The 50,861-nt window shown below is 72.2% G+C and carries 42 protein-coding genes and 2 tRNA genes (1 of these 44 only partly in view); 28 read left to right on the plus strand and 16 right to left on the minus strand.

Going from position 1 to position 50,861, the window contains the following annotated elements; translation table 11 throughout:
• From ettA to ACFXKG_RS07530, 5 genes are all read right to left on the minus strand, one after another.
• A protein-coding gene (gene ettA / locus ACFXKG_RS07510) for an energy-dependent translational throttle protein EttA (protein ID WP_384833867.1) crosses the window boundary here: on the minus strand, nt 1-1,072 show its 5' portion. 593 nt of this gene lie to the left of the window's left edge; the window shows 1,072 of its 1,665 coding nt (coding positions 1-1,072); its start codon is at nt 1,070-1,072; its stop codon lies beyond the left edge, outside the window.
• A 288-nt stretch (nt 1,073-1,360) separates the two neighbouring features.
• Nucleotides 1,361-2,809, minus strand: a complete 1,449-nt coding sequence (locus ACFXKG_RS07515) for an LAETG motif-containing sortase-dependent surface protein (RefSeq protein ID WP_384833870.1) — start codon at nt 2,807-2,809, stop codon at nt 1,361-1,363.
• Between the two features lie 222 nt (nt 2,810-3,031).
• The gene (locus ACFXKG_RS07520) at nt 3,032-3,529 is read right to left on the minus strand and encodes a single-stranded DNA-binding protein (protein ID WP_384833873.1); all 498 of its coding nucleotides are present in this window, start codon (nt 3,527-3,529) and stop codon (nt 3,032-3,034) included.
• A 149-nt stretch (nt 3,530-3,678) separates the two neighbouring features.
• Nucleotides 3,679-5,730, minus strand: coding sequence for a GTPase (locus ACFXKG_RS07525; protein WP_384833876.1), 2,052 nt, complete (start codon nt 5,728-5,730; stop codon nt 3,679-3,681).
• Nucleotides 5,727-7,331 (minus strand): dynamin family protein, encoded by a 1,605-nt coding sequence (locus tag ACFXKG_RS07530; RefSeq protein WP_384834500.1) that lies wholly within the window; start codon nt 7,329-7,331, stop codon nt 5,727-5,729. The genes ACFXKG_RS07525 and ACFXKG_RS07530 overlap by 4 nt, the downstream gene beginning before the upstream one ends.
• A gap of 316 nt (nt 7,332-7,647) precedes the next feature.
• Between ACFXKG_RS07530 and ACFXKG_RS07535 the strand changes: the two genes are divergently transcribed.
• Together ACFXKG_RS07535 and ACFXKG_RS07540 are read left to right on the plus strand one after the other, a co-directional pair.
• Nucleotides 7,648-7,720, plus strand: a tRNA-Arg gene (locus ACFXKG_RS07535).
• A 773-nt stretch (nt 7,721-8,493) separates the two neighbouring features.
• Nucleotides 8,494-9,240 carry a BTAD domain-containing putative transcriptional regulator gene (locus ACFXKG_RS07540; protein ID WP_384833878.1) on the plus strand — a complete coding sequence of 249 codons (747 nt, stop codon included), beginning with the start codon at nt 8,494-8,496 and terminating at the stop codon, nt 9,238-9,240.
• A 24-nt stretch (nt 9,241-9,264) separates the two neighbouring features.
• Here ACFXKG_RS07540 and ACFXKG_RS07545 read toward each other — a convergent pair whose 3' ends face one another.
• Entirely contained in the window at nt 9,265-10,272 is a 1,008-nt protein-coding gene (locus tag ACFXKG_RS07545) for a bifunctional lysylphosphatidylglycerol flippase/synthetase MprF (protein ID WP_384833880.1), read from the minus strand.
• 253 nt (nt 10,273-10,525) lie between these two features.
• Here ACFXKG_RS07545 and ACFXKG_RS07550 point away from each other — a divergent pair, with 253 nt between their 5' ends.
• The 14 genes from ACFXKG_RS07550 to ACFXKG_RS07615 all read left to right on the plus strand — a co-directional run bounded on the left by ACFXKG_RS07550 (nt 10,526) and on the right by ACFXKG_RS07615 (nt 23,877).
• Entirely contained in the window at nt 10,526-12,229 is a 1,704-nt protein-coding gene (locus tag ACFXKG_RS07550; RefSeq protein ID WP_384833883.1) for an aldehyde dehydrogenase family protein, read from the plus strand.
• A 120-nt stretch (nt 12,230-12,349) separates the two neighbouring features.
• A complete protein-coding gene (locus tag ACFXKG_RS07555) occupies nt 12,350-13,486 on the plus strand; it encodes an acyl-CoA dehydrogenase family protein (RefSeq protein WP_384833886.1) in 1,137 nt (378 codons plus the stop codon).
• A gap of 9 nt (nt 13,487-13,495) precedes the next feature.
• Nucleotides 13,496-14,860 carry an aspartate aminotransferase family protein gene (locus ACFXKG_RS07560; protein WP_384833889.1) on the plus strand — a complete coding sequence of 455 codons (1,365 nt, stop codon included), beginning with the start codon at nt 13,496-13,498 and terminating at the stop codon, nt 14,858-14,860.
• Nucleotides 14,853-15,359 (plus strand): type II toxin-antitoxin system RatA family toxin, encoded by a 507-nt coding sequence (locus tag ACFXKG_RS07565; protein WP_384833892.1) that lies wholly within the window; start codon nt 14,853-14,855, stop codon nt 15,357-15,359. The genes ACFXKG_RS07560 and ACFXKG_RS07565 overlap by 8 nt, the downstream gene beginning before the upstream one ends.
• Complete coding sequence (locus ACFXKG_RS07570) at nt 15,359-15,808, plus strand: hypothetical protein (RefSeq protein ID WP_384833895.1); 450 nt, start codon at nt 15,359-15,361, stop codon at nt 15,806-15,808. Before ACFXKG_RS07565 ends, ACFXKG_RS07570 begins: the two co-directional genes overlap by 1 nt.
• A 44-nt stretch (nt 15,809-15,852) precedes the next feature.
• Nucleotides 15,853-16,092 (plus strand): acyl carrier protein, encoded by a 240-nt coding sequence (locus tag ACFXKG_RS07575; protein ID WP_384833898.1) that lies wholly within the window; start codon nt 15,853-15,855, stop codon nt 16,090-16,092.
• Complete coding sequence (locus ACFXKG_RS07580; RefSeq protein ID WP_384833901.1) at nt 16,092-17,348, plus strand: beta-ketoacyl-[acyl-carrier-protein] synthase family protein; 1,257 nt, start codon at nt 16,092-16,094, stop codon at nt 17,346-17,348. The genes ACFXKG_RS07575 and ACFXKG_RS07580 overlap by 1 nt, the downstream gene beginning before the upstream one ends.
• A gap of 104 nt (nt 17,349-17,452) precedes the next feature.
• Nucleotides 17,453-18,133 carry a class I SAM-dependent methyltransferase gene (locus ACFXKG_RS07585; protein ID WP_384833904.1) on the plus strand — a complete coding sequence of 227 codons (681 nt, stop codon included), beginning with the start codon at nt 17,453-17,455 and terminating at the stop codon, nt 18,131-18,133.
• A gap of 17 nt (nt 18,134-18,150) precedes the next feature.
• Entirely contained in the window at nt 18,151-19,632 is a 1,482-nt protein-coding gene (locus tag ACFXKG_RS07590; protein WP_384833907.1) for a cytochrome P450, read from the plus strand.
• Nucleotides 19,633-19,688: 56 nt separating this feature from the next.
• Complete coding sequence (locus ACFXKG_RS07595; protein WP_384833910.1) at nt 19,689-20,708, plus strand: hypothetical protein; 1,020 nt, start codon at nt 19,689-19,691, stop codon at nt 20,706-20,708.
• A 73-nt stretch (nt 20,709-20,781) separates the two neighbouring features.
• Entirely contained in the window at nt 20,782-21,246 is a 465-nt protein-coding gene (locus ACFXKG_RS07600) for an SRPBCC family protein (protein WP_384833913.1), read from the plus strand.
• A 243-nt stretch (nt 21,247-21,489) separates the two neighbouring features.
• Nucleotides 21,490-22,029 (plus strand): flavin reductase family protein, encoded by a 540-nt coding sequence (locus ACFXKG_RS07605; RefSeq protein WP_384833916.1) that lies wholly within the window; start codon nt 21,490-21,492, stop codon nt 22,027-22,029.
• The gene (locus tag ACFXKG_RS07610; RefSeq protein ID WP_384833919.1) at nt 22,026-23,423 is read left to right on the plus strand and encodes an NAD(P)/FAD-dependent oxidoreductase; all 1,398 of its coding nucleotides are present in this window, start codon (nt 22,026-22,028) and stop codon (nt 23,421-23,423) included. Before ACFXKG_RS07605 ends, ACFXKG_RS07610 begins: the two co-directional genes overlap by 4 nt.
• Before the next feature lie 64 nt (nt 23,424-23,487).
• Nucleotides 23,488-23,877: a hypothetical protein gene (locus ACFXKG_RS07615; RefSeq protein ID WP_384833922.1), complete on the plus strand. Its 390-nt coding sequence runs from the start codon at nt 23,488-23,490 to the stop codon at nt 23,875-23,877.
• A gap of 13 nt (nt 23,878-23,890) precedes the next feature.
• Here the strand turns inward: ACFXKG_RS07615 and ACFXKG_RS07620 are convergent.
• Nucleotides 23,891-23,977, minus strand: a tRNA-Arg gene (locus ACFXKG_RS07620).
• A 161-nt stretch (nt 23,978-24,138) separates the two neighbouring features.
• Here ACFXKG_RS07620 and ACFXKG_RS07625 point away from each other — a divergent pair.
• From ACFXKG_RS07625 to ACFXKG_RS07660, 8 genes are all read left to right on the plus strand, one after another.
• On the plus strand, nt 24,139-24,834 hold the full coding sequence (locus ACFXKG_RS07625) for a GDSL-type esterase/lipase family protein (protein ID WP_384833925.1): 696 nt from the start codon (nt 24,139-24,141) through the stop codon (nt 24,832-24,834).
• Between the two features lie 137 nt (nt 24,835-24,971).
• Nucleotides 24,972-25,475, plus strand: coding sequence for a hypothetical protein (locus tag ACFXKG_RS07630; protein ID WP_384833928.1), 504 nt, complete (start codon nt 24,972-24,974; stop codon nt 25,473-25,475).
• 192 nt (nt 25,476-25,667) lie between these two features.
• Nucleotides 25,668-27,596, plus strand: a complete 1,929-nt coding sequence (locus tag ACFXKG_RS07635) for a WD40 repeat domain-containing protein (protein ID WP_384833931.1) — start codon at nt 25,668-25,670, stop codon at nt 27,594-27,596.
• A 148-nt stretch (nt 27,597-27,744) separates the two neighbouring features.
• The gene (locus ACFXKG_RS07640) at nt 27,745-29,748 is read left to right on the plus strand and encodes a WD40 repeat domain-containing protein (RefSeq protein ID WP_384833934.1); all 2,004 of its coding nucleotides are present in this window, start codon (nt 27,745-27,747) and stop codon (nt 29,746-29,748) included.
• Entirely contained in the window at nt 29,745-30,440 is a 696-nt protein-coding gene (gene ribA, locus ACFXKG_RS07645; protein WP_384833937.1) for a GTP cyclohydrolase II RibA, read from the plus strand. Before ACFXKG_RS07640 ends, ribA begins: the two co-directional genes overlap by 4 nt.
• Nucleotides 30,437-31,459, plus strand: a complete 1,023-nt coding sequence (locus ACFXKG_RS07650) for a formylglycine-generating enzyme family protein (protein ID WP_384833940.1) — start codon at nt 30,437-30,439, stop codon at nt 31,457-31,459. The genes ribA and ACFXKG_RS07650 overlap by 4 nt, the downstream gene beginning before the upstream one ends.
• Nucleotides 31,460-31,550: 91 nt before the next feature.
• A complete protein-coding gene (locus ACFXKG_RS07655; RefSeq protein ID WP_384833942.1) occupies nt 31,551-32,441 on the plus strand; it encodes a flavin reductase family protein in 891 nt (296 codons plus the stop codon).
• A complete protein-coding gene (locus tag ACFXKG_RS07660) occupies nt 32,438-33,355 on the plus strand; it encodes a carbon-nitrogen hydrolase family protein (protein WP_384833945.1) in 918 nt (305 codons plus the stop codon). Before ACFXKG_RS07655 ends, ACFXKG_RS07660 begins: the two co-directional genes overlap by 4 nt.
• Nucleotides 33,356-33,362: 7 nt before the next feature.
• Here the strand turns inward: ACFXKG_RS07660 and ACFXKG_RS07665 are convergent, their stop codons facing one another.
• Both ACFXKG_RS07665 and ACFXKG_RS07670 read right to left on the minus strand, forming a co-directional pair.
• Nucleotides 33,363-34,286: a response regulator transcription factor gene (locus ACFXKG_RS07665; protein WP_384834503.1), complete on the minus strand. Its 924-nt coding sequence runs from the start codon at nt 34,284-34,286 to the stop codon at nt 33,363-33,365.
• Nucleotides 34,287-34,393: 107 nt separating this feature from the next.
• The gene (locus tag ACFXKG_RS07670) at nt 34,394-35,323 is read right to left on the minus strand and encodes a transposase (RefSeq protein ID WP_384833948.1); all 930 of its coding nucleotides are present in this window, start codon (nt 35,321-35,323) and stop codon (nt 34,394-34,396) included.
• 95 nt (nt 35,324-35,418) lie between these two features.
• Here ACFXKG_RS07670 and ACFXKG_RS07675 point away from each other — a divergent pair, with 95 nt between their 5' ends.
• The 3 genes from ACFXKG_RS07675 to ACFXKG_RS07685 all read left to right on the plus strand — a co-directional run bounded on the left by ACFXKG_RS07675 (nt 35,419) and on the right by ACFXKG_RS07685 (nt 38,295).
• Entirely contained in the window at nt 35,419-36,864 is a 1,446-nt protein-coding gene (locus ACFXKG_RS07675) for a M14 family zinc carboxypeptidase (RefSeq protein WP_384833951.1), read from the plus strand.
• A gap of 64 nt (nt 36,865-36,928) precedes the next feature.
• Nucleotides 36,929-37,363, plus strand: coding sequence for a protein phosphatase (locus tag ACFXKG_RS07680; protein ID WP_384834506.1), 435 nt, complete (start codon nt 36,929-36,931; stop codon nt 37,361-37,363).
• A 263-nt stretch (nt 37,364-37,626) separates the two neighbouring features.
• Nucleotides 37,627-38,295 (plus strand): DNA-binding response regulator, encoded by a 669-nt coding sequence (locus tag ACFXKG_RS07685; protein WP_384833954.1) that lies wholly within the window; start codon nt 37,627-37,629, stop codon nt 38,293-38,295.
• A 90-nt stretch (nt 38,296-38,385) separates the two neighbouring features.
• On the opposite strand, the gene ACFXKG_RS07690 is transcribed toward ACFXKG_RS07685, so the two are convergent.
• From ACFXKG_RS07690 to iolD, 7 genes are all read right to left on the minus strand, one after another.
• Nucleotides 38,386-39,243, minus strand: coding sequence for an ABC transporter permease (locus tag ACFXKG_RS07690; protein ID WP_384833957.1), 858 nt, complete (start codon nt 39,241-39,243; stop codon nt 38,386-38,388).
• Entirely contained in the window at nt 39,240-41,870 is a 2,631-nt protein-coding gene (locus tag ACFXKG_RS07695) for an alpha/beta fold hydrolase (RefSeq protein ID WP_384833960.1), read from the minus strand. Before ACFXKG_RS07695 ends, ACFXKG_RS07690 begins: the two co-directional genes overlap by 4 nt.
• A gap of 165 nt (nt 41,871-42,035) precedes the next feature.
• Nucleotides 42,036-42,758 (minus strand): dihydroxyacetone kinase subunit DhaL, encoded by a 723-nt coding sequence (gene dhaL / locus ACFXKG_RS07700; RefSeq protein ID WP_384833963.1) that lies wholly within the window; start codon nt 42,756-42,758, stop codon nt 42,036-42,038.
• A gap of 149 nt (nt 42,759-42,907) precedes the next feature.
• Nucleotides 42,908-43,969 carry a dihydroxyacetone kinase subunit DhaK gene (locus ACFXKG_RS07705; protein WP_384833966.1) on the minus strand — a complete coding sequence of 354 codons (1,062 nt, stop codon included), beginning with the start codon at nt 43,967-43,969 and terminating at the stop codon, nt 42,908-42,910.
• An 81-nt stretch (nt 43,970-44,050) separates the two neighbouring features.
• Entirely contained in the window at nt 44,051-45,892 is a 1,842-nt protein-coding gene (asnB, locus tag ACFXKG_RS07710; protein ID WP_384833969.1) for an asparagine synthase (glutamine-hydrolyzing), read from the minus strand.
• Nucleotides 45,893-46,084: 192 nt separating this feature from the next.
• A complete protein-coding gene (locus ACFXKG_RS07715; RefSeq protein WP_384833972.1) occupies nt 46,085-47,584 on the minus strand; it encodes a CoA-acylating methylmalonate-semialdehyde dehydrogenase in 1,500 nt (499 codons plus the stop codon).
• 13 nt (nt 47,585-47,597) lie between these two features.
• Nucleotides 47,598-49,532 (minus strand): 3D-(3,5/4)-trihydroxycyclohexane-1,2-dione acylhydrolase (decyclizing), encoded by a 1,935-nt coding sequence (gene iolD, locus ACFXKG_RS07720; RefSeq protein WP_384833975.1) that lies wholly within the window; start codon nt 49,530-49,532, stop codon nt 47,598-47,600.
• A 314-nt stretch (nt 49,533-49,846) separates the two neighbouring features.
• Here iolD and ACFXKG_RS07725 point away from each other — a divergent pair, with 314 nt between their 5' ends.
• Nucleotides 49,847-50,758, plus strand: coding sequence for a sugar phosphate isomerase/epimerase family protein (locus tag ACFXKG_RS07725; protein WP_384833978.1), 912 nt, complete (start codon nt 49,847-49,849; stop codon nt 50,756-50,758).
• Nucleotides 50,759-50,861: the final 103 nt, after the last annotated feature.

Genomic DNA, 50,861 nt, shown 5'->3' on the forward strand with positions numbered 1-50,861 from the left:
CGCCGTTCGGGCCGATGACCCCGACGATGCCGTTGCGCGGCAGTGTGAAGGACAGGTCGTCGATGAGGACCTTGTCGCCGAACGCCTTGGAGAGGTTCTCGACCTCGACGACGACACTGCCGAGCCTCGGGCCCGGCGGGATCTGGATCTCCTCGAAGTCCAGCTTCCGCATCTTGTCGGCCTCGGCGGCCATCTCCTCGTAACGGGCGAGACGGGCCTTGGACTTGGCCTGGCGCCCCTTCGCGTTGGAGCGGACCCACTCCAGCTCGTCCTTGAGCCGCTTGGCGCGCTTGGCGTCCTTCTGGCCCTCGACCTTGAGGCGGGTCTGCTTGGTCTCCAGGTACTTGGAGTAGTTGCCCTCGTAGCCGTGGAGACGGCCGCGGTCGACCTCGCAGATCCACCCGGCGACGTTGTCGAGGAAGTACCGGTCGTGGGTGACGGCGACGATGGTGCCGGGGTACTTGGCGAGGTGCTGCTCCAGCCACTGCACGGACTCGGCGTCCAGGTGGTTGGTGGGCTCGTCGAGGAGGAGCAGGTCGGGTGCTTCGAGCAGCAGCTTGCAGAGCGCGACGCGACGGCGCTCACCACCGGACAGGTTGGTGACGGGCCAGTCGCCGGGCGGACAGCCGAGCGCGTCCATGGCCTGTTCGAGCTGGGTGTCCAGGTCCCACGCGTTGGCGTGGTCGAGGTCCTCCTGGAGCTTACCCATCTCCTCCATGAGGGCGTCGGAGTAGTCCGTCGCCATCAGCTCGGCCACCTCGTTGAAGCGGTTGAGCTTGCCCATGATCTCGGCGGCGCCGTCCTGGACGTTCTGCAGCACGGTCTTGGACTCGTCGAGCTCAGGCTCCTGGAGGAGCATGCCGACGGTGTACCCCGGGGTCAGGAACGCGTCGCCGTTGGACGGCTGCTCCAGACCGGCCATGATCTTCAGGATGGTGGACTTTCCCGCGCCGTTGGGTCCCACCACACCGATCTTCGCACCCGGCAAGAAGCTCTGCGTCACGTCATCGAGGATGACCTTGTCGCCGTGCGCCTTACGCGCCTTGCGCATCGTGTAGATGTACTCAGCCAAGAGAAACCGTCCGGCAATCGAGAAGGGCCAATGTGCGGCTCCGCCGCGGGAGGGCAGATACACCCCATCTTGCCGTACGTCCATCCCCCGAAGGAAACCAGTACCGCTGCGCGGACAGCGCCGGCACGGCCGTCCGGGCCCGTACGCCGGTGGGTTCCCCGTGGCGGCACGAGGATGGCCCCCGGGACGTCCGCGCGTCCCGGGGGCCATCACCTGCGGCGGGTCACTCAGGGCCCGCGGCCGTTCACTCTGCGCCGTTCACTCACCGGCCGTTCGTTCTCCGGCCGCTCACTCTCCGGCAGGGTCGTTCTTCTTGCGGAGGAAGTAGACGGCTCCGCCGCCGGCGAGGACGAGGGCGATCGCGACGCCCGCGATGACCGGGGTGGCGGCGGAGGAGCCGGTCTCGGCGAGGTCGCCGGTGGCGGTCACGGCGCCGGTGGCGCCGGCCGTCGCGGCGGCGCCCGTCGAGGAGCCGCCGGCCGAGAGCGGGACGGGCTGACCGGACGCCTGCTGGGTGACGGTGTCGGAGTCGCCGGTGGTCACACAGTCCAGGACGCCGTCGAAGGTCTTCGAGAAGCCGTTGGTACCGGTCACGGTGATGCCGTACGTCTCGTCCTCGCCGACCGGGACGACGACCGTGGTGGAACCGCCGGGCGTGACGGTGTGCTCCTCGCCGGCGATCTCGAAGACGAAGGGCTCGTCGCCCTCGTTGTCGGCGGTGATGTCGACCCCGCTCTTGGCGCAGTTCTTGCGCGCGGTGACCGCGGGTATCGGCCCTCCCGCGGCCCAGTTGGCGGTCGCCGTCGCGGAGACCGTGGAGTCGCTGGAACCGGCGAGGATCTGGGTCTGGCTCCTGGTCACCCCGGCGAAGGCGCGGCCGACGGGCACGGAGGTGGTGGCCTGTACGCCGAGGGAGGCGGTGCCGTCGGCGGTGTCCTCGGGCACGTCGAAGTACAGCTCGGTGCCGTTGACCGCGGTGGCGAGGGGGGCGCCGTCCTTGTCGGTGATCCGGATGCCGGTGGCGGCGGCGTCGGCGGGCGGGGTCACCGTGACCCCGGCGGCGTCCGTGCGTACGGTCACCGGGCCCAGCCGCTCACCGGCCCGGCCGGAGATGACGCCGGGCTCCAGGGTGAGCGACGCCTTGGGCTCGGCGCTGTCCCGCGCGCTCTTCTCCAGCCAGTCGGCGAGCTTCTCGGCCGCCGGGTCGCTCGCGTCGACGTCGGCGCCGTCGGAGTAGCGCCAGATCGCGACCTGGGTGCCGGCCGCCGCGGTCCGCTGGGTCAGCGGGCCGGTTCCCGCGGTCTCGGCGAGCGCCGCGAGGTCGTCGATCTGGGGGTAGGAGTGCTCCAGGATCCAGCGGATCCTTCCCGCGTCCGGGTTGGCGCCGAGCGAGGTCTCGGCCCAGGGGGTCTCCAGGTACTTCGCCTGGTCCTGAGTGGGGTTGTGGATGTCGATGCAGTACGTCTTGAGCTTGCCGCCACCATCGACGGTCATCTCGAACAGCCCGGCGGGCAACCGCTGTTCCTTGCCGTCCGTATGGAGTACGGCCTCGTCGTAGGTCTTCAGCCCGTCGAGGGTCGCGGCGGCGCCCCCCTGGTAGTGGGAGCCGTCGTCGGCCACGGCGGTACCGGCACCGGTCAGCGAGGTCAGCGCCACCAGACCCGAAGCGAGAACCGCGGCGGCGAGACGAGCCACGACCCGCCGCCGCGCGGAGGACTCAGATATCGCAGAAAACACAGAATTCCCCTTCGGGCAAGGCACTTTCGCGCGGAACGCGTGGGGGGTTGCCTCGCCTGCAGACTCAAGTGCCCAGTGAGTACCCGTGAATCCTATGGACGCCAAGAACCGCGGAAGGCGCCCAAGCCCCGGGGCACCCGTTCCGAATCGGAATCGTTATCCAGTGGCCGATTCACACATGAGAGGTGACCGAGAGTATCGAAAAATCTCCACAACCGCCCCTCAGGGAACGGGAGTCGGGACGGCTACCGGGTCGGGCGCACTCCGTGGCGGCCCGTGCCGCGCCTCCTCCCCCGGCGGCTCCTGGCCCGTCCCCTGCCGCTCCGGCGCCGGTCCGTGACGCTCGGTCAGGGCCGGGGCCGTCCTGGTCAGCCGCCTGAACGCGGAGGTGCCCCGGCTGAGGTCGTGGCCCACCGCCACCGCGTCGATCTCCACGGACGTCCGGCGCTGCCCGTCCCACTCGTCCTCCCGCACCCGCAGCCTGCCGTGCACCACGAGCGGTTCACCCACGGCGACCGACGCCGCCAGGTTGACTCCCAGTGTCCGCCGCGCCCACACCGTGTAGAAGCTCGTGGGCCCGTCCGTCCACGCGCCGCGCGCCCGGTCCCAGCGGCGTGCGGTGGCCGCGAATCGGAACCGCGCGGCCCCGCCCGTCTCCGACTCCCTGAATTCCACCCCTGTGGCGACATTCCCCACCACCGTTACCACCGTGTCGTTCATAATCTGCCTCCCGTCCGGCCGCATTCGACTGATCCCATGCTGGACCGGACGGAAAGAATGTGCTGACGCCTGTGTATTACCTGTCAGTTGTGGAAAACCCCGTCACCCGATCCAGTGACGGCAGCCCCCGTTCATGACCCGCGCCGGGCTCAGCCGCCGCCCCGGGAGACCGTGACGTACTGCTCCCGCACCTCCCGGTAGCGCATCAGCTCGGCCGAGATCGGGTCGAGCACCTTCGCCCGTCCGCATCCCGCCGCCGCCTCCCGCAGCCGCCGCTCGGCGTCCTGCCCGTACCGCCGCGCGGGCCCCCGGGCCGCCGCGCCGCACGCCCACTCGACGAACGGACCGCCGACGATCCCGGCGAGCATGACCAGCACGGGCGGCAGCAGTCCCGGTTCCAGCACGCCGATGATCTGGCCCACCAGCCAGAGCGCGCCGAAGATCTGGACCAGGGTCATGGCCGCCTGGGCCAGGACGGCGGCGGGCCACCAGGCCGGGCGCGCCGGCCGTCCCGGCGGCGGGCCCGCCGTCACCGCCAGCTCGTCCAGTTCCTCCGGCAGCCCCTCCGCGCCCCGTACGGCCGCCTCGCGCACGGAGTGCGCCCACGGCTCGGGCAGCCCGGCCGACGCCTCCTCCACGACCGTGCGCACCGCCTGTTCGACGCGCTGGCGCGCGGTCAGCTCGTCCTCGACGACGACCGGGGCGGCCGGGGCCGCGCCGCCGCCCGGGGTGCGGGTCCGCTCGTACCACCGCCACAGGCGCAGCCACGGTGTGCCGCACGCGCGCCCGGCGTTCCTGCGCCACTCGCGCTCCGCCGCCTCACCCGCGGCGACGGCGCCGACCGCCCAGGCCAGCCGGTCGGTGAACTGCTCGCGGGAGCGCTCCCCGAGCCCGGCGCGCCCCTCGGCGACGTACGCGGAGCGCAGTTTGCGGGCCGCGGCGTCCACGTCGGCGGTGATCCGCAGCACCGCGGCGTCACGCTCCCGTACGAATCGTCCGAGCAGGTCGCGCAGTTCGCCCACGCCCTGTCCGGTCAGCGCGGAGACGGCGAGGACGGTGGCGCCCGGCTCGCCGTGTTCGCCGAGGGCCATGCCGTCCTCGTCGAGGAGGCGGCGCAGATCGTCCAGCACCTGGTCGGCGGCGTCGCCGGGGAGCCGGTCGATCTGGTTGAGGACGACGAAGGTGATCTCGGCGTGCCCGGCGAGCGGCCGCAGATAGCGCTCGTGGAGCGCGGCGTCCGCGTACTTCTCGGGGTCCACGACCCAGATGACGGCGTCCACGAGGGCGAGCACCCGGTCCACCTGGTCCCGGTGGCGTACGACCGCCGAGTCGTGGTCGGGGAGGTCGACGAGGACGAGGCCGTGCAGTTCCTCGTCGCCGTCGCCGCCCGCGAGTGGCTTGCGGCGCAGCCGTCCGGGGATGGCGAGCCGGTCGAGCAGCCCGGCCGCGCCGTCGGACCAGACGCAGGCGATGGGGGCGGAGGTGGTGGGCCTGCGCAGGCCGGTCTCGGAGATCGGCACCTCGGCCAGCGCGTTGAACAGCGTCGACTTTCCGCTGCCGGTGGCGCCCGCGATGGCGACGACGGTGTGGAACGCGGAGAGCCGCCGGCGGGCCGCCGCCTCGTCAAGTACGCGGCCCGCCTCGGCGAGGACGGTGCCCTCGACGCGGGTCCTGGACAGCCCCACCAGCTCGCCCAGCGCGTCGAGCCTGGCCCGCAGCGGCCCGCTGTAGGCGCCACCGATGGGGGTGTGCTCCCCGCTGCCGCCCGCGGAGGCGCCGGGCGGGCCGTCCAGCTCCTCGAAAGAGGTGAGTCCCTCCAAGCCCTCCAGGTCCGCCAGGTCCTCCGCGGCGCCCTTCCCGGCGGCGCGCCGGGCGATCAGTCCGTCGTCCCAGGAGCCGGCGGAACCGGCGGGCGCCTCACCGCCCGGCCCCGGGGCGTCCGGAAGGGTCCCCGGAGCGGCCTCCTGAGCGCTCTCCCGGGAGGCTTCCGCCCCGGAATCCCCGGAATCCCCGGAACCCCCGGAGTTCCGGGATTCCTCGGAGCCGTGGGGATCCTTTCTGAAGCCCCTGGTCCGCCGCGGAACCTTCGACTCCTTTGACGCCCTCGACGCCTTGGAACCCTTTCCGTCCTTCTGCGCGTCCTCCGTGTCCGTCACGCCCTGCGCGTCCTTCGTGTCCTTCGCGTCGGTCACCTGGATCACCTTTCCCTCTGGAGTACGGACAGCGCGGCGATCAACTCGGCCTGCGGTTCCGGGCTCACCTCAAGTGCGTCGAGGGGCGCCAGCCGCCGGTCGCGCTCTCCGTGCAGTACGCGATCGATGTACGTGGTCATCAGCTCGCCGCCCCGGTCGCGCAGCCGCAGCGCCCCCTGAGCCCCGATCCGCTCCGCGAGCCGCTCCCCCGCGAGCCGGGCCCGCCGGCCGCCGAGGAGGGCCGCCGCGAGGAGGGCGGCCACCGTCTCCACGTCGGGTGCGGCGTTGCGTTCGTGCTGCCGTACCTCCTCGTCGGCCAGTTCCTCCAGGACGCGGCGCCAGCGGCGTACGGCCATCCCGACCCGCTCCACGGCCTCCCCGTCGGCCGTCGGCGCGGGGAGTGCCCCGGCGGCCGGTTCGTGGCGCCAGGCCGCCTCCACGCGCTCCTCGGCGGCGGCCACGGCGCACTGGAGGAGCGCGCCGAGGCTCTCCACGAGCGAGTCGAGCAGCTCCCGCGCCGAGCTGTCGCGGGGGTAGCTCCGCCACCGGGTGCGCGCGTCCCCGGCGAGGACGGCGCCACGCTGGAGCTGGCGGCGTACCCGCTCCCCCTCGGCCGCGTACGCGTCCTCCACGGCGCCCGTCAGCCGTACGGCGGCGGCGTACTGCGCGGCGACCGCCCCCGCCAGTGCCGGCATGCGCGCGTTGAGCGAGTCGATGACCCCGGCGGCGGTACGGACCAGGGCCTGCTGGCGGGCGGCCGGGTCCTGCACCCGGTGCGCGAGCCAGGCGAGCAGCGGCGCGACGGCGGTGGTGGGCAGCAGCCCGCGCCCGCCGCCGGCCGACTCGGGCAGCTCGGGGATGGTGAACCGGGGCACGTCGCCGAGCCCGGCCCGCCTGAGGAGCGCCCCGTACTGCCTGGACACCTCGTCGATCACCTGGTGCGGTACCCGGTCGAGGACGGTGACGAGGGACGCGTCGTACTCCTTGGCCGTACGCAGGAGGTGCCAGGGCACGGCGTCCGCGTACCGCGAGGCGGTGGTCACCATCACCCACACGTCGGCGGCGCAGATCAACTCCGCCGCGAGCAGCCGGTTCTCCACGACGAGGGAGTCGATGTCGGGGGCGTCGAGCAGGGCGAGCCCGCGGGGCAGCGCGGTGGCGGTGTCGATGCGCAGCGCGTTCTGCTCCGCGCCGGGCGGGCCGTCGCCGCCGGGTCCCGCTCCGGGGTCCTCCTCCTGCTGGGGCAGCCAGACGCGGGTGAGATGGGGCAGCACCCGCATACCGGCGAACCAGTGGTGGTCTTCGGGGTGACAGACCAGTACGGGGGTACGTGTGGTGGGGCGCAGCACCCCCGCTTCGCTGACCCGCCGCCCCACAAGGGAGTTGACCAGCGTGGACTTTCCCGCCCCGGTGGAGCCGCCGACGACCACGAGGAGGGGCGCCTCGGGGTCCCGGAGCCTCGGCAGCAGATAGTCGTCGAGCTGCGCCAGCAGCTCGGCCCGGGTCTGCCGGGCGCGTGGTGCCCCGGTGAGGGGCAGTGGCAGACGCACGGCGGCGACACGGTCGCGCAGTGCGGAAAGTGCGTCGATCAGCTGGGGCCGTACATCCAAGGTCACCACATGCGAAGAATGCCCAATTTTGGAGCCTTTTTGAAGCGTATGAACCCCTCTGCGCGCCGGTTATGCTTCGGGACAGACGGGACGAGTGGGGCGCAGGCATAACGAGTGCACAACACCCGGTGCGCCAGAGCCCAAAAGCGATGCACGAATCGCACCTGCCTGCGATTATCGGTTCGCTTCACTGAACCTCCACAACGTGCCACGCACGTGAAGCAACCGGGTCAGGGTGATCGGAGCCCTATCCTTGTCCCGGCAAGGTCACGGAACCACCCACAAGGGGCTCCAGGTCACCGAGGCCACCTTTTCGGCCCCCGTAGCTCAGTGGATAGAGCAGGTGCCTTCTAAGCACTTGGCCGCAGGTTCGAGTCCTGCCGGGGGCGCTCTTCTACGCGCGGTGCACGGCCCTCCCACGGGAGGGCCTTCGCACAGGTCTCCGCAGCCTAGCGGGAGCGCTGTAGCGATGGCGTAAGTGCCGCTCCGGCACGGCCCGTTACGGCCCGTTCCCGTACGAGGCGCTCCGACCGCCCGTTCCCGTACGAGGCGCTCCGGCCCCCGTTCCCGTACGAGGCCCTTCGCCCCCCGTACGCGACGGGCCCGCGCTCGCGGAACTGTTCGATCCAGCGCCCGGGAACTGTTTCGCCTTCCTCCGCAGTCCTAGCCCATGGCCAATGGCCCGCGGGTCCACCCGGAACCGAGGACGCGCGGGATCATCGGCCGGAATAGGGCGGCTCCTCGATGCCGTACGCCTCGGCATGTGCATGGGCCGGGCTCCTCGCGGCCGCGGAGCGCCGGACAGCGGTTCCTCGCGGGCGGCGCGATGTCCGCTCGGAGCCCGGACAGGCGGCGGAGCATCGGATCCCGTCGCCGACGGTGCCCGGCGGGGCTCCCGGCAGGCACCGCAGGGAGCCCCGCCGCCTTTTGTTTGCCGTGAAGATAAATTGTCGGAACTTTGGCGCGCTCTCGTCTCATCGTGGCGTGATGCCCGGTGTCGAGGGTCGAGAATGAGCCAAGTTCCCAGCCGGAAGATCAAAGCTTTCACACTCGGCCGTCCTACCTACGAGTAGGCGGTCATCATCGCTGAGGTACAGACCCACTCATCGGTCGCATCAGGAAGGCAACGGGGCGACAATTGCAGATCAAACTTCTCGGACCGATGGAAGTTACCGACGACGGGGCCCAGGTCCGGATACCCGGGGAGAAATTGCGCTCGATCATGGCAGCCCTCTCCCTGTCGGTCGGCCGCTCCGTCTCACGGAGTGAGCTCATCGACGAGCTGTGGGGCGAAGCGCCCCCGAACAGCGCGGAAAACTCACTGCACGGCCATATCGCCCGGCTACGAAGGGTGTTGGTCGCACACGGAGGAAAGGCAGCACTGCGGAATGTCATCCAGACCTCTCCGACCGGATACGTCCTGGAGCTGACCGAGGAGGACGTCGACGCTTCCCGGCTGCCCCAACTGGTGGCCCGGGCCGACGCGATCAGCGCGTACGACCTCCGGGGAGCCGTCGATCTGCTGAACGAGGCGGTGTCCCTGTGGCGCGGCCCGGCACTGATCGACGCCGGGAACGGGATGATCTGCCAGGTGGCCTACACCCAGCTGGAAGAGGTCAGACTGGGTGCGCACGAAAGACTGTTCGACCTGCGTCTCCGGCTGGATCACCCCCGGGCCGTCATCCCCGCGCTGGAACAACTGCACGCCAGATATCCGCTGCACGAACGTTTCTGCGAACAGCTCATCACCGCGCTCTACCTCTCGGGCCGGCAGGCCGACGCGCTCAACACGTACCACCGCACCCGCGAGTACTTGTCGCAGCATCTGGGACTGCAGCCCGGACACGGGCTGCGTGACACGTTCCAGGACATCCTGCGGCAGGCACCGCATCTGACCAGACAGAACTGACCGGACGGAACCTGCCACCGGGGGTCACACCGACTTCGTGACCCGCAGGATCTGCCAGATGGCCCCCAGCCTCGCCCCGCCGTGGAAGGCCACGTACTCGGGAAGCACGAGCTGGGGGCCCCACTTCTCCTTGTAGGCTAGCTGACTGGCCGCGGGATAGATCGTGTCGCCGCGGTCGGCCAGCAGCCGGATGATCTTACGGGTGACCTTCCCCGCCCCGGCCGGATCGTGCTCGGCGGAGAGTCCGGTGAACGGGGTGAAGCCGAAGTGCAGCCACTCGGCCCCTTCCTCGCGGAACCTCTCCAGCGCGGTGAGGTTGATGGCCTCCATCACCCCGGGCGGCGCGTCCGGGAGCCGTCGGCTGAGGTCGTGCAGCCACCCGGGGCGCGAGCCGTACGCGGGTGAGTACGAGATGTAGGCCACGGGTTTCCCGTCGAGGCGGCCCAGCATCAGCCGGCGCGCGTGCTGCGCCGGTCCGCCCAACTCGCCGACCAGGAACTCGATCTCCTTGGCGTGGCGGCCCTTGCTCCGCAGCCAGACGCCGTCGATCCCGTCGATCTCCGCCGCGCACTCCCCGTACGGGACCTCCGTCACCTCAAGTCCGCTGCGCCGGGCCCGCGATATCTTGTTGCGGAGCTTCATGAAGCGGGTGCCCCGCAGCGCGAAGTCCGGCAGGTGCACCGAGTACGACGAGCCGATCTGGTTGACCGTGAACCCGCACCGGACGAAGAGGTCGACGTCCGGGGCGAGGACCTGGACGGCGACCACCTTGCGGCGCCGCCGGCGCGCATGGTCGAGGAAGGCCCTCAGCAGCGTCTCCCGCTGCCCCGGCGGGGCGTGGACACCGCCGAACTGGAGCAGGTACGAGCCCGCCTCGCGATAGGCGACGACCCCGTCCGTCGCCGGATCCGTGAAGTACCCGTTACCGGCGTTGAGCGCGAGGAAGGCGCTGGGATTGTCACCGCCCTCGCGGAGCCTTTCCAGCACGTCCAGCACTTCTTCGTCCGTCGCCACTCCGCCGAGCGTCGTCATCCCACTCCCGTCGCCTGCTGCCCGATGTCCGATGTCCGATGCGTGATGTTCGATGTGCCGTGTTACGGGGCCGGGTGCGTGCCCGGTGCCGTGCTCCCCAGCACTCTCCGCCATGCCTCTTCCATTTCCCTGAAACACCCGTCTCAGCGCCGTCTCAGCGGCGTCTCAGCACCGTCTCCGGGGATTTTCAGGTGGGCATGTGATGGTCGTAGCACCACTTGGAACTGCGAACTTTCCCGTCGTCGGATGGGAAATGGAGAGACGGAGAGACTGCGTGAGCAGCGATGTCGCGACGCCTTCGGCGTCCGGAAAAGAAGATTCAGGAACGCCCCGTTCGGAAGTCCCCACGTACCTTTCCCTCATTGACGGAAAGAACGTTCCGAGCGGGTCCTGGGTATATGTGGTCGACTCGGACGCCCTGCTCGACGACGCCTTTTCCACGCTCGCCCTGAAGCGGAAGCTGGAGAGCGGACGCATTCCCGCGGAGAATCTGCCGGCCACCATTGTCGGCCGGGTCGCGCGGGCGGACCGCCGGACCACGGACCTGGCGGTCGAAGCGGCGGCCGCGGCGGCCCCGGACTGGGCCGCGTTCCCCGCGGAGACCCGGATCGAGCGGTTCGGCACGCTGCTGCACCGCAGGATCACCGAGCAGGCCGGGCGGATCACCGAGGTCCTCGTCCAGGAAGGGCACCCGCTCGCGCTGGCCCGCTGGCAGGTGTCCGGGATCCTGGAAGGGTTCGGCCACCGGTCGCTGGGCTTCTACCGGAGCCAGATGCTCCAGGAGTACCGGCACGGGGAGCGGGAGATCTCCGTACGCCGCCGCCCCGACGGGGTGGTCTGCCTCAACCCGCCGCAGAACGCCCCGCTCTCCAGTGCGCTGCTCGGCGTGACCTCGATCATGGCGGGCAACGCCCTCGTCGTACGGGCCCCGCGCAGCGCCCCGCTCGGCGTGATGTACGTCCTGCAGGAGGTGGTGGCCCCGGTCCTGGCGGAGCTGGGCGCGCCGTCCGGCACCCTCGGCGTGGTGTGCGGCGATCCGGCCCCGATGCTGGACGCCTGGCTGGAGAGCCCGCACGTCGACGACATCATGTACTTCGGCAGCAGCGAGAACGGGATCCGCTTCCAGGAGCGCTGCATCGCGGCGGGCAAGAAGCCGATCCTCGAACTGGCCGGGAACGACGTCGTGCTGGTGTGGAAGGACGCCGATCTGGACCTGGCGGCCGAGGCCATCACGGAGAGCTTCTACGGCTCGGGCCAGCTCTGCATGATCCCCAACCAGGTGGTGGCCCACCCGGACATCGCCGACGAGCTGGTCGCCGTGCTCGCCGGGAAGGCGGCCCGGATCAGGCCGGGACGCTCCTCCGAGGAGGGCGTCCTGCTCACCCCGGTGCTGCGCAACGAGAAGTTCTTCGCGTGCCTGCGCGACGCCGTCGACCGGGGCGCGGAGGTGGTGTGCGGCGGGCACGCGATCCAGGCCGACGGAACCCGTGACACGGCCGGCATCTTCCTGGAGCCCACGGTCGTGCTGGTCCGGGGTCTGGCCGGGGCCAGGGAGGTCCGGGCGGTCCGCGAGGAGACGTTCTTCCCGCTGCTCCCGGTGATCGTGGCCGAGCCCGCCCCCGACGAGGTCCTGCTGGAGCGGTTCGTCGACTTCGTCAACAGCAACGCCTACGGGCTGCGGAACTCGGCGTGGGCCCGGGACCCCGCCGTGGTCGACCGGATCGTCACCCGGATCACCCAGGGCGGGCTGCTCAAGGTGAACGACTCCCACATCGGGTTCCTGCCCTATCTGCCGTCGCACGGCGGGACCGGACTCACCGGGGGCGTGTTCGGCGAGGCCAACTACCCGATCCTGCGCACCTCCCACATCCAGGGCGTGAGCGTCGCCACCGGCGCGCGTCCCTCCGAGGCGGTGTTCGACGCCTGGAAGTCGCTGCGGGCCGCCGCCGGCCACTGACCGGCCTCGTACCGCCGGCCACTGACCGTTCCCGTACCGCCGGCCACTGACCGCTCCGTACCGGCAGGACCTCCCCGTACCGGAGGTCCGAAGCCACCCGAACCGAACTGAGGAGGATCCATGCGCTCGTCGGAAGCCGCACGCGAGACGTGCGAAGCGTTCCTGCCCGGCCTGCTCGATCAGCTCGCCGGCACCCCGCTGGAGGAGCTGGAGGCGCCGCAGAACCCCGCGCTCGACCACTTCCGCACGGCCGGCGGCCCCGGCCTCGTGATCCCCAAGGCATACGGCGGGGCGGGCGCCGACCCGCTCCAGGCCCTCGCCGTCGTACGGGCCCTGGCCTCCAGGGCGCCGTCCCTGGCCATCGCCACCACGATGCACCACTTCTCGGTGGCGACCCTGTTCACCCTGGCCGAGTCCATCCAGAGCAGCGGCATGGAGTGGGCCCTGCTCGAAGGGGTCGCCGAACAGCGGCTGCTGATCGCCTCCGGCTTCGCCGAGGGCAGGCCGGGCCGGGGCATCCTCTCGCCGATGATGACGGCGACGAAAGCCGACGCCGGTTATGTGATCAACGGCGCGAAGAAGCCGTGCAGCCTGTCGCGCTCGATGGACCTGCTCACCGCGAGTGTGGCGCTGCCGGGAGACAGCGGCGAGCCGAGGATGGCGGTGCTGCTGATCCCCCGGGAGACCGAGGGGATCAGCGTCCACCCGTTCTGGGGAAGCCGGACCCTCGCGGGCGCCGAGAGCGACGAGGTACGGCTCAAGGACGTCTTCGTCGACGAGCAGCTCATCATGCGCACCGAGCCGGGCGACGCCGGGAACCTCGACGACCTCCAGACCGTCGGGCTGATCTGGTTCGAACTGCTCATCTCCGCCTGCTACCTCGGCATCGTCAGCGGGCTGGTCGAGCGGGTCGTCGACGGCGGCCGGGGCAGCGACTCCGACCGCGCCCGGGTGCTCACCCGGCTGGAGACGGCCGCCCTGCTGCTGGAGGGCACCGCCCGCATGATCAGGGACGGTGACACCGGCAACAAGGACCTGGCCCGGGCGCTCGTCGCCCGGTACGCCGCCCAGGACGCGCTGGGCGACGCGCTCTGCCAGGCCGTCGAACTGCTCGGCGGTACGGCCTTCATGTCCTCCTCCGACGTGGCCTACCTGGCCGGGGCCGCCCACGGGCTCTCCTTCCACCCGCCGTCACGGGCGAGCTTCACCCGTCCGTACCTGGACCACGTCGCGGGCGCCCCACTGCGGCTCACCTGAGGAGGAACCATGCCATCGACATCCACATCGGCGCCCGCACCCGCACCCGCATCGGCACCGGCCTCGGCACCGGCTTCGGCTTCGGCTTCGGCACCGAGGCCCCCCGCGCCCGGCCGTGACGAGTTGGGCCGGCTCTACCGGTCCCGGCTGAGCAAGGGCCGGGCCACCCTCGGCGAGCTGTTCGGCGGGCACATCGAGGTGGCCTCGCAGGGCGCCTGGGTCACCACCTCGGACGGCACGTCCTTCCTGAACTGCGGGGGTTACGGGGTCTTCCTGACCGGCGCCCGCCATCCCAACGTCATCCGGCACGTCGCCGAGCAGTTGGCCACCCATCCCGTGGCCACCCGGCTCTTCCTCGAACCGCAGGTCGCGCTGGCCGCCGACGCGCTGGTGTCGGTCGCGCCGGCCGGACTGGAGCGGGTCCACTTCGCGGGCTCGGGGGCGGAGGCGGCCGAGACGGCGATCAAGCTGGCCCGCACCCGGGGCCGCCACCGGCTGATCGCCACGGAGAACGGGTACCACGGCAAGACCATGGGCGCGCTCAGCCTCACCGGCAGGAGCGTCTTCCAGGACCCGTTCCGGCCGCTGCTCCCCGGGACCGCCCATGTCCCGTACGGTGACGCCGCCGCCCTCGAACCGCTGCTGGCGGCGGCCCCCGGCGAGGCGTGCGTCTTCGTCGAGCCGGTGCAGGGCGAGGCCGGGGTGGTGATCCCGCCGGCGGGCTATCTGCGCGCGGTGCGTGAACTGTGCGACCGGTACGGGGCCTTCCTCGTCCTCGACGAGATCCAGACCGGTCTCGGCCGGCTCGGTTCCTGGTGGGGCGCCGACCGGGAGGGTGTCTCCCCCGACATCCTGCTGGTCGGCAAGGGGCTCAGCGGGGGTGTCGTCCCGGTGTCGGCCGTGGTCGCTACCCGCGAGGCCTTCCGCGCCTTCGACCGGGACCCGTACCTGCACACGTCCACCTTCTCGGGGGCGCCGCTGGCGATGGCCGCCGTACGCGGGTCGCTCTCGGCGCTGCACGAGGACGACCTCGTGGCCCGCTCCCGCGATCTGGGCGCCGAGATCCTGCCGGAGCTGACCCGTATCGTCCGGTCGCACTACGGCGCCGCCGTCCGTGAGGTGCGGGGCCGGGGGCTGCTGCTGGGGATCGAGTTCGCCGACCCGGGGCCGGCGGGCGACCTGCTCATCGAGCTGATCGCGAACGGCGTCATCGCCAACCACTCGCTCAACTCGCATCTCGTCCTGCGCTTCACCCCGCCTGCGGTACTGACCAGGGGTGACCTGGACTTCTTCTACGAGGCGGTCGACCGCGCGTGCCGCGCGCAGGGCGCCCGGTACGCACCCACGGCGGAAGGCGACACCATCCATGCGTAGCGTTCATGTGACCGTCCGTGTCCACGGCATCGACGCGACGGCGGCGTTCGAGCGGGTCGGCGCCTTCGGCCGGTACCCGGAACTGAGCGAGGTCATCCGCTCCGTGACCTCCCGCCGGGTCTCGGACCGGGAGGAGGTCAGCGACTGGAACGTCCACTTCCGCAACGGCATCCTGAGCTGGAGCGAGACCGACCTGTTCGACCGGGAGTCGCTGACCATCGGTTTCGAGCAGATCGACGGTGACTTCGCCGAGTTCACCGGCGCCTGGCGGCTCACCCAGGACGGTCCGGACTGCCTGGTCGCCTTCGGCGCCGAGTTCGACTTCGGCATCCCCAGCCTCGCGGGCATCCTCGACCCGGTCGCGGAGCGGGTCCTGAAGGAGACCATCGCCCGGGTCGTCATCAGCCTCTTCGGGGGCGACGCCGCTGTGGAGGGCGACGAGGCGGTCGCCCGCGCCGTCGCCGGGGCGAGCGCCGCCGCCGGGGCGGGACCGCGCTGATGGACGGGAAGAACCTCTTCGAGACGGCGACCACCTACCGGCTGATCCGGCTGGAGTACGGGCTCGGCCTGGTGATCGCCGCCGTCTTCTTCCTCGTCCACATCGACGAGGTCAGATGGCTCCCGGCGATCGGGCTGTTCGTCTACATCGATCTCATCGGCTACCTCCCGGGGGCCGTCGCCTACCACCGCAGCACGTCGAAGCGGATCCACCGGGGTTACTACGTCGCGTACAACGTCATGCACAGCCTGGTCACCCAGACGCTCGTGGTACTGGCGTGGATCTGGCTGTGGGGCCCCGAGTGGGCGCTGCTGGTCGTCCCGATCCATCTCTTCGGCGACCGCGCTCTGTTCGGCAACTTCCTCAAGCCCTTCGCGCTCAGCTTCGAACCGGTCGCCCATCCCGCGTACGCCCGTTTCACGGACCAGTTGGCCAGCCCGGGCCGCTGACGCGCCCACCCCGACTCACCACCCGCCTCCGGAAGGAACCTCTCGTGGAAGACACCTATCAGCGCCTCGTCACCCTGCTCACCAGCACGTTCGGCCTGGACGCCGACTCCATCTCGCCGACCAGCACCCTCAGCGCCCTCGAACTCGACTCCCTCGCCCTCGTGGAGCTCTCCGTGGCGGCCCAGGAGGAGTTCGACGTACCGATCGAGGACAGCGAGATGGGCCCGGAGTCGACCGTCGGGCAGGCGGCCGAGATCATCTCCGGCAAGCTGGCGGTCGTCTGATGGGCCGGGAACCGACGACCGCCCCGGCCCGGGCCCCGTTCGACGCGGCGATCACCGGGGTCGGCATGGTCACCGCGGCCGGGGTCGGGGTGGAGCGGAGCTGGGAGCGGATCCGTGCCGGGGCGGGTACCGCGGCCTCCGACGTCCCCGCGCTGGCCGGCATACCCGCCGACTTCGCCTGCGCCGTACGGGACTTCGACCCCGGCGGGCTCATCGACCGCAAGCAGAGGTGGCGGCTGGACCGCAGCAGCCAGCTCGCGCTGGTCGCCGCCCACGAGGCCGTCACCGACTCCGGCCTCGACCGGGACTCCTGGGACGCCACCCGGGTCGGGGTGATCCTCGGCAACGGCATCGGCGGGGCCGCCACCTGGGAGAAGCAGCACCATGTGCTGCTGGAGAAGGGGCCGCGCAAGGTCTCCCCGCTGCTCGTCCCGATGCTGTCGGCCAACATGTGCGCCGGGTACGTCTCCATGATGTTCGGTGCCCAGGGCCCCAGCCTGGTGACGGCGACGGCCTGCGCCTCCGGGACGACGGCGGTGGGCATGGCGCGTGAACTGCTGCGCACCGGGGTCTGCGACGTGGTGATCACCGGGGGCACCGAGGCTCCGCTGGTCCCCTCGATGATCGTCGGGTTCAGCCAGATGCGGGCCCTGGCCGGGCGCCGCGACGACCTGTCCGCCACCTCCCGCCCCTTCGACGCCGACCGGGACGGCTTCGTACCGGCGGAGGGCGCGGCCGTCCTCGTCCTGGAGCGGGCGGCGGACGCCCGGGCGCGGGGCGCCACCGTCCGGGCCATGGTGAGCGGTTACGGCGCCTCCGCCGACGCGCACCACGCGACCGCCCCCGAGCCGAACGGCCGCGGCGCCGAACTCGCCCTGCGCGCCGCGCTGCGCGACGCCGGGGTCGGCCCCGGCGAGGTGGACCACGTCAACGCGCACGGCACCGCGACCGTGCTGAACGACGCCACCGAGGCGAGGACGATCCGCCGGGTGCTCGGGGAGCGGCCCGCCGTCACCTCCGTCAAGGGGGTGGTGGGCCACGCCCTGGCGGCGGCCGGCGCCATCGAGGCGGTGGCCACGGCGCTCACCCTCGAAGAGGGCCGCATCCCGCCCACCGCCAATCTGGAGAGCCTCGATCCGGAGCTGGAGATCGACGTGGTGTTCAAGGCCGGCCGCGATCTGCGCGCGGAGGTGGCCGTCAGCAACTCCTTCGGATTCGGCGGCCAGAACGCCGTCCTGCTCTTCACGGCGGCCTGACCGGCCGGCGCCCGGCCGACGCCCGGCCCACGCCGGGCCGCGGCTCCGGCCCGTTCCGTTCTGTGGCACCACCCAGACCTTGCGAACCGTGAAGGGAAGTCCGGATGATCGACAAACTGCTCAAGGCGCCGCTGGAGTTGGTGGAGAACAACTTCAAGCGGCCCGACGGGCGCGCCGGTCGGCTGATCGGCCACGTGATGACCAAGCAGCACCGTACGCTCACGGTGTGGGCGATCGAGCACATGGGGGTACGGCGCTCCGAGCGCGTCCTGGACATCGGGTGCGGCGGCGGAATGGCCGTCAAACTGCTCTCGGAGCGGGCGAGTCGGGGGTTCGTCGCCGGGGTGGACCACTCGCCGGAGATGGTCCGGCAGTCCGTACGGCGCAACGTCGACGGTGTCGCGGCGGGCCGGGTGGCGTTCCAGCAGGGCGACGCGGGCGAACTGCCGTACGAGGACGAGTCCTTCGACCAGGTGAGCGCCATCGAGACGTTCTACTTCTGGCCGGACCCGATGCGCGGGCTCGCCGAGGCGTACCGGGTGCTCAGGCCCGGCGGCCAGGTGTCCGTCACGCTGGAGATGAGCCGGGAGGCGGCCGAGCGGCCCACGGCGAAGCAGCGTTACCTCGGGAAGCGGTTCACGGAGCGCTCGGAGCGCGAGGGCCTGCGCATCCTCTCGGGGAACGATCTGGTGGAGATGCTGGGCAAGGCCGGTTTCCGGGACGGCCGGTACGTCGCGGAGCCGACCCGCTCGTTCGGCTGGGTCTGCGCCCTGGCCCGGAAGTGAAGGGGACACAACCGCCCATGACTCCGGCCCGCGAACCCGCCGCCCCCACTCCCCTCGCCACTCCCACGCCCACTCCCACCACCGTCGGCGCCACCACCGTCGGTGCCGCCACCGCACCCGCCGCGCCGGAGGCGCGCGCCCTGCCCGTGCTCGGCAGCGTGCTGGACTTCCGCAAGGACATCCTGGACGCCATGCACCAGGGCTGGCGCGACCACGGCGATCTGGTCCGCTACCGGCTCGGCCCCGTCGTCGTGCACGGCGTCTCCAGCCCCGAACTGGCCGGCGTGGTCCTGACGGACAGCGCGACGTACGGCAAGCTCGGCGCGGACAACCCGCTCCGGCTGATCCTCGGCGAGGGGCTGCTCACCAGCGACGACCACGAGAGCTGGATGCGCAACAGGCGCATGATGCAGCCCATCTACACCAAGCAGGCCATCTCCCGCATGTTCGAGTCGATGGCCGCGTCGACCGCGGACCAGGTCGCGCACATGGCGGCCACGTACCGGACCGGCGACGTGGTGGACGTCCACGCGGAGATGATGCGGGTCACCCTCGACATCGTCAGCCGGTGCATGTTCAGCACCGATGTCGAGCGGACCAGGGACATCAGCCCGGAGGCCGTCGAGCTCGCCGTCAACTACGCCTTCGACCGGCTGCAGAACCCCTTCAGCCCGCCGACCCGGTGGCCCACCCCGCGCAACCGCCGCTTCCAGGCCGTGATGCGGCGGATGGACACCATGACGTACGGGATCATCGAGGAGCGCCGCAGGGCCGCGGCCTCCGCTGACCGGCGGGGTGACGGCGCGCCCGACCTGCTCGACATGCTGCTGGACGTACGGGACGCCGACACCGGCGAGGGCATGAGCGACCGTGAGGTGCGGGACGAGGTCATCACCACGTTCGGCGCCGGGCACGAGACCACCGCGATCACCCTCACCTGGGCCTTCTACCTGCTCTCCGGCAACCGCGAGGTGCTGCGCCGGGTGCAGGAGGAGGTGGACGAGGTCCTCGGCGACCGGATGCCCACCATGGCGGACCTGGCGGCCATGCCGTACGCCCTCCAGGTCTTCGAGGAGGCGCTGCGGCTGTACCCGTCGGCGCCGATCGTCCCCCGGCTCGTCCTCAAGGACACCGTGCTCGGGGGCCACACCGTACCGGCCGGGTCGCGGCTGCTGGTCAACCTCTACAACATCCACCGCCACGACCGGCACTGGGCCGATCCGGAACGCTTCGATCCGGAACGCTTCACCGCCGGGGCCAGGAAGGGGCGCCACCGTTTCGCGCACATGCCGTTCGGCGCGGGTCCCCATCTGTGCATCGGCAAGCACTTCGCGCTGATGGAGGCACATCTGCTGCTCGCCGCCCTGGTACGGCGGTACGAGTTCCGGCACGTGCCCGGGCACCGGGTCGTCAACCAGGCGTCGATCACCCTGCGGCCCCGCTACGGAATGTCCATGACCGCGCACGCGCGTACGGGAGCCGCCGGCACCGCCCGGTGAGCAGCCCGGAGCCCATGAGCCCGGTAAAACCCTGTCACGATGGGAAGACGGACCCGATGAACCACGACCCCCGCACAGCGGACGCCGATCGCCTGAACTGGACGCAGTACCGTCCGGGCCAACAGGCGGGCCACTACGAGAGCTTCTACCAGCGGGGCAACCACCCGACGGAGCCCCGGGCCTTCTGGATCCGCTACACGGTCTTCAGCCCCGCCGGGATGCCCGACGCCGCCATCGGTGAGCTGTGGGCCGTCCACTTCGACGGGACGACCGGCCGCCATGTCGTGGCCAAGGAGGAGTACCCGATCTCCGAGTGCCACTTCAGCCGCGACTCCTTCGGCGCCCGGATCGGCGACCGGGTCCTGGAGCCGGGCAGCCTGAAGGGCGAGGCCACCGGCACCAACGGCAGCATCGGCTGGGACCTGACGTACGAGGGCACGGAACCGCCGCTGCTCCTGCTGCCGCCCGGCCTGTACCAGGGCGGATTCCCCAAGGCGAAGAGCCTGGTCGGGGTCCCGTCCGCGACGTACGGCGGCAAGCTCACGGTCGACGGAGAGACGATCGACGTCGACGGCTGGACGGGCAGCCAGAACCACAACTGGGGCAGCCGGCACACCGATCACTACGCCTTCGGTCAGGTGGCCGGGTTCGACGGCCACCCGGACAGCTTCCTGGAGATCGTCACCGCGACGACGCGGCTGGTGGGCCCGGTCAAGACCCCGAAGATCACGTTCCTGGTGCTGCGCCACGACGACCGCGAGTACACCCTGTCGTCCATCCGGCAGGGGCTCAAGGCCAAGGCCGACTTCGGCTATTTCTACTGGGACTTCGCCAGCTCCGACGAGACGACCGCGGTCCGGGGCCGCTTCACCGCGGCTCCCGAGGACTTCGTCGGGCTCAACTACTACAACCCGCCGGGCGGCATCAAGCACTGTCTGAACACCAAGATCGGCCGCTGCGAGCTGGAGATCCTCAACAAGGCGACGCGCACGATCCAGCGGCTCACGACGAGCAACCGCGCCCTGATGGAGATCCTGACCGACGACCGCGAGCACGGCATCCCGATCCGCGCGTGAGCGAAAGGAAGTCCTCCGAGTGACCGACCACCGGACCGCCCCTGCGCAGGGGGAACCCGACACCCCCTCACACATGTCCGAGAGCATCGTCATCCGCGTACCGCCGGAGGCCGCCTACGCGGCCGTCAGCGATGTGGCGCGGATGGGCGAGTGGAGCCCCGAGTGCCGTGGCGCGTGGATCATCGGCCGGGGCGGCCCTGCCAGGAGGGGCATGCGGTTCGTCGGCCGCAACCGTGCCCGCTGGCTGCCGTGGCCCACCCTGTGCCGGGTGGTCGAGGCCGAACCCGGCCGCGTCTTCTCGTTCCACGTGAGCTTCCTCGGCATCCGGGTGGCGGGCTGGACGTACCGTTTCTCGCCGCTGCCCGAGGGGTGCGAGGTGCGGGAGGAGTGGCGGGACCACCGGGCCGGCCCGCTCGGCATGGCGCTCACCGCCGTCACGCCGCTGGTGACCGGCGTCGGGCGGCGCAGGGCCCGCAACCGGGCGACCATGCGCACCACCCTTGTCGCGCTGCGCGACGCCCTGGAATCGGGGCGCTGACGCGCGGGTCGCGGGACCGCCGGTCGTTTGCCGGCCCGGCACCGCTGATCGTGCCGGCCCGCGGCACCGCTGACTCCGCCGGCCCGGGACCGCTGATACGGCGGTCCGCGGCACCGCCGATCGCGTCGGCCCGCGGCACCGCCGCTGCGCCGCTGCGGCATCGCTGATCGTGCCGGCCCGGCACGGCAGATCGCGCCGGCCCACCGCACAGAGAACCCCAGCCCGGACAGAAGGAGCCCCAACATGCCGCACGTCATAGCCGACGCGCGCCCCGGCGGGCCGGAAGCGGACCGGATGTCCGTTCCCGGCGCCGCTCTCTGCCTGGACTTCTACGCCCGCCTCGCCTCCGGTACCGCCGTGGTCACGGCGCCCTCGGACGACGGGCCGGTGGGGACGACCGTCTCGACCGTCACCTCGCTCTCGGCCGACCCGCCGCTGCTGCTCGTCTGCCTCTCCCACTCCTCGCGCACGCTCGCCGCGATCGAGCCGGGTTCCGCCTTCGCGGTGCATCTGCTGACCGAGGAACAGCGCGGCCGGGCACGGCTGTTCTCCACCGCCACCCCCGCCGAGCGCTTCGCCGCCGAATCGTACGAGGACGTGCTCGGCGTCCCCGTGCTCGCGGACACCTTCGCCTGGTCGATCTGTGTGACGGAGGAGGTGCGCGCGTACGGCGACCACTGCCTGGTCGTCGGGCGGGTCGCCGCCCTGCACCTGGCCACCGGGCGCCCCCTGATCTGGCACGACCGCGGATTCCACGCCCTGGCGGAAGGGGCGGCGCGATGACGGCCCCGGATTTCCCGGCGGACGGGGAGCCGTGCTGGGCGTCCGCCCAGCACGGAACCACCCGCCGCGGCGCGACCGGCACCGCGCCCGCCGCGCCCATCGCGTCCGCCGCGCGGATCGCCGGCGGGCTCACCGCCGACGTCGCGGTGGTCGGCGCCGGTCTGGCCGGCCTGTCCACCGCGTACCACCTGGTCGAGCGCGATCCCTCGCTGGACGTCGTCGTCGTGGACGCCCGGCATCCGGCGGCCGGCGCCAGCGGCCGGGGCACCGGGCTCCTCGGGCCCCGGATCGGGCCGGCCGTCGACCGGGCGGCCCGCCGCTTCGGTCCGTCCAGGGCGCGACGCATGTATCTGGCCTCCGTCACCGCCGTGGAGCGGGTGATCGCGCTCACCGAGGAGTTGGGCGCGCCGTGCGGGCTGCGCACCGGGGAGCAGATCGTGGCGACCCGCGGCGCGGCCGGCCTCGCCTCCCTCGCCCGGCAGGCGGAGACCTACCGGGCGCTCGGCCTGGACGTGCCGGTGCTGTCCGCCGCCGCCATCCGCGAACGCGTCGACGTGCCGTACCACGCGGGCCTGCTCCACCGCTCGGCCGCCACCCTCGACCCCGCCGCGCTCAGCGGTGCGCTGGCCGCCGCCTGTGCCGCGAAGGGCGTCCGCTTCCACGACGGCAGCCCGCTGCGCGGCCTGCGCCCCGGCCGCGGCGCCCATGCCTCCACCGAGCTGCTCTTCCCCAGCGGCACGCTCCGGGCCCGTAAGGCAGTCCTGGCCGTCAACGCGGCGGCGGGGGAGCTCGGACTGCCCGTCGGCACGGTCCTGCCCCTCCAGGTGCACGCCGTCGCCACCGGCCCGCTCGGCGCCGAGATCCGCGCGGCGCTGGGCGGCGCCACCGGGACCGCCGTCGTCGACAGCGTGCCCCTGGCCCCGTACTTCCGCCTCACGGACGACGGACGCCTGGTGGTGGGCGGCGGCCGGGCCCTCCACCTGCCCGGGCTGAGCCCCGGCCGGGCCGCCGCGCTGCGCACCGCCACATGGCGACTGCTGGAGGAGCGGCTGCGGCTGCTGCATCCCGGCCTGGCCGAGGTACCGGTCCGTCACCGCTGGTCGGGGCAGATCGGCATGACGCTGGACGACCTTCCGGTGGTCGGGCACGTGGGGGGCCACCCGGATCTCTGGTACATCGGCGGCTGCTGCGGCCACGGCCTGGCCATGTCGGTGGCCCACGGCGCGCACGTCGCGGAGTCCCTCGTGGCCGACCGTACGGCGGCCCGGAGCCCGGCCGCCCACCCCTGGCACCGCGACCGGGCCCCTTGGGCCCCGCTCACCGCGCGCCCGGCCAGGGGGCTCCTGCGGGCCCATCTGAGCGGCCTGGACCGGGCGGCCCGCCGTACGCGGTGAAGCACTGTCCGCGCTCTCCCCTTCCACACCTCCCCACCTCTCATCGCCATGAACGGAACAAGACATGTGGACCGCCCGACTCACCACCGCGCTCTTCGTCGTCGTCGGTGCGATCAACCTGCTGCCGGGCTTCGTCGCGCTCGCCCCGTCGCAGATCACGACGGCGTACGGGGTGTCCGTCGCCGGCCCCGACTCCGCTGATCTGACGGTGCTGCTGAGGCACCGCGCGGTGCTGCTGGGGCTCGTCGGAATGGGCCTGCTCTGCGCGGCGTTCCTCACATCGCTCCGGGTGCCCGCCCTCTCGGCCGGCGCGGTCAGCATGGGGACGTTCCTGCTGCTCGCCTACTCCACGCCGGGGCTCAACGACGCGACGATGCGCGTGGCCCGTATCGACATCGCGGCGTTCGCGCTGCTGGCGGTGGCGGCGGTCCTGGTGTGGCGGAAGAACGCCTGACCACCGCGTGGTGCGGAGAGGGCAGGATTCGAACCTGCGAGGGCTTTCGCCCGGTCCGAGTCGCCTCGGAACCCCGTTGGGCCGCTTCGGGTACCTCTCCTCACGGTGGGAGGGGGTCTCGGACCGTCCCGCCGTGCTGATGATTCTGCCGGTCCGGCCTGACATTTCGCTGAGACGGGCCTGAGATCGCCACGCATCCCGCTGTAGGGCTGTAGAGCTGTAGAGCTGTGGAGTTGTGGAGTTGTAGACAGGAGAGAGCTCGTGTCCGAACCGCCCGCGGCCGCCGACAGCGAGGCGAACGACCCCGGTTGTCTGAGCGACGGTGAGGCCGCCCGGCTGCTGGGCGGTCTGCGCCGGCGCCGGATCGTGGTGCTCGGCGACGGCAGGGCGCCCCGGCGCGTGGAGCGGGTCCCCGGCTACGACCGCACACCCTGGTACGACCGCGTCGCGGACGCCCTGCGCGTGGTGCACCCCTCGCTCGCCTGCCTCAGCCTGCTCGGCGCCCGGGAGCAGAGCGCCGCCGCGGTCCGCTCCCGGCAGTTGCCGCGTGCGCTCGCGTTCGGCGGCGATCTGGCGGTGGTCCACCTGGCCGGCCATGACGTGCTCCGTCCGGCGTTCGACCCGGACGCGCTCCGGACCGAGGTGGTCCGCGTCGTCGCTCCGCTGCGCGAACACGGTTACGACGTCATGCTGGTGACCCCCTTCGACCTGACCCGGTCGCCCGGCGCGCGGCTGCTCGGCGAGAAGGTGCTGCGGACCCGTCAGCGCGCCCAGTCGGAGGCCTGCGCGACCCTGGCCCTGCGGCACGGGTCCCTGCACGTGGACCTGTCCGACCGGCATCCGGCGGCGGGCGAAGAGGTGTGGAGCGCCGACGGCCTCGTCCCGAACAGTCGCGGCCAGGCCGTCCTGGCCGCGGCGGTGGTGCGCACGCTCGGGCAGCGCCTGCGCGCGGACTGAGCCGGCACCGCCCAAGGTGAAGGCCCGGGCAGGAATCCGACAGCAGGCGGACAAGACTCGGACAATGCCCTGGTCAAGGGGTTCCGGCGCCTCCTATACCGGTCGGGAGCACCCGATACGCAGGAGGTACAGGCATCATGCGGAAATCCTTAGTTGCTGTGGTCGCCCTCGGTGGTCTGGCGATCGGTGGTACGGGGCTGGCCGTCGCGGGCGAGGAGGTCGCCGGGTCCGGTGGTCCCGGAAGTGCCGCGCAGAGCGGGCAGGCCGGTGAGAGCCGGACGCTGCGGTCGGGCGGGGCGCAGGGAGAGGCCGCCGGGCAGGCCGCGGCTCCCCAGGTGACGAACGCCGCCCAGGCCGCGGACCTTGTGCTGCGGGTAGTGGGAGGCGGGCGCGTCACCGGGGTCGGGCTGGAGGAGGAGGACGGGCGCGCCGTCTGGAAGGTCGTCTTCGTCAACGGGACGGGGACACGCGGGGCCCAGGTGGACGCCCTGACCCGCGTCGTCGAGGAGACCGCCGCCGATCCCGCCATCGTCGGTGGCAGCACCTTCGACGATGACGACTCGTGCACGGACGGCGACGACAGCGATGACGACGACGATGACGACGACGGAGGCCGCGAGGGCGTAGAGCCCAACAAGTAGGCCGGACAACAGGAAAGGGCAGGCAGGAAAGGCAAGGGCAGGAAAGCGGCGCACATACCCCGGCCGGCGGCACAGTCCCCACCGTCCGCCGGCCGGGTCCGTCGCACCGTAGTGCCCCTCCCGGCAAGCTTTGCCCCGTCGGGCAGACATTGCCGGTCGCGGCACCAGCCCCCGACACAGGGAAACGTCATCGTGAAGCCGACAGACCGCATCGTCAGGATCGTGCACGTGGACGGCACGGGCCTTCTCGCCTCCGACACCCACGGGCGGGTCCATCTGCTCGACGCGCGGTTGCGGGTCGTCAGGTCGTCCCCCTTCGTCCCCCAGGGCAGGCCGCTCTACGGACTGGCCGTCGCCGACGGCTGGGTCATCGGCAAGGACCGGATGGGCGCGCTGTTCCGGTGGTCGCTCGACACGCTGGAGCTCGTGGACCGGCTCGACCCCGCGACCGTCTGCGACCCGGCCCTGCTCCTCCCCAACGAGCGCCCGTCTCCCGTCAGTTCGCGGGGCATCGGCATCTGGAAGGGCAAGGTCTTCGTCAGCAGCGGCTACCACCGGCAGATGCTCGTGGTGGATCTGCACACGTTCGAGGTGCTGGAGATCCGCCCCAACATCTGCGGCACCAGCCCCATGGAGTGGGCCTGCACCGACCATCCCACTCTGCACGCCGTCTCCGACAAGAAGGGCAACCTCCGGTTCGGTTCGTTCGATGGGGACGCCGACTTCCCCGACCGGGTGAAGCTGGACGACGGCAACATCCACCGGGTCCGCTACGACGCCCGCCACGACCGGTTCTGGGCCACCCAGGACTTCGGCGCGGGCGAGAACGCGGACATCGCCAACGGGGTCGTGGTCGTCGGCGCGTCGGGCGAGAAGGAGGACGAGTGCCTCTTCGCCCGCGACGACGTCGAGTTCGTCACCTTCTCCCCCGACCATCTGCGGGCCTATGCGGGCGGCTTCGACGGCGAACTCCACATCTTCGACAACACGGACCGCGCCCTGCGCATCACCCGTACCGTGACCGGGTTCTCGCACCAGCTCTCCGATCTGACCGTCGACCCCGACGGCCAGGTGTACGTGCTGTGCCAGGACGGCGAGATCGTCCAGCTCGACGCCGACGGCACCTTCGTACGGGCCATGGGCTTCCCCCGGCAGGCCGTGTGGGACATCCAGCCGTCGCCGGAGGACCCCGGCACCCTGTACTGCGCCACCGACACGGGCGTCACCGTCGTCCGCGTACAGGACTCGGTGGCGGGGCCGATGACCCACGTGGTGGCGGAGCACACCACCGGCTTCGGGTTCACCCGCCGGGTGGCCCCCGTACGGTCCGCGGGGAGGTCCGGCTGGGTCGGTATCACCCGCGACCACCGTGCCTTCCGTACCGACCGGACCGACCGGACCGACCACGGCGGGCCGGACCCGGTGCTCCGGTGGAGCGTGGAGCTGCCCGCCCTCCCCCACACGGTCGCGGTCAGCCCGGACGGCGCGCGGGCCCTCGTCGCCACCAACACGGGCGCCGTCGAGCTGGACACCGCGGACGGACGGCGGCTGGACACCTTCACCGTCGACGGACTGCCGGTCTGGGCGGCGGTCTACCTGCCGGACGGCGACCGCCTCCTGGTCACCAGGAACGGTGTGATCGTCGTACTCGACCGGGCGGACGCGTCCGTACGGTGGCGGTTCGACCAGGGCGAGTACCCCAAGCGCCTCTGGATCCAGAGCGGCCGGGCCTACCTCACCGGCGACGGCGGGGTGAAGGAACTCGTCGTCGGCGAGGGCGTGGTGGCCCGCTGGCTGAAGCTGCTCTCCAACACCGTCGAGAACGCCGTCATCGGCGACGGTCTGGTGATCGCCAGTTCGTACGGCATGCAGCTCGCCGCCTACGACTACACCACCGGGAGCTTCCTCGGCCTCTTCGAGGACCTGCCCGACTACCCCAAGGCGCTCTCGCTGCTGCACGGCGCCGACGGCACCCCGTACCTCCTCGTCGGCTGCCGTACGGGGCTGCTGTCGCTCTACCGGATCGAGCGCCGCCCGAAGAAGGTCCGGCTCGTCAAGGTGCGGGACCACTGGCTACCGCGCCGGCCCGCCGCCATCGACCTGCGGATCCACGACCGGTGACGGTCCTCTTGAGGACCGCTTTGCCGGCTCCTTTGGCGGCCCTCCTGGCGACCGCTTTGCCGGCTCCTTCGGCCGCCGCCTCGACGGCCCCTTTGACGACCATTCGCCCGACGCCCCCAGCGACCGACCGCCCGGAGAGGGAAGCCCCATGCGCACGATCGATCTGAAGCCCGACCCGCTGGGCCACGCCGCCCCGATCACCCATGTCGCCTTCCGGCCGGACGGCAAGCGCCTCGCGAGCTGCTCGTACGACGGAACCGTGCTGGTCTGGGACACCAGCGAGCCGGCGAGCCCCGTCCCGCTGACGCGGCTGCGCCACCGCCGCCTCGTCAACGCCGCCGCGTGGAGTCCGACCGCGCCCACCCTGCTGGCGACGGCGTCCGCCGACAAGACCGTCGGGGTGTGGCGGATCCCCGAGCACGGGCAGCACCGCCTCGTCACCGTCCTCGCCCGGCACACCGACGACATCAACTCGGTGGCCTGGATGCCGGACGGCCGGCGCCTCATCTGCGTGTCGGAGGACGGCCGCGCGACCATGTGGGACACGCCGACCGGTGCCCTCCTCGCCGAGATCGGCGCACACGCGGCCCACTGCATGATGGTCTCGGTGAGCTGCGAGGGGCTGGTGGCCACCGTCGGCGAGGACGGCATGGTCGCCGTCGGCGACCCCGGCCGCCCGGCCACCGCGGAGATGCGGCACTACGCGTCGTCCGTCGAGGGGTGCGCCTGGTCGCACTCCGGGAAGCTGCTGGCCGTCGCCCGCGACGACGGGGTCGTCAACCTGCTGACGCCGGAGCTGGACTGTCTGCGCACGATCAACGTCTCCACCTCCGCGGCGCGCTCCGTCGCCTGGGCGGACGACGACAACTCGATCGTCGTGGGCGCGTACGACGGCTCCCTGCACCACATCGACATCAGCGGCGAACCGATCCGCCGGACGCACGACGCGCGCCTGTGGCCGCGCTCGGTGGCCGCGGCCCACGGGCTCATCGCCGCAGGCAGCTTCTGGAACGCTCCCCACCTGTTGGACTTCGCGACCGGGGCCGAACTCTCCGCCCCGCGGCGGCCCGGCCACGGCGTCAACGCGCTCGCGGTCCTCAGCGACGGGCGCCTCGCCGACCGGATCCCCGGAAGGCGGCTCCTCGCCGGGTGCGACTCGGGAAGCGTCCTCGTCCTGGACGCGGACGCGGACGCGGACATGGACGCGGACGCGGACGTGGGCGTGGGCGTGGGCGCTCCCTCCGGCGCCCGGCTGCTGCCCGTGTCGGACAGCCCGGTCCTGTCGCTCGCCGCGGGCCGGGACGGCATCTTCTACGCCGGTACGTACGGGGGCCAGGTCGTACGCCGTTCCGTACGCCCCGACGGCGGTGAGCCGACCGTCAGCGCGCCGCTCGGCGCGCCCGTGCCCTCGCTCGCCCTCGTCGGGGACCGGCTCGTCGCCGGTACGTACAACGGCGAACTGATCGCCCTCGACCCGGAGACCCTCGCCGAGGTGGAGCGGGGCGCGCCGCACGCGGGGTCGGTGAAGTCGCTGTCCGCGTTCGCCGGCGGTTTCCTGTCGGCGGCCACGGACCGTACGGTCGTGGCCGGGCCCCTGGACGACCGGGCCACGCTCTGGCAGCACGGGAACCTGGTCAACGCGGTGGCCGGGCTGGGCGACCGGGTGGTCGCGTCCGCGTCCCGGGACCACACGGTGAAGGTCGGCCTTCTGGCGCCGCCGGGCACGGGCGGCCGGCGGGTCGCGAACGTACAGACCCTGCTCGGACCCGACGAGTCCGTCAAGTGCGTCGGCCTGCTCGGCGATCCCGACGCGCCGGTCGTCCTCGCCGGTTCGTACGACTTCGGCCTCTACGCCTGGGAGGTCGACTGGCGGGACAGCGTCGGCACGCTCGCCTCGGGCCGCCTCGTCAGCACGTTCCGGCAGGGCCTCTCCTGCATGACCCCGTGGGATGCGGACCGGATGGTGGTCGCGGGCTGGGACGGGCGGCTGCTGCTGGTGGGACGGGAGCGGCGGGACGCTCCGGTACGTGAGCTGCGGTCGTGGCAGGTCGACGAGGTGATCGAGCGGGCCGGGGCGGCCGACCGGGCCGCCGGCGACGAGCACGTCGACGAGCACGTCGACGCCCTGGAGTACGGGCAGGTGGCGAGTTGAGTACGGGAAGCGGCACCCGGGTACGGGCGCGCGTCCCGGTCACCCTCGGCCGGGTCCGCGGCCTGCGCGCCGAACTCGTCACCTTCCAGGGTCTGCCGGACGCCGGGGAGCACCTGGCCTGTTTCGTACCGCCACGGGACGGGAGCGTCCCGCTGGTACGGCTGCACAGCGAATGCCTCACCGGAGACGTCCTCGGCTCCACGCGCTGCGACTGCGGCCCCCAGCTCGACGAGGCGCTGGGCCTGCTCGCCGACCACGGCGGTGCCGTGCTCTACCTCCGTCAGGAGGGGCGCGGGATCGGTCTCTACAACAAGCTGGACGCCTATCTGCTCCAGAACGCGCGCACCGACACCTACCAGGCCAACCGGCTCCTCGGCCGTGGCGCCGACGAGCGCGACTACGGGGTGGCCGCCGGGATGCTGCGGGCACTCGGCCTGCGCCGGATCCGGCTGCTCACCAACAATCCCGACAAGGTGCGGCAGTTGCGGAACCACGGCATCGACGTCACCGCCGCGGTGCCGACCGGCCTGCACCTCACCGACGACAACGCGGCCTACCTCACGGCGAAGGCGCGCACCGCAGGCCACACGCTGGCGTTCGGCGCCGACGACGGTGCGGGATCGGGTGCCGGGGACGGCTCGTGCGCGGACGAGGTACGGCACGGCACGGCGCAGGGCGGGGTACGGGCATGACTCCACCGGACACCGCCACGCCTCGCACTTCTGCCTCGCCGCACTTCGCCCACCACGCCGCCCTCGCCGACCCGCGCCTGCTGCGCCCCGGCCCGGACGCCGTCGACCGGCTGCGCGCCCTCGCCCCCGCCGGACTGGCCGCCGCCGTCGAGGATCCGGCCGAGCCGCTCGCGGTGCGCCTCGCCGCCGGCGGGCTGCTCGCGCTTCTCGGCGACCCCCGGGTCCGTACGGGCGGGACGCCCGCCACCCGCGCCGTGCCGGGCGGCACCGTACACGTCGGGCTGCCGCCACGGGCCGTCCGGGCGGTGGTGGACAGATGGGCGCACGTGGGCGTCGAGAGGGCGTGGATCGAGAAGGAGACGCCCGTGGAGCAGGTCGTCGTGGCCGACTACTGGATCTGCGCCTATCCCGTCACCAACGCGGAGTACCGGCACTTCCTGGCGGACACGCGCCGTCCCGCCCGGCCGACCACCTGGTACCTGGGCGCCTATCCGTACGACCGGGCCAACCACCCCGTCGCCGGTGTACGCCCCGAGGACGCCGACGCGTACGCGGCCTGGCTGTCGGAGCGCACGGGTCATCCCTGGCGGCTGCCCGGCGAGGCCGAGTGGGAGTACGCGGCGAAGGGGCCGCAGGGGCTTGAGTTCCCCTGGGGCGACACGTTCGACCCGGACGCCGCCAACACCCGGGAGGCCGGTGTCCACACCACGACCCCGGTCGGCGCCTTCCCGGCGGGCCGGTCGCCGTTCGGCGTGTCCGACATGGGCGGGAACGTCGAGGAGTTCGTCGCGGACGACTACCGGCCCTACCGGGGCGGTTCGTTCGTCGCGGACGACCTCACCGGTACGGACGGGTCCACCGTTACGGAAGAGGCTCCGGCGGCGTACCGGGTCGCCCGGGGAGGCAGTTTCTCGCGCTTCGGCGATCTCGCGCGGACCCGGCGCCGGCACGGCGCGTTCCCCAGCCCGCTCTACCCGGTCGGCTTCCGGCTCGCCACCGGCACCCGCCCGTCGTCATGACCATCGGCACGCAACGGACCGATGGATCGATGGACCGATGGACCGACATATCGATGTACCGATGGACCGACGTGAGGACTCCCGCAATCCCATGACGCCTGCCATTCCCGCCATTCCCGACCAGTTGTGGAAGAAACTGACCAGCACCGTGGGCCTGGTCTCCGTACGGCACGGCTCGGCCACGAACGTGATGTCGGCGGAGTGGTCCTACTTCGTCAACAAGGCTCCCCTGTACGCGGCCGTCGTGCTCGGCCCCCGTTCGGCCACCGGGGCGCTGATCGCCGCCGCCGGCGAGTTCTCGCTGACGCTCTGCGCCGAGGACCAGGCGGAACTGGCCGACTTCGCCGGGAGTTTCTCCCTGGCCGACATCGACAAGACCGGCAGCGAGCTGATCACGTTCGGCGAGCCGGCCGCGACCGGCACACCGTGGGTCACCGGCGGTGTGGTCGCGGTCGAGTGCGTGCTCCGCCAGACGGTCCGCTTTCCCGTGCACACGCTGTACGCGGGCGAGGTCGTGGCCGCGCACCTGCCCACGAGCGCGCCGCGCGCCCCGGCCGGGCCGGGCGGGGCTGGCGGGGCTGGCGGGACGCCCCGGCCGCTGGTCAAGCACGGAGCGATGCACACGCTCGGCGATCCCGTACGGCGTACCGCCGTCGTCACCACCGCGCAGTTGCTGCCCGACGGGCTGCTGCGCATCGCCGCCACCGGGCCGGTCGCCACCGGACCGGCGGCGACCGGCCGCTCCGCCGGGGAGGCCCGGTGGCGGGTGACCCTGCTGACCGCCGACGGCGGGACCGTACCGCTCGGCGAGCATCCCCCGGCCGCGTACGGCGACTTCCTCGTCGACCTGCCGGTGCCGGTCTCGCACCGGCTGCCGGCGGAGCGGCTGCGGGGCTGCCGCGTGCTGGTCGAACGTGACGGCGCCAAGGCCGGATACGCCGACATCACCGGGGTGCCGACATCATCCGGAGCCCCCGTATGAGCACCCCCCTGCCGCCCGTGCTGCCGCCCCTGCCCCTGCCCGCCGCACCGCTCCGGGTGGCGGTGGCGCAGACCGAGGCCGTCTCCGGCGACGTGGCCGCCAACGCGCGCCGCGCCGCCGCCCTGACGGTGCGCGCCGCCGACCAGGGTGCCCGGGTGGTCGTCCTGCCCGAGCTGCACCTCTGCGGGTACGACCTGCCCGCGCTCACCGCCGCGCCCGACCGGTACGCGGTACGCGCGGACCCCGGCCGTACGGTCGCCGACCCCCGCCTCGACCCGCTCGCCGAGGCCGCCGCCGCCCACTCGGTGACCGTACTGACCGGCGCGGCGGTGCGCGGCGCGGACGGCGCGCTGACCAACTCGGTGGTGGCGTGCGGCCCTTCCGGCGCTCCTGCCGTCGCCTACGACAAGCAGCACCTCTGGCACGCCGACGAACGCGCCCTCTTCTCCGCCGGGGAACGCGGCGCGGCCGTCACCGTCGACGGCTGGCGGCTGGGGCTCGGCGTCTGTTACGACATGTCCTTCCCCGAGCACGGGCGCGCCGCCGCCCTGGCCGGGGCCCATGTCTATCTCTGCCCCAGCGCGTTCGCGGCCGGCAACGAGTACCGGGCGGCCGTCTACCTCGCCGCCCGCGCGCTGGAGAACACGGTGTACGCGGTGTTCGGCAATCCGGTGGGCGGCCCGCCGTACCGCCCCTGCGGCGGCGGTACGGCCGTCCACGGGCCCCGCGGCCGGGAGGTCGCCCGCGCCGCGACGGCGGGCGAGGAGACGGTCCTGGCCGATCTCGACCCGGCCGAACTCGCCGAGGTGCGGGGGTTGCTCCACATGCTGGAGGAATGCCGCACCTCCGCGAGCCGCACTGCCGCGAGCCGTGGCGCCGCGAGCCGTGGCGCCGACGCGTCGTCGAAGGGCTGAGCCGCCCTCAGGACACCTTGTCCGCCCGGGTCTCGTACCCGGGCGCGACCACCAGCCGGAACCCCACGCAGCGGAGGGTCTCGATGCGGCGGGCGTCCCCGAGCTTGCGGCGCAGCGCCGCGATGTGCACGTCCAGGGTCTTGGTCGGGCCGTAGAAGTTCGGGTCCCACACGGTCCCGAGGATCTGCTGCCGTGAGCACACGGCGCCGGGGTCCTCGGCGAGGAGGGCGAGCACGTCGAACTCCTTGGGCGCGAGGTTGACGGGCCGGCCCGCCACATGGACCTGGCGGGTCCGCCGGTCGATCCGGAGGTCGCCGACGATCTGCGGCGCGGCGCCGGACGCCCCGCGCATGCCGGGCGTCTCGGGCATCGCCGTGACGAGCGCGGGCCGCGCGGCGGCGCCTCCACCGGCGCCGCCGGAGGCGGAGACACCGGCCGGCACCGCGTGACCGGCAGGGGCGGCGTGACGGGCCCGAACCGTGTGACCGGCGCGAACCCCGTGACCGGCCGGAAGGGCGTGACCGGCGGAGACGGCGGTGGGGATCGCGGCGGGGACCGCGTGGCGCGCGGGCGCCGCCGCCATCCGGGAGCGCCGGGTCACCGCCCTGATCCGGGCCACCAGTTCGCGCAGGCTGAACGGTTTCGCCAGGTAGTCGTCCGCGCCGAGTTCGAGCCCGACCACCCGGTCCGCCTCCGTGCCCCGGGCCGTGAGCATGATGATCGGCACATCGGAGTCCTGCCGCAGTTCACGGCACACGTCGATGCCGTCCATGTCGGGCAGCCCCAGATCGAGCAGGACCATGTCACCGCGCGGGGCGTCCAGAGCCGCGTCGCCGGTGCAGACCCAGTGCACCGTAAATCCGTACCGCGCCAACCCGTCCACCAGTGGTTCGGCGATCGAGACATCGTCCTCGACGAGCAGCACCTGCATGCGTGACCCCACCTTTCCTCCGTGCCGTCGCGCAACAGCCGTCGAATGTGGACGACACCTTCCCCCTGGATACGCACGGAGGCGGCCGGGCGTTCAACCGTTTCCGCTCATCGGGAAACGGTCTTCGTCTGCCGGCGCCCGCCCGCAGCCCGGACGATCTCCGCGCACCAGGCGGCGGCCGACGCGTCGAGCGCCCCGGTGGGTGCCCCGGTCACGACGGTGAGCCAGCGCCGCCAGAGGTCCGCGTCGCTCCACGCGGTGAAGCGGCGGTGCGCGGTCGCGGACGAGGTGCCGAACTGCGCGGGGAGCTGCTGCCAGCCGCAGCCCGAGGTCAGAACGTAGACGACGGCGGTGAGAACGGTGCGCTCGCCCTGCTCCGCCGTGGACGCCACACCCCCGGGCGCCGTCAACAGCGGTTCGGCGTACGCCCAGAGCGCGTCCGGTACGAGCTGCCGCGCCAGCACCGGGCTCAGCCTCGTCGACGGACGCCGCTGCTCGGGCGCCTCCTCGGGCCACTCCTCGGCGGGCGCGGCGCCGGCCTCGTCCGCGTCCGACCGCCGCTGGTACTCCCGCCAGCGGGCCAGCAGATCCTGGTGGCCGCCGCGCACCCAGCTCATGTAGTCGCGCATGTTCCGCAGCCGCCGCCGGGGCGCCTCCTCCTCCGGGCCCAGCAGCTCCAGCGCCTGCTCGGCGAGTTGGTGCTGCCGGTCCAGATAGCGCCGCTCGCCCGCGAGGAAGCTGCCCCACACGTCGTCGTCCACGCGGAAGTAGCGGCTGCGCTCTCCTGGCACGGCGTGCCGCTTGAGGAAGCCCGCCTCGACCAGCCGGCGCGTCGCCAGGGAGACGGAGCCGGCGCTGACCTTCAGGGCCTCGGCCAGCTTCCCCGACGACACGTAGGGGATGTCCGTGATCAGCAGATACCCGAGGATCCGGCCGTCCATCCGGCCGCTCCCGGCCGCCTCCCAGAGCAGCCCCATCTCCTCGACGAACGCCTCGCGGTCCCAGCCGTCCAGGCGGCCGGGGGTGTCGCCCGGCATCGAGCCTCCCCGTCAAAATTCATCTCAGGCTAAACTTTCGTGACTTTGTGTCGTCACGTTATCCCGCCCGCTCACCCCTGGAGAACGGCACCCACATGGCCACCGCGACCTCACAGCCGTCCACGCCGCCCACCCCCTCCACGCCGTCCGCGGCAGCCGGCGGCTCCGCCGAGGAGTGGATCCGGCGCGCGGCGACCGTCCCCGCGACGGACACCTACCCGGGCGTGGACGAACTCCTGGCGTCCTTCCGGGCGCTGGCGGCACGCCACCCCGGCCTGCTCACGGAGCGCCGGATCGGCACCTCCCGGCTGGGCGAGCCGCTGCCCTGCTTCACGGTGACGCCCGGCACGGAGCGTACGGAGGACGACGCCACCGGACCCGTACCGCAGTTCGTGGTCGTCGGCGGCGTGCATCCCAACGAGCCCGTCGGCGCGGTGACCGCGCTCCACCTCGCGACCACCCTCTGCGAGGACGCCGCGCTGCGCGCGCACTTCGGCGGCGCGTGGCACATCGTGCCCTGTATCGACCCGGACGGAGCCCGGCTGAACGAGGGCTGGTTCGCCGCCCCGGCCGACCATCGGCGGTACGGGCGCCACTTCTACCGCCCGGCGGGCGACGAGCAGGTCGAGTGGACCTTCCCGTTCGCCTACCGCGACGCCTACTTCGACCGCGTCCTGCCCGAAACCCTCGCCCTGATGCGGCTGCTGGACGCCACCGAGCCCCGCTTCCTCACCACCCTGCACAACTGTGAGGCGGGCGGCGTCTACTACTACGTCAACCGTCCCGCGCCCGAGCTGTACGGCCTGCTGGAGGCCGTCCCCGCAGCCGCCGGGATCCCGCTCGCCACCGGCGAACCCGAGGCCCCGCACACTCCCCGGTACGCGCCCTCCGTGTACGGCGTCATCGACATGCGCGACGCCTACGACTACCTCGAAGGGCTCGGCGCCGATCCGGCCGCGGAGATCTCGGGCGCCTCCAGCGCCGCGTACACCGAGCCGTACGGCACCTTCTACTTCGCCGCCGAGGTCCCGCACTGGTCCCACCCCGACGCGGACGACAACACCCCCGTGGACGAGAGCTACGCCGAGGTCGTACGGGAGCGCGCGGACGGATTGCGCGCCACCGGCGAGCTGCTGGGCCGCGTACTGGAGACCGCCGGACCGGAGTTGACGATTCCCACGCCCTTCCTCCGGGCCGTGAAAGACTTCGTACCGTCGTTGACGAAACTAGGCGCCCTGGAGAGCACCCGCGCCGACACCCTGGAGGAACGGCCCGCCACCGCGGCCGAGCGGTACGCCTGCCGGCACTCCGTGCACAGCTTCCGTCTCCGCTTCGGCGGGATGCTGCTCAGGGCCCTCCGCGCCGAACTGACGGCGGGCACCGCCACCCCCGTCGTCCGCCGCTGCCACCAGGAACTGGAGCGGGCCCGCGCTCTCTGGGAGGACGAGGCGGAACCCGTGATCGGCACCCCGATCCCGATCGCGGTACTCGCCGGAATCCAGTACGCCACGCTGCTGGCCGCCGCCGACCACGCCGCCTGAGGAACCGCTCCCTTCCGCCACCGGGACACCTGGACATCACGGGGCTACCCTGGCGCGCGTGACGATGACACCGCACAAACCGTGGGACACAACAGCACCCGGAATTCTGCGGCTCCCCTCGGGGAGGCTCATCCGTGGCCGAGGGCTGCGCCACCCGCTGCCCGCGGGCCCGCCGCCGACGTTCGCGCTCTATCTGCTGGGGCGCAGACCGCCCACCGTGGCCTGGGAGAACCGCTGGCTGCGCTGGCCCGACTTCCGGCTGCCGACCGACCGCGACGCCGCCGCGGAAGCGCTCCGCGAGGCGCTGGACCGCGCCGGTGACGAGCGCGTCGAGATCGCCTGCGGTGGCGGCAGGGGGCGGACGGGCACGGCGCTGGCCTGTCTCGCGGTGCTCGACGGGGTACCACCGGCCGAGGCGGTCGCGTACGTACGGGAGCATTACTCCCGGCACGCCGTCGAGACGCCCTGGCAGCGCCGCTACGTGGCGAAGTTCGGCTGACGGCGGGGGCCGATCACCGACCCGGCGAAAAGTCGACGCGTTTTGAACCTCTGGCATGGATTCGCCACTCCCTGAACTGCACTTGTCACGGTGCGCAATTGTGTGCGTACATGGAGTGGCGTACGGCTCCGAGGGGATGGCGGGGGTGGTCAGCCGTGTCGGATGTTTCTGGTTCTGTGCTCAACAGGGCGACGCTGTCGGCGGGAGCGATGCGGGAGGAGCCGGGCGACACACCTCATCCGCCCGGCCGTCCGATCCGTGGCGTGCGGGAGGTGACGGCCACCCTGACCGCCCTGGTCCGCTCGGCCCGTCACGAACTGCTCGTCTTCGACGATCCCGGGAGCTGTCCCGACCAGTGCATTCCGGAGCACTTCCTGGAGTTCGCCGGGGCCTGCGTGCGCGCGGCGGGCGATCAGACCTGGCCGGACGCCGACCCCGGTGACAGGGGCCGGGGCCGGCCGGCGGTCGGGGTCCGCCGGATCGTTCCCCGGCACGGGCTGGCCGGTCTGCCGTGTCCCCTGCCCCGCCACCTCCCCGGCGAGGCGCGGCAGACGGACTCCATCCCGTTCAAGATGGTCCTGGTGGACCGCTCGGTCGCGGCGGTCCCCCTCGACCTCCAACTCCACTACCACGGGCTACTGCTGATCCGGGATCCGGTGGTGGTCCAGGCGCTGATCCGGACGCACGAGATCTGGTGGGAGACGGGCGAAGAACTGCCGTCGGCGGAGCTCCCCGCCCCCGGAGTCCTGCCCGGGCCGCTCCGCCCGGTGCTAGAGGCCCTGGTCGCCGGGCTGACGGACGAGACGGCGGCAACCCGCCTGGGCATGTCCAGCCGGACGTACAGCCGCCGGGTCGGCGACCTGCTCGCCGCCCTCGGCACGACGAGCCGCTTCCGCGCGGGCGCGGAAGCGGCTCGAAGGGGGTGGATCTGACCCGGCGCCCTGACGACACAAGGCCTCTGCGACACAAGGCCCCGCAACGCAAAAGCCCTCCAGCACAAGGCCCCTCCCCACATAAGGCCCCTACGACACGATGTCCTTACGGGAGAAGGTCCGGAAGGCCAGCGCGAAGAGCACCACGGCATAGGTGAAGGAGACCGCCGCGCCCTTCACCATGCCGCCCCACTCCAACTGCGGCTGCAGCGCGTCCGCCCAAGCGAACTGCCAGTGCGCCGGCAGGAACTCGCGCCAGGAGCCGAGCGCGGTGACGGCGTCCAGCACATTGCCGACGATCGTCAGACCGACCGCGCCGCCGACCGCGCCCAGCGGGGCGTCGGTCTTGGTCGACAGCCAGAAGGCGAGCCCCGCCGTGACCAGTTGGGAGACGAAGATGAACGCCACGACCACCGCGAGCCTCGGCAGCGCGTCCGCCGTGGCGAGGGAGCCGCCCGTCGGCAGTTCCAGCGGGCCCCAGCCGTACGCCGCCGTGCCCGCCACCAGCGCGACCAGCGGCAGCAGCACCATCGCGGCGGCGCTCATCCCGAGCGCCACGGCCAGCTTGCTCCACAGCAGGCGCGACCGTGGCACGGGCGCCGCGAGCAGATAGCGCAGCGACGACCAGTTGGCCTCGGAGGCGACCGTGTCCCCGTGGAACAGCGCGACCGGCACGACCAGCAGGAAACCCGCCGAGACGAAGAGACAGGTCGCCGCGAAGTTGGCGCCGGAGGCGGTCGCGGTGTCCATCAGGGTCACCCGGCCTTCCCGTCCGCCGTCCGGGGTGCCCCCGACCGCGAAGGCCACGATCAGCACGAAGGGCAGGAGCCCCAGGATGAGCCCCATGGCCAGCGTGCGCCGGCGCTTGAGCTGCCGCAGCGCCTCGACCCGCAGGGGCAGCGTGCGCCCGGCCCGGTAGCCGGGGGCCGTTTCGATCAGCGCGCTCATGCGGAGCCTCCCGAGATCAGGGTGAGGAACGCGTCCTCCAGGCGGCGGTGCGGACCGACACCCGTCAGCGGGACGTCCAGCCGGACCAGTTCGGTGACCAGCGCCTGTGGGGACGCGCCGTCGAGCCGTACGAGCAGCCCGTCGTCCGTGCGGACGGCGGAGCCGACGCCGGCCAGCGCGGCGATCTTGTCGACGACCGGGGCCGGGACCTGTTCGGCGGTGGTGACGAGCAGGTCTTCGCCCGCGCCGGTGATCTCCGCGACCGGACCGGCCTGGACGAGCTGTCCCCGGTGCATGACCACGAGGTGGGTGCAGGACTGCTCGACCTCGGAGAGGAGATGGCTGGAGACGATGACGGTCCTGCCGCCGGCCGCGTACCGGATCATCACGTCGCGCATCTCGCGGATCTGGGGCGGGTCGAGCCCGTTGGTCGGCTCGTCGAGGATCAGCAGGTCCGGCATGCCGAGCATCGCCTGGGCGATGGCGAGCCGCTGCCGCATGCCCTGCGAGTAGGTGCGTACGGCACGGGCCAGCGCGTCCCCGAGCCCGGCGATCTCCAGGGCCTCCTCCATATGGGAGTCCTCGGCGGGCCGGCCGGTGGCCCGCCAGTACAGCTCCAGGTTCTCGCGTCCCGACAGGTGCGGCAGGAAGCCCGCGCCCTCGACGAACGAGCCGACCCGGGAGAGCACCTGGGCGCCCGGCCGGATCGCGTGCCCGAAGACCCGGATCTCCCCGGCGTCCGGGGTGATCAGCCCCATCAGCATGCGCAGCGTGGTGGTCTTGCCGGCGCCGTTCGGCCCGAGCAGACCGAGGACCTGGCCCTTCTCGACCCGGAAGGAGAGGTCCCGGACCGCGTACCGGTCACTGGACTTGGCGTACCGCTTCGACAGATCGGTGATCTGGAGCGGCACCTCGGCGAGCGCCGCGTCCGGCTCCGGCGCGCTGGTGCGGCGGCGGGCCGTGAGCAGCAGCGCGCCCGCGATCAGTACGCCGATGAGCGGCAGCCCCCAGATCCACCACGGCAGCGCGGTGGAGCCGGCGGTGAGTTCCGGCACGGTCGGCACGGTCAGCGGGCCATTCACGGCGATCTTGTACGTGGCGGGCGTGGCCGGTGAGGCGTAGCCGAGGTCGGTGGCGGCGACCACGACCCGCAGCCGGTGCCCGGGGACGACCCGGTGGTCCACGGCGGGCAGCTTCAGCTCCACCGTCCGGCCCTCGGCGACGTTCTCGACCCGTACGGGCGCGACGAGTTGGGAGGGCAGCACCTGGCTGGTGCCGTCGGGGCCCACGTCGTACACCTTGGAGAAGAGGACGGCCTCGCCGGTGGAGGAGGTGACGGTGGCCTTGACGGTCGGCGCTCCGGTGATCCGCAGCGAGTGGTCGAGCGGCGCGGATTCGAAGCGCGCGTGCTGGCCGGGGAAGTCGAGGGAGAGTCCGACGCCGAACGAGGTGAGCTGGGAGAGTCCGCCCCCCACTCCGGGCACGGCCGAGATCGCGGGCGGGCTGGCGCCGGCCGGGTTGGTGAAGCTCTGCGTGCCGCCGGTCAGCGGGACGGAGGTGGTGTCGTTCGCCAGGCCCGGGTAGCGGTCGCTGCTCGCGCCGCGCAACTGGGCCCGGCCGTCGGTGGAGTCCACGCCTCCGGTCCGGCTGACGCGGAAGGCGGGCCCGGTGTCGGCACCCTTGTCGTCCTTGAGATAGCGGTCGAACCAGGCGGAGACCCGGTTCTGGACCCGGGCGCTCTCCGGGTCGCCGCCGTCGTGTCCGCCGGCCAGCCAGTCGACGTCGACGGGGGAGCCGTTGGCGCTGATCCGCTTCGCCATGGCGTCGGCCTGGCCGAGCGGGAAGAGGGAGTCGGTCTGGCCCTGCATGATCAGCGCGGGTACGTCGATCCGGTCCCCGACGGCGGAGGGGCTGCGCTCCTCCAGCAGCTTGCGGGCGGCGTCGTCCGGCTTCCCGGAGACGGCGACCCGTTCGTACATCTCGCACAGCTCCTTCTCGAAGGCGGCGCAACCGCCGCCGGTGGAGAAGAAGATCCCGGCCCAGAGCTTCTTGAGGACGCCGTCGGGGAAGAGGGCGTCGGCGAGATTCCAGTAGGTGATCTGCGGGGCGATCGCGTCGACGCGCCGGTCGTACCCGGCGGCGAGGAGCGAAATGGCCCCGCCGTACGAGGCGCCGGTCACTCCGACCCGGGGGTCGCCCTTCGCGTCGAGTTCGACCTCGGGGCGTCCGGCGAGCCAGTCGATCATCCGGGAGACGTCCTTGACCTCGTGGTCGGGGTCGTTGAGCCCGATCTCACCGGTCGACTTCCCGAAGCCGCGGGCCGACCAGGTCAGCACCGCGTAGCCGTCCCGCGCCAGCTTCTCGGCCTGGGCGCGTACGTCGTTCTTGCTGCCGCCGAAGCCGTGCCCGACGAGCACAGCTGGTCTGCGGCCGCTGCCGGCGGTGAAGTACGAGGTGTCGATCCGGGCGCCCGGCATGTCCAGCACCTGGTCCTCGCGGTGCACGGCCGGGCCGTCGTCCGAGGCGACGGCGGTCCAGGTGCCGGCTCCGACGAGCACGGCCGCGGCGGCCAGTCCCGCGAGCCAGTGGGCACGCGGCCGGAACCGGCGGGGGGTTCGGGTCTCCATCCTTGAACCCTAATCGGCGCCCACCGCCCTCCACGCTGACGCCGGTCGGAACCCGTGACCTCCTCGGGTAGTACGCCGGGGCGTCCCCGTACAGCGGACGCGGTATCGCACACCGCCGCGAACGGGGGCGGAACGGGTACCCGGCGGACGGCGAACCCGGGGTGGTCAGGCGTCGGGGAGCTGGTCCAGGGTGGTCGGCTGGGCCGAGGCCGAGGCGAAGAGCAGGGCCACGGCCAGGGCTCCGGGGTCCGGGACGCCCCGGGAGTGGTCGCCCGTGTAGCTGGCGCGTCCGCGGCGGGCGCGCAGGCCGCTGGTGGCGCGGGCGCCGCGGTGCGCGGCCACCGCCGCGTGGTGGAGCGCGCCGACCGGGTCGCCGCCCGTGGGGTCCGCCAGGAGTGCCCGGGCGAGCGCCTCGGCCGCGGGGACCAGGGCGTCGACCATCGTCTTGTCCCCCACCTCCGCCTCGCCGACGCGCTGGACGGCGGCCGCTCCCGCCGCCGTGCCCGCCGCGAGTTCCGCCGTACCGGGGGCGCCGTCGGCGGCGGCCACGGCGGCGGCCAGTTCCTGGAAGAGCAGGCCGAACAGCGGGCCGCTGGTGCCGCCGACGTGGTCGAGGAAGACCTGGGCGGCGGTGGCGAGCGGCGCCGCCGGGGTGCGGGGCCCGCTCGTCGGCGCGTCGAGCGCGTCCCGTACGCCGTTCATGCCGGAGACGAGGTTGGCGCCGAAGTCGCCGTCCCCGGCCCGCTGGTCCAGGGCCGTCAGCTCGCCCTCGACGGCCTTGGCGGCGGCGCCGAAGCGGCGGAGCCAGCCGATGGTGTCCTCGTAGGTGAGGCCCTTGGGGGTGGGGGTGGAGGGGGCTGTGGCGGGAGTCAGGTTCTGGGATGACATCGCGGAGAAGGCTCCTGCTTCTGGTCAGCGAGGGAAAGAGGAGGGACGAGCGAAAGAAGAGGGACGGGAGGAAGAGAAGGGACGGGAGGAAGAAGAGGGACGGGGGAGGCGGAGAAACGAGGGAACGAAGTAAGGAAGGAAGGGACGGGTCAGCGCGGCCAGGAGGCGGTTCTGGCCGGGGCGTCCCAGAGGCGCAGCGTCTCGTCGTCGGTCGCGAGCAGGGAGAGCGAGAAGCCCCGCATGTCCAGCGCGCTGACGAACGTGCCGGTCAGCGAGCGGTCCAGGGTGACCCCGCGGTTCTTCAGCGCACCGCCGAGCGCGTGCCGGACGCCGTACAGCTCCAGCGAGGTGACCCCGCCGAGCCCGTTGACCAGGGCCAGTACGCGGCGGCGGCCGGGCGCCCCGTGCGCGGTGCCGGGCAGTCCGGCGTGGGGCAGCGCGGCCAGCAGCCGGTCGGTCATGAGGGCGACGAGTTCGGTGAGCGGCGGGTGCGGGGCGGTCCCGCCGGCCCGTTCGCCGTGGATGCCGACGCCGAACTCCAGCACGTCCCGGGGCAGTTCGAAGGCGGGCACGCCGGAGCCCGGCGCGGTGTGCGCGGCCGTGGCGACGGCGAGGCTGCGCGTACGGCCGGACAGATCGGCGCCCAGGGCCGCCAGTTCGTCGAGTCCGCGGCCCTCGTCGGCGGCGGCGCCGAGGATCTTCTCGACGATCAGGGTGGCGCCGGTGCCGCGCCGTCCGACGGCGATGTCCGCGGAGTCGGTGGCGAGATCGTCGTCCACGAGGACGCGGGCGCAGCGGATGTCCTCGTGGGCGAGGCGTTCGGCGGCGATGCCGAAGTTGATCCGGTCGCCTGTGTAGTTCTTGACGATGTGAAGGACGCCGTCGCTGCCCGCGACCGCGCGGCTGGCCTCGAAGATCTGCCGGTTGTGCGGGGAGGCGAAGATCTGTCCCGGGCATACGGCGTCCAGCAGGCCGGCGCCGAGGAACCCCGTGTGCAGCGGTTCGTGGCCGGATCCGCCGCCGGAGACCAGTCCGACGCGGCGGCCCGCGGCGGCCGAGCCGGCCGTCGTGGGGGTCGGGGTGGCGGTGCGGCGGGTGCGGAAGTAGCCGTGCTCGGGGTGGTGCTCGACCAGGTCGGCGTGGGCGGCGGCGAACCCCTTGAGCGCGTCGGGGACGAGCGACTCCGGGGAGTCGGCGAAGTATCGGGGCATGTGAGGTCCTGAGCTCTCTGGATTAGCTGTATATCACCTTCTCCATCTTTCTATCGTTATTATCCTTTTTAGTCTGCCAAATCAGGTGAGCGTGATCTCCGGGTTGTAGAGATCCAGCCACAGCGCGAGGTCCAGCGTCCGCTCCAGCCCTCGCCGACTCGCCGTCGTGACCTGCGGTGTCTCCCGCTCCGCGGCGCTCCGTACCCGCGCCAGGTCGACCAGATCGAAGACCCGGTGCGACGGGTCGGCGAGCAGTTCCTTGGCATGCCCCTGGAGGGCTACGGCGTACTTGGGATCCTGGGTGGTGGGGTACGGGCTCTTCTCCCGGTCGTACACCGACCTCGGCAGCACATCGGCGGTGGCCTCGCGCAGCAGGCTCTTCTCCCGGCCGTCGAAGGACTTCAGCGACCAGGGTGTGTTGTACACGTACTCCACCAGCCGGTGGTCGCAGAACGGCACCCTGACCTCCAGGCCGACCGCCATGCTCGCGCGGTCCTTGCGGTCGAGCAGGACCTGTACGAAGCGCGTCAGGTGGAGGTGGGAAATCTTCCGCATCCGGTACTCGAAGTCACTCTCGCCGCTGCCGCGTTCGATTCCGGCCACGGCCGTGGCGTAGCTGTCCCGGGTGAACGCCGCCAGCCCCAGCGCCGCGTTGACCTCCGGACGGAGCACTCCGGCGTCCTCGCCGAAGTGCTCGCCGAAGCGCACCAGCCACGGGAACATGTCGGCCTTTCTGGCTTCCTCGTCGAAGAACTGGCGGTAGCCGCCGAAGACCTCGTCGGCCGACTCGCCCGAGAGCGCGACCGTCGAGTGCTCCCGGATCGCCTTGAAGAGGAGGAAAAGGGAGGAGTCCATGTCGCCGAGCCCCATGGGCAGGTCCCTCGCCCTGATCATCCGGGCCCGGACGGCCGGGTCGGCCAGGGCGAGCGAGTCGAGCACGATGTCCCGGTGGTCGGTGCGCGCGGCGCGTACGACGTCGTGGACGAACGGCGTGTCGGGCGTGGCGCGGAACTCGTCGGCGACGAAGTTCTCCGTACGGCCGAGGAAGTCGACGGAGAAGCTGCGTACGGTCTCACCGGTCTCCCGGAGCCGGCGCGCGGCGATCGCCGTCATGGCGGAGGAGTCGAGTCCGCCGGACAGGAGGGTGCAGCGGGGTACGTCGGCGACGAGCTGGCGGCACACGATGTCGTCGAGGAGTTCCCGTACGCGCGCCACCGACGTGCTCCGGTCGTCGGTGTGCGGGCGGGTCTCCAGGGACCAGTAGACGTGGCGGCGCATCCCGCTCGCTTCCACGGTCACCAGGGTGCCCGGCTCGACCTCGTACATCCCCTCCCACACGGCGTGACCGGGTGTCTTGACGAAGGCGAAGAGTTCGCGGAGTCCGTCGAGACCGACACGGGCGCGGGCCAGGGGGTGGGCGAGGATCGCCTTGGGTTCGGAGCCGAAGAGCACGCCGTCGGCGGTCGGGGTGTAGTAGAAGGGCTTGATGCCCATGCGGTCGCGGATCATCACCAGCTTCCGGCGCCGGCCGTCCCAGATCGCGAAGGCGTACATGCCGTTGAGGCGTTCGGCGAGCGCCTCGCCCCACTCCAGATAGCCGTGCAGGACGACCTCGGTGTCGGAGTCGGTGGTGAACCGGTGGCCGCGGCCGGTCAGTTCCGCGCGCAGTTCGGTGAAGTTGTACGTCTCGCCCGAGTAGACGAGGGCGATCGTGCCCCCGGGTGTCGTCAGCGTCATCGGCTGCCGCCCGCCGGGCAGGTCGATGACGGCGAGCCGGCGGTGGCCGAGCGCCGCGGGGCCCTCGATCCAGGTGCCGCTGTCGTCGGGGCCCCGGCAGGACATCGTCTCCGTCATCGCGTCCAGGGTGTCGGACGCGCCGAGGGAATCCCGGCCGAAGGAGACCCAGCCGGTGATGCCACACATGTGTGTCCTCCTGCTCCGTGAACCGTGAAAAGCGACTGCGGCCCGTATGGCGAGGAACGCCGTACGGGCCGCAGTCATCCAACGAAGCCGTGCGCCGGCGAGTTACGGCCGGCGTTCGCGGAGCAGTGGTTGCGGAGCAGTGGCTACGGATCGGTCGTTACGGAGCGGCGGCCACGGATCGGTGATGACGGATCAGTGGTTACGGGGGAAGCCCAGGTCCACGCCGGTCGGGGCGTCGGCCGGGTCCGGCCAGCGCGTGGTGACGACCTTGCCGCGCGTGTAGAAGTGCACGCCGTCGTTGCCGTAGATGTGGTGGTCGCCGAAGAGCGAGTCCTTCCAACCCCCGAAGGAGTGGTATCCGACGGGCACGGGGATCGGTACGTTCACGCCGACCATGCCGGCCTCGATCTCCAGCTGGAAGCGGCGGGCGGCGCCGCCGTCGCGGGTGAAGATGGCCGTGCCGTTGCCGAACGGCGAGCTGTTGATCAGCTCGACGCCCTCCTCGTAGGTCTCCGCGCGGAGCACGACGAGCACCGGGCCGAAGATCTCGTCGCGGTAGGCGTCCGAGTCGGTGGCGACCTTGTCCAGCAGGGACAGGCCGATCCAGTGCCCGTCCTCGTACCCCTCCACCGTGTAGCCCGTGCCGTCCAGGACGACGTCGGCACCCTGGGCGGCGGCTCCGGTCACATAGCCGGCGACCTTGTCGCGGTGGGCCCGGGTGATGAGGGGGCCCATCTCGGAGGCCGGGTCGGTGCCGGGGCCGATCTTGATCTTCTCGGCGCGCTCGCGGATCCTGGCGACCAGTTCGTCGCCGATCGCGCCGACGGCGACGACCGCCGAGATCGCCATGCACCGCTCGCCGGCCGAACCGTACGCCGCGGAGACGGCCGCGTCCGCGGCGGCGTCCAGGTCGGCGTCGGGCAGGACCAGCATGTGGTTCTTGGCGCCGCCGAGCGCCTGGACGCGCTTGCCGTTGGCGGAGGCCGTGGCGTGGATGTGACGGGCGATCGGGGTGGAGCCGACGAAGGAGACCGCCGCGACATCCGGGTGGGCGAGCAGGGCGTCGACGGCCACCTTGTCGCCGTGCACGACGTTCAGCACGCCGTCGGGCAGTCCGGCCTCCGCCGCCAGCTCCGCCAGGAGCACGGCGGCCGAGGGGTCCTTCTCGCTGGGCTTGAGGACGAAGGTGTTCCCGCAGGCGATCGCGAGGGGGAACATCCACATCGGCACCATCGCCGGGAAGTTGAAGGGGGTGATGCCCGCGACGACCCCGAGCGGCTGGCGGATGGCGGCGACGTCGACCCGGCTGGAGACCTGGGTGGAGAGTTCGCCCTTGAGCTGGGTGGTGATCCCGCAGGCCAGCTCGACGATCTCCAGTCCGCGCGCCACCTCGCCGAGCGCGTCCGAGTGCACCTTGCCGTGCTCGGCGGTGATCAGCGCGGCGATGTCGTCGCGGCGGGCGTCGAGGAGCGCCCGGTAGCGGAAGAGGATCGCGGTGCGCTGGGCGAGCGAGGACGTCCCCCAGGTGGCGTACGCGGCCTTGGCGGCGGCGACCGCGCTGCCGACCTCCTCGGCGGAGGCGAGCGCGACCTGGGTCGTGACGGCCCCGGTCGCCGGGTCGGTGACGGGCCCCCAGTTGCCGGACGCGCCCTCGACGCTCTTGCCACCGATCCAATGGCTGACGGTCTTCATGTGTTCCGCTCCTTCACAGATGGCGGCGGCGGGTCGCTGCGTGGCGGTCGTACTCCTCGCGGGCCTCGACCGCGGCGATACGCGTCGCGGTCTCGGCCACCGGAACATCCCACCACGCCTGGGCCGGGGGGACTCCCGACACTGTGTCTGCCGTTTCGGTCTCCACGTAGACACATGTGGGGGCGTCGGCGGCGCGCGCCTCGGCCAGCGCTTCGCGCAGGTCACCGATGGTCCCGGCGCGGATCAGCCGCATGCCGAGGGAGGCCGCGTTGGCCGCGAGGTCCACGGGGAGCGGGGGTCCGATGTACGTGGCGTCGGCGGCCCGGAAGCGGTACGCGGTGCCGAAGCGCTCGGCACCGACGGTCTCGGAGAGGCCGCCGATGGAGGCGTAGCCGTGGTTCTGGAGGATCACGACCTTGACGGGCAGCCCCTCCTGGACGGCGGTGACCAGTTCGGTGGGGCTCATCAGATAGGTGCCGTCGCCGACCAGCGCCCAGACCGGCCGGCCGGGCGCGGCGAGCTGGACGCCGATGGCCGCGGGGATCTCGTATCCCATGCAGGAGTAGCCGTATTCGACGTGGTACTGGTCGTGCGAGCGGGCCCTCCAGAGCTTGTGGAGATCACCGGGGAGCGATCCGGCCGCGTTGATGACGATGTCCTCGCCGGTGACGAGGGCGTCGAGGGCCCCGAGGACCTGGGCCTGGGTGGGGCGCGCGGTGTCCTCGCCGGCGGTGAACGCGGCCTCGACGCGCCGTTCCCAGCGCTTCTTGGCCCCGCTGTACTCGGTGACGTAGGCGGGCTCGACGCGGTGGCCGGCGAGGCCCGCGGCGAGCCGGCGCACGGCGGTACGGGCGTCCGCGACCAGCGGGTGGGCGGCGAGCTTGTGGGCGTCGAAGCCGGTGACGTTGAGGTTGAGGAAGCGGACGTCCGGGTTCTGGAAGAGCGTGGCGGAGGCGGTGGAGAAGTCGGTCCAGCGGGTGCCGACGCCGATCACCAGGTCGGCCGTGGCGGCGAGTTCGTCGGCGGTGGCGGTGCCGGTGTGGCCGATGCCGCCGACATCGCAGGGATGGTCGTGGTGGAGCGAGCCCTTGCCCGCCTGGGTGGAGGCGACGGGAATGCCGGTGGCGTCGGCGAAGGCTGCCAGCTCCTCCTCGGCGGCGCTGTGGCGGACGCCGCCGCCCGCGACGAGCAGGGGGCGGCGGGCCTCCCGTACGAGCCGTACCGCGTCGGCGAGTTCGTCGGGGTCGGGCGGCTGGCGGCGGACCCGCCAGACGCGCTCGGCGAAGAACTCCTCCGGCCAGTCGTACGCCTCCGCCTGTACGTCCTGGGGCAGCGCGAGGGTGACGGCGCCGGTCGCGGCCGGGTCGCTGAGCACCCGCATCGCGGCGAGCGCGGCCGGGACGAGCGCTTCGGGCCGGGTGACACGGTCGAAGTAGGCGGAGACGGGGCGCAGCGCGTCGTTGACGGAGACGTCCCCGGCGGAGGCCACTTCGAGCTGCTGGAGGACGGGGTCGGCGGGGCGGGTCGCGAAGGCGTCGCCGGGGAGCAGCAGGACGGGCAGGCGGTTGACGGTGGCGAGGGCCGCGCCGGTGACGAGGTTGGTGGCGCCGGGGCCGATGGAGGTGGTGACGGCCTGGGCGGAGAGCCGGTTGCTCTGGCGCGCGTACCCCACGGCCGCGTGGACCATGGACTGTTCGTTACGGCCCTGCAAGTACCGCATGTCCTCGGAGGACTCGACCAGAGCCTGTCCGATACCCGCCACGTTGCCGTGCCCGAAGATGCCCCACGTGGCGCCGATCAGACGGCGCCGGTGGCCGTCCCGCTCCGTGTACTGCCGCGCCAGGAAGGTGATCAGCGCCTGGGCGACGGTGCGCCTGCGGGTACGGGCGGCGGTACTCGGGCGCCCACGCCCGCGACCGCTCGCGCGGCCGCTCGTACGGCTGCTCATCGGGCGTCCTCCCTGCTCATCGAGTGTCCTCCTGGACTCCGAGCGGCGGCGGTCGGGCATCGGTCACAGTGAAGTCATACAGCGAAGTCATACAGCGCACGGCCGGGCGGGGCGACCCGAACCTCCGGCACGGGGCCGTGACGAGCGGGGAGCTTTCGCTCGCGTCTCGCTCCTGCCAAAGCGAGGCGAGGCTTCCGCACCGGAGGCGGTCACAGCAAGGTCTAACCGTCCTCCCAGGACCCTGTCAACGTTTTGTCTTTACATTCGAACCAAAGGCTTGACACTCTTTCCGTACGGGCTGAAAGCTGACCGGTATGACCTCCTCCGTACCCACGTTGAGCCGCATCCGAGTCGGGTCCGCCCCCGACTCCTGGGGGGTGTGGTTTCCCGACGACCCGCAGCAGGTGCCCTGGCGGCGTTTTCTCGACGAGGTGGCCGAAGCCGGCTACGAGTGGATCGAGCTGGGCCCCTACGGATACCTCCCGTCCGATCCCGACCGGCTGAGCGAGGAGACCGAGCGGCGCGGGCTGAAGGTCTCGGCCGGGACCGTCTTCACCGGGCTGCACCACGGACCGGCGGTCTGGGAGAAGACCTGGGCGCATGTCGCCGACATCGCCGCGCTCACCCGGGCGATGGGCGCGGACCATCTCGTGGTCATCCCGTCGTTCTGGCGGGACGACAAGACCGGGGAGGTGCTGGAGGACCGGACCCTCACGCCCCAGCAGTGGCGTGATCTGACGGCCCAGACCGAGCGCCTCGGCCGTGAGGTGAGGGAGCGCTACGGGCTGAAGATCGTCGTGCACCCACACGCCGACACGCACATCGACAGCGAGGAGAACGTGAGCCGGTTCCTCGACGCGACCGACCCGGCTCTGGTCTCCCTCTGTCTGGACACCGGGCATTACGCGTACTGCGGCGGGGACAGCGTCAAGCTGATCGAGACGTACGGCGAGCGGATCGGCTACCTCCATCTCAAGCAGGTGGATCCGGAGATCCTCGCGGATGTCGTCGCGAACGAGGTGCCGTTCGGACCGGCCGTCGGGCGGGGTGTGATGTGCGAGCCGCCGGCCGGAGTGCCGGCGCTGGAGCCGGTCCTGGCGGCGGCGCAGCGGCTCGACGTCGAGCTCTTCGCCATCGTCGAGCAGGACATGTACCCGTGCCCGCCCGACAAGCCCCTCCCGATCGCCACGCGCACCCGCCGCTTCCTCAGAAGCTGCGGCGCCTGACCCGAACCCGACCCGGCCTGGAGCGGTGTCCGGGTTGGCGGAGGTACCCGGACCCGGCCGTGATCCTTCTGTCCGCCGGCCTCCAGGACCGGCTGTCAGTGCC

The sequence above is a fragment of the Streptomyces sp. NPDC059255 genome (assembly GCF_042752355.1).
Lineage (GTDB): Bacteria > Actinomycetota > Actinomycetes > Streptomycetales > Streptomycetaceae > Streptomyces.

Excerpts from the sequence above, each read along its gene's own strand:
- ACFXKG_RS07520 (WP_384833873.1), bottom strand. The coding sequence starts at position 3,529 with ATGAACGACACGGTGGTAACGGTGGTGGGGAATGTCGCCACAGGGGTG.
- ACFXKG_RS07540 (WP_384833878.1), top strand. The coding sequence starts at position 8,494 with ATGGAAGTTACCGACGACGGGGCCCAGGTCCGGATACCCGGGGAGAAA.
- ACFXKG_RS07545 (WP_384833880.1), bottom strand. The coding sequence starts at position 10,272 with ATGACGACGCTCGGCGGAGTGGCGACGGACGAAGAAGTGCTGGACGTG.
- ACFXKG_RS07550 (WP_384833883.1), top strand. The coding sequence starts at position 10,526 with ATGGAGAGACGGAGAGACTGCGTGAGCAGCGATGTCGCGACGCCTTCG.
- ACFXKG_RS07555 (WP_384833886.1), top strand. The coding sequence starts at position 12,350 with ATGCGCTCGTCGGAAGCCGCACGCGAGACGTGCGAAGCGTTCCTGCCC.
- ACFXKG_RS07560 (WP_384833889.1), top strand. The coding sequence starts at position 13,496 with ATGCCATCGACATCCACATCGGCGCCCGCACCCGCACCCGCATCGGCA.
- ACFXKG_RS07565 (WP_384833892.1), top strand. The coding sequence starts at position 14,853 with ATGCGTAGCGTTCATGTGACCGTCCGTGTCCACGGCATCGACGCGACG.
- ACFXKG_RS07570 (WP_384833895.1), top strand. The coding sequence starts at position 15,359 with ATGGACGGGAAGAACCTCTTCGAGACGGCGACCACCTACCGGCTGATC.
- ACFXKG_RS07580 (WP_384833901.1), top strand. The coding sequence starts at position 16,092 with ATGGGCCGGGAACCGACGACCGCCCCGGCCCGGGCCCCGTTCGACGCG.
- ACFXKG_RS07585 (WP_384833904.1), top strand. The coding sequence starts at position 17,453 with ATGATCGACAAACTGCTCAAGGCGCCGCTGGAGTTGGTGGAGAACAAC.
- ACFXKG_RS07590 (WP_384833907.1), top strand. The coding sequence starts at position 18,151 with ATGACTCCGGCCCGCGAACCCGCCGCCCCCACTCCCCTCGCCACTCCC.
- ACFXKG_RS07595 (WP_384833910.1), top strand. The coding sequence starts at position 19,689 with ATGAACCACGACCCCCGCACAGCGGACGCCGATCGCCTGAACTGGACG.
- ACFXKG_RS07600 (WP_384833913.1), top strand. The coding sequence starts at position 20,782 with ATGTCCGAGAGCATCGTCATCCGCGTACCGCCGGAGGCCGCCTACGCG.
- ACFXKG_RS07605 (WP_384833916.1), top strand. The coding sequence starts at position 21,490 with ATGCCGCACGTCATAGCCGACGCGCGCCCCGGCGGGCCGGAAGCGGAC.
- ACFXKG_RS07610 (WP_384833919.1), top strand. The coding sequence starts at position 22,026 with ATGACGGCCCCGGATTTCCCGGCGGACGGGGAGCCGTGCTGGGCGTCC.
- ACFXKG_RS07615 (WP_384833922.1), top strand. The coding sequence starts at position 23,488 with ATGTGGACCGCCCGACTCACCACCGCGCTCTTCGTCGTCGTCGGTGCG.
- ACFXKG_RS07630 (WP_384833928.1), top strand. The coding sequence starts at position 24,972 with ATGCGGAAATCCTTAGTTGCTGTGGTCGCCCTCGGTGGTCTGGCGATC.
- ACFXKG_RS07640 (WP_384833934.1), top strand. The coding sequence starts at position 27,745 with ATGCGCACGATCGATCTGAAGCCCGACCCGCTGGGCCACGCCGCCCCG.
- ACFXKG_RS07650 (WP_384833940.1), top strand. The coding sequence starts at position 30,437 with ATGACTCCACCGGACACCGCCACGCCTCGCACTTCTGCCTCGCCGCAC.
- ACFXKG_RS07655 (WP_384833942.1), top strand. The coding sequence starts at position 31,551 with ATGACGCCTGCCATTCCCGCCATTCCCGACCAGTTGTGGAAGAAACTG.
- ACFXKG_RS07660 (WP_384833945.1), top strand. The coding sequence starts at position 32,438 with ATGAGCACCCCCCTGCCGCCCGTGCTGCCGCCCCTGCCCCTGCCCGCC.
- ACFXKG_RS07665 (WP_384834503.1), bottom strand. The coding sequence starts at position 34,286 with ATGCAGGTGCTGCTCGTCGAGGACGATGTCTCGATCGCCGAACCACTG.
- ACFXKG_RS07670 (WP_384833948.1), bottom strand. The coding sequence starts at position 35,323 with ATGCCGGGCGACACCCCCGGCCGCCTGGACGGCTGGGACCGCGAGGCG.
- ACFXKG_RS07675 (WP_384833951.1), top strand. The coding sequence starts at position 35,419 with ATGGCCACCGCGACCTCACAGCCGTCCACGCCGCCCACCCCCTCCACG.
- ACFXKG_RS07680 (WP_384834506.1), top strand. The coding sequence starts at position 36,929 with ATGACACCGCACAAACCGTGGGACACAACAGCACCCGGAATTCTGCGG.
- ACFXKG_RS07690 (WP_384833957.1), bottom strand. The coding sequence starts at position 39,243 with ATGAGCGCGCTGATCGAAACGGCCCCCGGCTACCGGGCCGGGCGCACG.
- ACFXKG_RS07695 (WP_384833960.1), bottom strand. The coding sequence starts at position 41,870 with ATGGAGACCCGAACCCCCCGCCGGTTCCGGCCGCGTGCCCACTGGCTC.
- dhaL (WP_384833963.1), bottom strand. The coding sequence starts at position 42,758 with ATGTCATCCCAGAACCTGACTCCCGCCACAGCCCCCTCCACCCCCACC.
- ACFXKG_RS07705 (WP_384833966.1), bottom strand. The coding sequence starts at position 43,969 with ATGCCCCGATACTTCGCCGACTCCCCGGAGTCGCTCGTCCCCGACGCG.
- asnB (WP_384833969.1), bottom strand. The coding sequence starts at position 45,892 with ATGTGTGGCATCACCGGCTGGGTCTCCTTCGGCCGGGATTCCCTCGGC.
- ACFXKG_RS07715 (WP_384833972.1), bottom strand. The coding sequence starts at position 47,584 with ATGAAGACCGTCAGCCATTGGATCGGTGGCAAGAGCGTCGAGGGCGCG.
- iolD (WP_384833975.1), bottom strand. The coding sequence starts at position 49,532 with ATGAGCAGCCGTACGAGCGGCCGCGCGAGCGGTCGCGGGCGTGGGCGC.
- ACFXKG_RS07725 (WP_384833978.1), top strand. The coding sequence starts at position 49,847 with ATGACCTCCTCCGTACCCACGTTGAGCCGCATCCGAGTCGGGTCCGCC.